Origin of the sequence: Bradyrhizobium arachidis (assembly GCF_024758505.1) — a bacterium.
Lineage (GTDB): Bacteria > Pseudomonadota > Alphaproteobacteria > Rhizobiales > Xanthobacteraceae > Bradyrhizobium > Bradyrhizobium manausense_C.
On the sequence record NZ_CP077970.1, the window covers coordinates 7326703 to 7383539 of the forward strand.

Genomic DNA, 56837 nt, shown 5'->3' on the forward strand with positions numbered 1-56837 from the left:
CCGCGCGCGTTGCGTTGCGGCAGATCACGCCAAAGGCCTATTCGGTCGATCGCGTTGAAACTCTCACCACGATCGACCGTTTCCTGAAGGCAACCGGCGATTGCGAGATCGCCTGGCTGTCTGACGGTGTCGATACCGGCCGCGGCGATGAATTCGTGCAGGGTCTGGGCAAGACGATCGGAGACCGCAGCTTGACCGTGTTCGAAGGCGGCACGTCGTCCCCGCTCGCTTTGGTCGCAGCCGAGAACGCCGCCGCGCGGATGACGGTGAAGGTGCTGCGCACCGGCAGCGGCATCACCGCCGGCACCGTGCGCGCGCTGGACCAGAAAAGTTCGCCGATCGGCGAAGCGCGTTACGCCTTCGGCCCGCAGGACAAGGACACCGAGGCGGCCTTCGACCTTCCGGTCGAGCTGCGCAACGACATCACCCGGCTCGAGATCGCAGGCGAACGTTCCGCCGGCGCCGTGCAACTGCTGGACAAGCGCTGGCGGCGCCGCGCGATCGGCATCGTCTCCGGCGCGACCAGCGAGACCGCGCAGCCGCTGCTTGCCCCGACCTTCTACCTCACCCGCGCGCTGGCGCCGTTCGCCGACGTCCGGCTCGCGGACAAGGGCTCCCCGCAGCAGGGCATCACGCAATTCCTCGACCAGAAGCTGCCGATGATCATCCTCGCCGATGTCGGCACCGTCGCGCCGGAAGTTCGCGACCGGCTCAATGCCTGGGTCGACCAGGGCGGCGTGCTGGTGCGCTTTGCCGGTCCCCGGCTTGCGCAGGCCGAAGACGATCTCGTGCCGGTCAAGCTGCGCAAGGGCGGCCGCACGCTCGGCGGCAGCCTGACCTGGGAGAAGCCGCAGCATCTGGCAAACTTCACGGCCGACGGTCCGTTCGCCGGCGTTCCCGTGCCGAAGGATGTCACCGTGAGCCGGCAGGTGCTGGCCGAGCCCAACGCAGCGCTGGCGGCCAAGAGCTGGGCATCGCTGGAGGACGGCACGCCGCTCGTAACCGGCGAGCATCGCGGCAAGGGGCTGGTAAGCCTGTTTCACGTCAGCGCCGATATGCGCTGGTCGGACCTGCCGATGTCCGGCACCTTCGTCGAAATGCTGAGGCGGATTGTCGATATGTCCGGTTACACCTCCAAGCCGGGCGCGGGCGTCGCCGGCGAGGCCAGCGCCGAGACGGTCGCGCCGCTGCACATCCTCGACGGCTTTGGCGCCTTCGGTCCGCCGCCGGCGACCGCCAAGCCCGTGAGCGCCGACTATCGCGACCGCGCCACGCCCGATCACCCGCCCGGCTTCTACGGCCCGGCTGAGGGACCGCTGGCGGTGAATGCGCTCGCTGCTGCCGACCGCATCGCGCCGCTCAACACCGCGAGCCTGCGCGCGCGGCACGCGACCTATACCAATGCCGAGCCGCGCGACCTGCGCGGCTGGCTGCTGTCGACCTCGCTCATCCTGTTCCTGATCGACGCGATCATCGTCGCGCTGCTCGGCGGTGGGCTCGCGGCGCTGATCCGCCGCCGTGCCGCGCCCGCGGTGCTCGCGATCGGGCTTGCGCTCGCCGCAACCTTCTCGCCGTCGCCCTCGCGCGCCGACGCCGCTTCCGACGATTTTGCGATGAAGGCCGTGTCGCAGACCCGCCTCGCCTATGTCGTGACCGGCAATGCCGACGTCGATTCGATCGTGAAAGCCGGCATGGCCGGCCTCACGCTGTTCTTGGCGCAGCGCACCGCGCTCGAGGCCGGCGATCCCGTCGGCGTCGATCCCGCGCGCGACGAGCTCGCCTTCTTCCCGCTGATCTACTGGCCGATCGTGCCGGGCGCGCCGAAACCGCCGCAGGACGCCATCAACAAGATCGACGCCTACATGAAGCAGGGCGGCACCGTGATCTTCGACACCCGCGACGCGATCGAGGCGCCGCCCGGCGAGAATGGCGCATCGCAGACGCCGGCCATGCAGACGCTGCGCGAGATCCTGTCCTCGCTCGACGTGCCGGAACTGGAGCCGGTGCCGCGCGAGCACGTGCTGACCAAGACGTTCTACCTGCTGCGCGACTTCCCCGGCCGCTTCAGCTCCGGCCAGACCTGGGTCGAGACCCTGCCGCGCGAGGATGACGACGAGAGCGCGCAGCGCCCGGCGCGCGGCGGCGACGGCGTGTCACCGATCATCATCACCTCCAACGACCTCGCCGGCGCCTGGGCGATCCGTCCCGACGGCCAGCCGATGCTGCCGCTCACGCCGGGCGAGCCGCGCCAGCGCGAGTTCGCGTTCCGTGCCGGCGTCAACATCGTGATGTACACGCTGACCGGCAATTACAAGGCGGACCAGGTGCACGCACCGGCGCTGATCGAGCGGTTGGGGCAATAGGAGCGATATGAACTACGGCATCGCGTTCACGCCGCTTGTCCCCTCGATCGTGCTGTGGATCGGGCTCGGCGCGATCATCGTCATGGCGGTCATCCTGCTGCTCGCCCGCGCACGCGGCGCAGCCGTCCGCGTCGTCGCGCTGGCGCTGATCCTGCTCGCGCTCGCCAATCCGTCCTTCACCCGCGAGGACCGCGATCCCCTCACCTCGGTCGCCGCTGTTGTCGTCGACAAGAGCCCGAGCCAGAACTTTGGCAACCGCAATCGCGAGGCCGCGCAGGCACAGGAAGCGCTGGTCGACAGCCTGAAGAAGATCAAGGGCCTCGAGGTGCGGGTCGTCGACGCCGGTCAGGCCGACGGCGAGACCGACGGCACAAAGCTGTTCGGCGCGCTCGCCTCCGCACTGTCCGACGTCCCGGTCGATCGCGTCGCCGGCGCGTTCCTGATCACCGACGGCCGGGTGCACGACATTCCCGCGAGCACCGCCGCAGTCGGTTTCCAGGCGCCGGTGCATGCGCTGATCACCGGGCAGAAGAACGAGCGCGACCGCCGCATCGCGATCACCGCCGCGCCGCGCTTCGGCATCGTCGGCCAGAACCAGACCATCACTTATCGCCTCGACGATCAGGGTGTGACCGGCGAGCGCGCCAAGGTCACGATCCGCAGGGACGGCGAGGTCATCAGCGAACGCAACATGTCGAGCGGCCAGACCTCCAGCGTCGAGGTCGACATCAAGCATGCCGGCCCCAACATCGTCGAGATCGAGGCCTCGCCGCTCGAGAGGGAGCTGACGCCGGTGAACAACCGCGCCGTCGTCGCCATCGACGGCGTGCGCGACAAGCTGCGCGTGCTGCTGGTCTCCGGCGAGCCGCATTCCGGCGAGCGCACCTGGCGCAATTTGCTGAAATCCGACGCCAGCGTCGATCTCGTGCACTTCACCATTCTGCGTCCGCCGGAGAAGCAGGACGGCACGCCGATCAACGAATTGTCGCTGATCGCGTTTCCGACCCGCGAGCTGTTCCAGCAGAAGATCAACGAATTCCAGTTGATCATCTTCGACCGCTACGCCCGCCAGGGCGTGCTGCCGATCGCCTATTTCGACAACATCGCGCGCTATGTGCGTTCGGGCGGCGCGGTGCTGGTCTCGGCCGGCCCCGACTACGCGTCGAACACCAGCATCTGGCGTACGCCGCTGGATTCGGTGCTGCCGGCCGAGCCGGTCGGCGTGACCGAAAAGCCGTTCTATGCGCATCTGTCCGACACCGGCAAACGCCATCCCGTCACGCGCGGGCTGGAAGGCTCAGGCAGCGAGCCGCCGCGCTGGAGCCGCTTCTTCCGCACCGTCGATACGCGTAACGCCACCGGTACCCCCGTCATGACCGGCGCCGACAACAAGCCGCTGCTGTTCCTGTCGCGCTTCGGCGAGGGGCGCGTCGCGCTGCTGCTTTCCGACCACATCTGGCTGTGGGCGCGCGGCTATGAAGGCGGTGGCCCGCATCTCGATCTGCTGCGGCGGATGTCGCACTGGCTGATGAAGCAGCCTGATCTGGACGAGGAAGCGCTGCGCTTGCAGGTGCAGGGTAAGGACATCGTGGTGGTGCGCCAGACCATGTCGGACAGCGTGCAGCCGGTGTCGGTGACTTCGCCGTCCGGCGTGACGCATGATTTGACACTGAACGCGGGCGAGCCCGGCGAGTGGCGCGCGAGCCTGCCTGCGAACGAACTCGGCCTGTGGCAGGCGACCGACGGCACGCTGAAGGCGCTCATCAATGTCGGCCCGACCAATCCGAAGGAGTTTTCGGAGGTCACCTCCACCGCCGAGACCTTGAGGCCGCTGACGCAGGCAACCGGCGGCGACGCCGTGCGGGTGGTGGACGGAGCGAGCGTCGACCTGCCGCGCATCGTGCCGGTGCGCTCCTCCAGCGTCTTCCATGGCGACGGCTGGATGGGCGTGAGGCTGCGCGACGCCAGCGTGGTGAAGGGCGTCGGCGTACTGCCGATCTTCGCCGGCCTGATCGGGCTATTGCTGCTGCTCGGTGCATTCGCCGCGACCTGGATGCGCGAGGGGCGCTAAGCTCGCGCCCCGTTGCACGAACAACACATCCGTCACTGACCTCGGTTTGTCCGCCGCGCCGCGGTTGACACCGCTGCGACCTTCCGATGTTATAATGTAACATCGCGTGGGCCGGGGAATTGGGCCCCCGTGATGCTGGGGTGCGTTTCCGCATGAAGTGGTTCAGGTCGAACATCCGGCACGGTGCCCGGCTCGCGCTTTTCGCGCTGCTGGTGCAGTTCGCGCTGTCTTTCGGTCACAGCCACTCGTTCGCGCAGGCCGCACCGCTGCTACAATCCTGGCAGCAGATCGACGGTAGCGTCGCGACAGCTGACGGTGTCGCGGTCCAGAAGCAATCGCCGGCCGTTCCCGACCAAGACCAGTCCGGTGACGACTATTGCGCGATCTGCGCCGTCGTCTCGATGGCGAGCACGATTGTGTTCGCGACGCCGCCTGTCCTGCTGCTGCCTCAGGCCGTCGAATTTCTCTACCTCACCACCGACGCCGAATTCGCGCATCTGAAGTCGGCCGGCGCGTCGTTCCAGCCGCGCGCCCCTCCCCTGTCCTGACCTCCAACGCTTGATCACACCCGGTCCGTCCTGCGTTCGCGCTGGAGCGTCCGGGAGCAGTTGAAGTCGAATTCCGTCGCACCGCGACGGCAGGTCGCCAACCAACAAATCCAACTTTGGTCGGCGCCTGACTGGAATCAGGACAATGACATCCCAACGACGACGCGCGCAGTGTCTGTGCGGAGCAAGCCTGCTCCTGCTCGGCGCCGCGGCCATGCCGGCCATGGCACAGGACAAGCCGGCGCCAACCGAATTACCGGCGGTCGAAGTCACCGCGCCCAGCCCGATCGTCCGGCGGCAAACGGTGCGCGTCCGCACCACGGCGCGCGTCACGCGTGGCGGCACCGCGCGCAACCGCGAGCGTGGGCCGGAGGTCGCGGCCGCGCCAGCGCCGGCCACGCAGCAACAGGGCGTGCTGCCCATCGTCACCAACCAGTTCGCCACCGTCACGGTGGTGCCGAACGAAGAGATCCGCCGCGAGGGCGGCGGACAGCTCGGCGATCTCCTGTTCTCGAAACCCGGCATCACCGGCTCGAGCTTTGCGCCCGGCGCCTCCAGCCGGCCGATCATCCGGGGCCTCGACGTCAACCGCGTCGGCATCGTCGAGAACGGCACCAATTCGAACGGCGCCTCCGATCTCGGCGAAGACCATTTCGTCCCGATCGATACGCTCGCGACCAATCAGGTCGAAGTGGTGCGCGGGCCGGCCGCCTTGCGCTACGGCTCGACCTCGATTGGTGGCGTCGTGAGCGCGACCAACAACCGCATTCCGGACACGCTGCCGACCTGCGCCGCGCCGCCGTTCCAGAGTTTTGGCATGTCCGCGCCACAGGCCACGCCGGGCGCGCCTTGCGTCACAGCCGAGACGCGCACCGCGGTCAGCTCGGTCGATCGCGGCGTCGAGGGCGGCGTGCTGATCGATGCCGGTGCCGGCAATTTCGCACTCCATGCCGACGCCTATGGCCGCAAGACCTCGGACTATGCGATTCCCGCCTATCCGTATCTCGCCGACCAGACCCGGCCGGTGAATGGCCGGCAGCCGAACTCGGCGACACAGTCGGACGGCGGCTCGATCGGCGGCTCCTACTTCTTCCAGGGCGGCTTCATCGGCGCCGCGATCACGCAGAACGACGCGCTCTACCATATCCCCGGCATCGACGGCGCCGATCACAACACGCGCATCGACGGCCACCAGACCAAGGTCAACGTCAAGGGCGAATATCGCCCCGACGCCGCCGCGATCGACACGATTCGCTTCTGGGCGGGCGCCACCAACTACAAGCACAACGAGATTGGCCTCGCCGATCCCGCCGACCCGAGCAGTGACGGCGTGCGGCAGACCTTCACCAACAAGGAGCAGGAGATCCGCACCGAGGTGCAGTTGATGCCATTCAACGCGCGCTTTGCGGAGGTGACGACGGCAATCGGATTTCAGGCAGGCCATCAGGAACTGACGGCGCCAAGCCCCGATGATCCAGGCAGCCCGCTCAACGGATTGTGGGACCCTAACAAGAACAACAGGCTCGCCGGTTACGTCTTCAACGAGCTGAAATTCAGCGAGACCACCAAGGCGCAGATTGCTGGACGCATCGAGCAGGTCAACCTCTCCGGCACAACGCCGGCATTCATACCTCCCGTGTTCGACGTCAACATTGACCCTGCCAGTGTTGGTCCCGCGACGCCGCACAATCTGCACTTCACGCCGAAAAGTGCGAGCATTGGCCTGATCCAGAATCTGCCGTGGGATCTGGTTGCCAGCATTACAGGTCAATACGTCGAACGAGCGCCGAAACCGGCAGAGCTCTTTTCGCGCGGCGCGCATGATGCAACCGCCACCTTCGATATCGGCAATCCCGATCTCGGCATCGAAACGGCAAAATCGATCGAGGTCGGGTTACGGCGCGCGACCGGGCCGTTGCGATTCGAACTCACCGGCTACTACACGAAGTTCAATGGCTTCATATACCGCCGATTGACCGGCAACACATGCGACGATGCGGCTTGTGTAGACATAGCCAATCCGAACCAGCTTGAGCTGAACCAAGCAAGATATTCGCAACGCGATGCGACCTTCCGCGGCGGCGAGTTCCAGTCGCAGCTCGATGTCGGCGCATTCAACGGCGGCATCTGGGGCATCGAGAACCAGCTCGACGTGGTGCGCGCCACCTTCACCGACGGCACCAACGTGCCGCGCATCCCGCCACTCAGGATGGGCGGCGGCCTGTTCTGGCGCGACGACAACTGGCTGATGCGCATCAACCTCCTGCACGCCTTCCCTCAGAACAACATCGCCGCGGTCGCGGAGACGCCGACACCCGGCTACAATCTGTTGAAGGCGGAGGTGAGCTACAAGACCAAGCTCAGTCAAAATTGGTTCGGCGCGCGCGAGATGATGGTCGGCCTCGTCGGCAACAATCTGTTGAACGAGAGCATCCGCAACTCGGTGTCCTATACCAAGGACGAGGTGCTGATGCCCGGCATCGGCGTCCGCGCGTTCGCCAATTTCAAGTTCTAGCTTCTCGCCTTGCTCCAGTCAGGGCCCACGGGCCCTGACACGCCCTCGAAGGCGCCATCGACGAGTTCGAACACCAGGACGCGGGCGTGATCAACGGGACCCGGCATGATGACACGGCCCTTCGGCACCGGCTTGAAGCCGACGCGGCTGTAATAGGGCTCGTCACCGACCAGCAGCACGATGGCGTGCCCCTTCGCCTTGGCGTCCTTCAGCGCGCGTTCCATCAGCAGCCGGCCGACGCCGCGGCCGCGGAACGGCGGCTCGACCGTCAGCGGCCCGAGCAGCAGCGCCGGCGTCTCGCCGATCAGGATCGGCAATTGCCGCACCGATCCCACCAGCAGCGTGCCGATGCGGGCCGTGAAGGAGAGCTCGAGCACATGGTCGACATGCTCGCGGATCCGGTAGGCGCTGAGCACGAAGCGGCCGGGGCCGAAGGTGCGCTCGTGCAGCCGCTCGATCGCCTGCGCGTCGCCGGCGGCCTCAGGCAGAATCGTAAGTGAGAGATCGCTCATATCGGGACGCGGGATAGCATCTCGGAAGGCTGCGGTCCATCTGCCTGCATGCCCTGCATCTCGCGCGAGAAGATGGTCGCGAACAGCGCTGTCCAGAGGGTCAGCATGACGATCGGGAGCGTGTAATACTGCGTGAACACGGGATGCGTGGCGAAGAACGCCAGGTTCAGCGCAAGATTGCCGGCCACCAGCAGCGCCAATCGCCTCACACAGAATTGGCTGGAAAAGCGCCACAGCAGCGCGGTCCACAAGCAGAGGAGCAGGATCACTGGGAACTGTGTATCCCCGAGATAGGCGCGCAGCACCGCCAGATCGAGACTGGGTGCCTGCGTGTCCTGGCCGCCATAGGCCGACACCAGCGGATGGCCCGAATTGACCATGTTCGCGGCCAGCACCGGCAATATCCCGACCAGGAATCCAAGCCCGAGCGACAGGCCCTGCATGAACGTCTTCTGGTCGCGCCGGACCAGGAACGACACGCCGAAGAACAGGAAGTAACCCGCCGACAGCAGCACGTTGGCTATGCGGAAGCTCGCCGATAGCCCGAGCAGCGCACCGACGAGTGCGAGCATCAGCAGGCGCGGCCTGTCTTCATCGTCGAACAATCTTGCCGTCAATAATCCGGCGAGCGCACAGACCACCATGGTCGGCGCTATCGAGTAGCTCGCCTTTGCCGGGTTGATCATGAAGTAGATCGAGACCGCACCGAACGATGCGGCGAGCGCCAGCGCGCCCGGATGCCGCGCGCGCCACAGGCCGTACAGGGCGAAGCCGGCGATGATCATGTTCGCCAGCGCATAGAGTGGAATGGCCTGAAAGCCTTCCGGAAACAGCGCCAGCACAAAACCGGTCCCTGGCGGTGGCGTCATCACCCATTTGCTGCCGTCTGCGGTCTGGGTGTGGCACGGCGCCTTCGTGCCGTCCTTCCAGTTCTCGAAATTGATGCTGCGCAACTTGCTCGCGAGGTAGCCGTCGTCCTCGCGGGCGAGGCTGGTATCGAGCCCCTGCCAGCCGAAGCGCTGGAACAGATGCGCCTGGCGCAGGTAGCAGATGTCGTCATAGACGCCGCGGCTCTCGGTCCAATGCGAGATCAGCCGGACATTGCTGGTCAGGATCGCGAGGAAGACGATCGAGAAGAGGATCTTGACGGCTTTCATGGAGGTCTCGCCGGCGGCCCGGCAGGGCTTGAAAAGGACTTGAACAGGGCTTGCCGCCTGTACAGGAAAAGCACCGGCAAGTATAGCAATGCAGGGATTTCCGGGGTTGGGGCTGACGTGACTGACATGGAATTGGGTTCGACCGACACGTGCCGAAGCGGTGCCGCCGCACCGCAACGCGGCGTGCCGCGAATCCTGCTGGTCATCCCCTGCTTCAACGAGGAGGCCTCGATCGGCGATCTCCTCGGCGAGATCGCAGCGACCGACCGCCCCTACCACACGCTCGTCGTCGACGACGGCTCGTCGGACGCGACCAGCGCGGTTGCAAGCGCGCGCTCGCCGGTCGCGCGCCTGACACAAAATCTCGGCATCGGCGGTGCCGTGCAGACCGGCATCAAATACGCGTCACGCCAAGACTATGATTTCTGCATCCAGATCGACGGCGACGGGCAGCATGATCCGCGCGAGATCGAGACATTGTTGAACGCCTATGCGCGGGCTCCGACCAACATCACCATCGGTAGCCGCTTCATCGACAATGCCGGCTTCTGCTCGACGCGAATGCGGCGCGCCGGCATCCGGCTGATCGCACGCGCCCTCAACGCACTGTTCACGGGGGGCCGCATCACCGATCCGACCAGCGGCATGCGCCTGCTCGACCGCCGCGCCATCGCGTTCTTCGCGAAGGCATACCCCATGGATTTTCCGGAGCCGATCTCGCTGGCCTGGGCGATGCGCGCAGGCCTCACGGTCGGCGAAATTCCGGTCGAGATGCGCGCGCGCGAAAACGGCGTCAGTTCGATCGACGGATTGAAGTCGGTGAGCTACATGATCCGTGTGCTCGGCTACATCCTGCTCGCGCGGATCGCGAGGCGGTCGTGAGCTCACGAATTCCATCAATGCTGCGCTGAATAGCCGAGGGGGCGTCGTGACAAACATTCTTCCAAGCGTCGAGACGGTCGTCGTCATCTCCGCCTTTGCGTTCATCTACATGCTGGTGCTGCTGCGCAAGACGCTGCAGGGAAAATTCGATCTCTACGATTTCCTGATGCTGTCGATGGTGGCGATCATTCCGGCCGGCTTCGCGCTGTTTCCAAAGCTAGCCTATCTCGTCAGCCATCTCACCGGCGTGGTGTTTCCCTTTGTCGTGATGTTCGGCGCCCTGTTCCTGGTGGTGTTCGCCTTCATGCACAACATCACGGCTCGCCTGCACAGGCTCGAGCGGCAGAACTGGGCGTTGATCCAGGAGCAGAGCCTGCTGACGCTGGAATTGAAGGCGCGAGAGGGCGGCAAGACCGGCGGGTGAAGCGAGTTTATGTGCGGCTGCTTCCACACCGTCATGGCCTCTACCGCCACGTCGCAATCTGCGGCTTGCCGTCGAGAATCTCCGCGATCCGCCGTCGCGTGCCTTGCGTGGTGCCTTCGGGCAGATTCGCGACTGCAAAGAAGCCGCATTCGATGATCTCGCGGTTGGGCTTGGGCAGGCGATCCTGCCTGTAGTGGCGGACGATGTAGACCGCGACATGGTCGCGGCGCGAGACGTGGCTGTTGAGGAAAATGCCGTGCAGGGCGACCTCACCCGTGACGTCGATATCCCCCTCCTCCTTCAGCTCGCGGCGCATCGCTTCATCCATGGTCTCGCCGACGTCAACGCCGCCACCCGGCAGATACCAGCCGCTGACATAGCTGTGCCTGACCAGGAACACGCGGTTATCGGCATCGAGCACGACGGCGCGGACGCCGAGCGTCATGCCGCGGACGAAACGCCAGTAAAAATGGAAGATTCGCCGCAGCAGCGGCTCGTGTTTCCGTCGCAACTGGTCGAGCAGATCTGCCATCAGGCTCCCTTGCGAAGCTCGGTCTTTAAGCTCACTTGCGCCTCGCGTCCGACCTTGCCATTACATCGGGGGAATAGCGAGGCAATCGCATCCGATGACTCCCTTCAAGCTCGCGCACCTGTCCGACCCGCATATTCCCCCGCTGCCAAGGCCGCGGCTGGTCGAGCTCGCGAGCAAACGCGCGCTCGGCTACGTCAACTGGACGCGCAACCGCCACAAATACCAGCGTCGCGAGGTGCTCGACATGCTGGTTGCGGATGTCCATGCCCAGAACCCCGACCACATCGCGGTTACCGGCGACTTCGTCAACCTGGCGCTGGAGGCAGAATTCGCTCCCGCCTTGGCCTGGCTCGAAGGCGTCGGCCCGCCGGATCGCGTCACCGCCATCCCCGGCAATCACGACGCCTATGTCCGCGCCACGCGCCATCGCTTCGGCGAAGTCTTTTCGTCCTATCTCGGCGATGCGCCGGCCGCCACGGCATTCCCTGCCGTACGCCGGCGCGGGCCGGTGGCCTTGATCAGCCTCTCCACCGCCGTGCCGACGCTGCCCCTGATGGCGACGGGTACGCTCGGGCGCGCGCAACTCGCTGATCTCGCGGAGGTGCTGGAGCGGCTTGCTTCCGAGGATTCGTTTCGCGTTCTCCTTGTTCACCATCCCCTGAGCTCGAAATCCCACGTCAAGCGCATGACCGATTCCAAGGCGCTGCTGGCGCTTCTGAAGCGCCACGGCGTCGAGCTGATCCTGCACGGCCACGACCACGTGCATTCGACGATGTGGTTCGACGGCCCCAACGGCCGGATCCCCGCGATCGGCGTGCCGTCGGCCTCCGCGCTTGCGCACGGGCGCTATCCGGCGGCGGCGTACAACCTGTTCTCCATCGAGAAGGACAACAGCGGCTGGCGCTGCGAGCAGACCGTACGCAGCCTCGATAGCGGATCGCAGATCCGGCAGATAAAGCACGTGCGGCTGGCTTAATCCCCGCCACCACCACCGCCGCAGCCTCCGCCGCCACAGCTCCCACCTCCGTCGCCACCGCTGTCCCCGCCATGACCGCCACCGGAATCGCTGCTGCCGGCATCGCCGAAGCCGGCGGATGAACCGTCGATCGAAGAGTCGGAGAAATCACCGCCGCAATGGGCCGCGCCCGATCCGCTGCGACGCAATTCCCGGCAATCGGGATGGTAGACGAAGCCGCCGGCAATGTTGAATTTGCTGTCCAATGCAAACAGCAGCGGCAGCCGTGTCGGACTGACCGGATCGATGTTCTCGTATTTGCAGCAGTACCACCAGACGCGGCGCAGGCCTTCATTGCTCTTGCGATGCTCGCTCAAGACCACCGCGGGCATGTGATGCAGGAAGCCGCCGAAGGCACGACGGCAGAACGCCTGATACTCGCGCGTATAAAGGATGAATTCGTGCCAGAGGTCGTCGGCGACCTGAGACGGCATCGAGACGTAGCGCCTGCCGCCCATGAGATAGGCGAGGAAAAACTGCCGCAAGCCGCGGGACACCAGCGCGCTGTCTTTCCGCGCGAAGCCGGGATGCTTCTTCTCGAGCCGCTCCAGCAGCCCGGGCGGCCAGCGGAAGGTGCGGATGAACTCGGCTCGCCGCAGTTGCAGCCATTTGCCGGCAAGGATGACGATGCCGAACACGGCCGCGGCCAGCAGGACACCCAGGAAGCCCGACGACGCCGATGCCACGAACACGATTGCCCCGCCCTGCCGCCGCCCTCACCAGCTCCGCAAGCTCGCAAACAGCGCGAAGCCGAACAGCGCGACGGCGCCGAGGATGAAGCCGAGCAGAAAGCTCCACACGCGGGAGCGGCGCGGCTTCTCCGCGACGGGCGGTTTCGGCTCGGGCGCGACCACCAGCGCGCGCTCGCGCTCGACCATGCGGCGCGCGACATAGTCGGTCACGGCCTCGACGATCGCGCCAGTGTCGTGCGATTCGGCGAGCACGATGCGGCCGTGGCGGGTGTCCTGGACGAAGCGGTACATCCGCTTGTCGCGGCCCATCATGATGTGCGCGACGACGTCGATCCACAGCCGCGGCGTGTCGCCCTGGCTGATGCCGCGATCAAACAGATCGACTCTGTCCGGCACTTCGGCGAACAGAGGATCGAGCGCGTCGTTGAGGATCTCAAGCCGCGCGACCTCGGCGTCGCGCAGGTCGACCACGACACCGGTGCGGTCGGCGGCCTCGATCCGCGCCTTCAGGAGCGCATCGCGCAGCCGCACCGTGCGCGGCTGGCTGGCATTGGTCCCGGCATTCTGCGGCTCTGACATATTCGGCCCCGTTACTCGACAACAGCCGTTAACCTATCAGCTACCATGATCGCCGCAAAGCGCGTTGAATTCCAGGCACTTACGACGCCGCCGCGGGGTTTTCCCTGTCCCAAAAGCAGACGATCCCACCCGACTCGCGCCGGATGGGACCATCAGTCCTTGGACGTTTCTTGATATTGGCTCGGCCGCAATAGCTCAGGTTGCCGGAGTGCGGTTCGGTTCTTCCACGATCGAGAAGCGGACGCCGGCCTTGTGACGGTTCTCTTCCGAGACCGTGCGCCAGGCATCCTCGGCTTCCTTGCGGGTCTTGAACGGGCCCTGCACCTGGGCCGAGCCTTCCACGAGCTTGTGGAAGTTCATCGAACCAAACTCGCCGCCGATCACCCAGAAATTGCTACCTTTGGTCATTTGTCAGTCTCCTCTAAATGCGTTGACCGCCTGAAGCCGGGTGCTGGTTGCACCCTACTACCGCTAGCCGAACTGGTTCATCGTGTTGTGGGCGCCGCCCGCCTTCAGGGCGGCCTCGCCGGCGAAGTACTCCTTGTGATCGTCGCCGATGTCGGAGCCGGCCATGTTCTGATGCTTGACGCAGGCGATGCCCTGACGGATCTCCGCGCGCTGCACGTTCTTGACGTAGCCGAGCATGCCCTGCTCGCCAAAATATTCCCTGGCGAGGTTGTCGGTCGACAGCGCGGCCGTGTGGTAGGTCGGCAGCGTGATCAGGTGGTGGAAGATGCCGGCGCGCTTGGCCGAATCCGCCTGGAAGGTGCGGATGCGCTCGTCGGCTTCCTTCGCCAGCGGCGTATCGTCGTACTCCGCCTTCATCAGCTCGGCACGGTTGTACTTGGACACGTCCTGGCCGGCTTCCTTCATCGCGTCGTAGACCTGCCAACGGAAGTTGAGCGTCCAGTTGAAGGACGGCGAGTTGTTGTAGGCGAGCTTCGCGTTCGGGATCACCTTGCGGATGCGATCGACCATGCTGGCGATCTGCTCGATATGCGGCTTCTCGGTCTCGATCCACAAGAGGTCCGCGCCGTTCTGCAGCGAGGTGATGCAGTCGAGCACGCAGCGGTCCGCGCCGGTGCCGGGGCGGAACTGGTAGAGGTTGGAGGGCAGCCGCTTCGGACGCATCATCTTGCCGTTCTGGTTGATGATGACGTCGCCGTTCTTGGCATTCGCCGCGGTGACTTCCTCGCAATCCAGGAAGCTGTTGTACTGGTCGCCGAGATCGCCGGGCTTGTGGCTGACGGCGATCTGCTGGGTCAGGCCGGCGCCGAGCGAGTCGGTGCGGGTCACGACGATGCCGTCTTCGACGCCGAGCTCGAGGAAGGCGTGGCGGCAGGCGCGGATCTTTGCCAGGAAGACGTCGTGCGGCACGGTGACCTTGCCGTCCTGGTGACCGCACTGCTTCTCGTCGGAGACCTGGTTCTCGATCTGCAGCGCGCAGGCGCCCGCTTCGATCATCTTCTTGGCGAGCAGATAGGTCGCCTCCGCGTTGCCGAAGCCGGCGTCGATGTCGGCGATGACGGGCACGACGTGGGTCTTGAAGTTGTCGATCTTCGCGATCAGTTCCTTCTCCCTGACCTTGTCGCCTTCCTTGCGGGCGGCATCGAGGCTGCGGAAGATGTCGTTGAGCTCACGGGAATCCGCCTGACGCAGGAAGGTGTAGAGCTCCTCGATCAGGGCCGGCACCGAGGTCTTCTCGTGCATCGACTGGTCGGGCAGCGGGCCGAACTCGGAACGCAGCGCGGCGATCATCCAGCCCGAGAGATAGAGATAGCGGCGATCGGTGGTGCCAAAATGCTTCTTGACCGAGATCAGCTTCTGCTGGGCGATGAAGCCATGCCAGCAGCCGAGCGACTGGGTGTACTTGGTGCTGTCGGCATCATAGGCGGCCATGTCGGCGCGCATCAGCGCCGCGGTGTAGCGGGCGACGTCGAGGCCGGTCTTGAAGCGGTTCTGCAGCCGCATGCGCGCCACGGCCTCGGCGGTCACGCCGTTCCAGGTGGGCTTGTCCTTGAGGAGGGCTTCGGCCGCCTCAATCTCGCTCTGGTAGGACGCTGGTCCCTGGATGATTCCGCGCGGTTGGAAATTCATGTCCTTGATCCCTTCGATGACGACAAATTGGCAGGCGTCGTCAATCTCAACATTTGTGACAGTGCATTGCGAAGTACGTGTCGAGAGCTAAACGCGAAAAAGCTAAATTCGTACAGATGGCTTGTATTCGAATGGTGATGTCATGTAACATAAAAACATGTCACAGATGTTATTTTGTAAAAAATGTAAAATATTGCGTCAGAAGCCCTGTCCTTAGCGCACTGGAAAACCGCCATGCCTGCCGTATCGGGAAAAAAGCTGTTCGTGGGGCCGCGCTTCCGGCGCATCCGCCAGCAACTGGGGCTGTCACAGACCCAGATCGCCGAGGGGCTTGGCATCTCGCCGAGCTACATCAACCTGATCGAGCGCAATCAGCGCCCGGTGACCGCGCAAATCCTGCTGCGGCTCGCCGAGGCCTATGACCTTGACTTGCGGGATCTCGCGACCGCCGACGAGGACCGCTTCTTCGCGGAACTGAACGAGATCTTCTCCGATCCGCTGTTCCGGCAGATCGACGTCCCCAAGCAGGAGCTGCGCGACCTCGCCGAGCTCTGCCCCGGCGTGACTCACGCGATGCAGCGGCTCTATGCGGCCTATGCCGAGGCACGCCAGGGCGAGACGCTGGCGGCGGCACAGATGGCCGACCGCGACGTCGGCACGCTATACGAGGCCAACCCGGTCGAGCGGGTGCGCGAGCTGATCGAGGCCAACCGCAACTATTTTCCGGAGCTCGAGCAGGCCGCCGAAGCCTTGCGCGACGAGTTGAACGTGCCGGCCGAAGAGCTCTACGCGGCGCTCGCCACGCGCCTGCGCGAAAAGCACTCGATCACGACCCGGATCATGCCGGTCGACGTGATGCGCGAGACCTTGCGTCGCTTCGACCGCCACCGCCGCCAGCTCCTGATCTCCGAGCTGGTCGATACGCCCGGCCGCGCCTTCCAGCTCGCCTTCCAGATCGGGCTCGGCGAATGCGCAGGCCACCTGGAGACCATCATCGGCCGCGCGGGCCCGCTCGACGATGCGCCGCGGCGGCTGTTCCGCATCACGCTCGCCAATTATTTTGCCGCCGCCGTGATGATGCCCTATCCGGCGTTCCTCGGCGCGGCCGAGACGCTGAACTACGACATCCACGTGCTGGCGCAGCGCTTCAGCGCCGGCTTCGAGCAGGTCTGCCACCGCCTGACCACGTTGCAGCGACCGAACGCGCGCGGAATCCCGTTCTTCCTGCTGCGCGTCGACAATGCCGGCAACGTCTCCAAGCGCTTCTCCTCCGGCACCTTCCCGTTCTCGAAGTTCGGCGGCACCTGCCCGCTGTGGAACGTGCACTCGACCTTCGACACGCCTGACAGGCTGCTCAAGCAGGTGATCGAGCTGCCCGACGGCACGCGCTATTTCTCGATCGCGCAGATGGTGCGCCGGCCCATCGCGCCGCATCCGCTGCCGCAACCGCGCTTTGCCATCGGCCTCGGCTGCGAGATCCGCCATGCCTCGCGCCTGGTCTATGCCGCAGGCCTCGATCTGGAGAAGGCGGAGGGCACGCCGATCGGCGTCAACTGCCGGCTCTGCGAACGCGAAAATTGCGCCCAGCGCGCCGAGCCGCCAATCACGCGCACGCTGATTCTGGACGAGACAACAAGGCGCGTGAGCTCGTTCGCGTTCTCGAATGCGCGGGAGTTGTGAGGCGATCGCGGCGACGTAATCACACCAGCGTATGCACGATCACCGGGCCTGCCACCGCACGCGCCTCTCCCGCCAAGAGCGGTCCGAGATCCCTCTCGATCCAGGCGATCGCGCGCTTGTTGGCCTCCTCCGCCTGCTCGAACTTGTCGAAGATGGAGATCGCGGTCACCGTGTCGTCGCCGGCATAGACCACGTAGTAGGCGCGAAAACCCTCGACGTCGCTGATGATGGGAACCGCACCTTCCTTGATGCGGCGCGCCAGCTCTTCGGCCGTCCCGCTTTTTGCCTTGGCCTGACGGATGGCGGCATACATGAGACCCTCCTTCCGGTGCATGATGGGCAATGCGCCCTGCGGGCGATCCTACGCTCAGGAGCCCAATCGATCCATGACTGAAAGCGTTGGATAGCCGCGACTTCCGCCTTGCACAGGCCCAATCGTTGCGTTCGTGCGATTGCCAACCCCCATCCGTATCTGCATATTCGCCCGCCTTGATGTGACTGTTACCAAGAGGAAGATGATATGGCGGACGCCGACCTGGATGTCGTGATCCGGCAATTGGCCAGACAACTGCATACCGGGCTGATGGCCCGCGCCAAGGAGCGGCGGGACAAGTTCGCGGGCCTTGCGGCCAAGGCCAAGAGCAAAGACTTGCGGGATCGCTACAAGGAGATGGCCAAGACCACGATGGAGCAGGCCACCGCCGCCGCCAAGCGGTTGCAGATGTCCGCCGACAACGTCGCCGACAGCTACGCGCGATCAATGCGGCTCGCGGCAGCCGAGGCAGCCGCCGCCGTGCAGAAGCCGGAAAAGAAGCAGTCGGTGAAGGAGAAGCCGGCGAAGGAGAAGCCGGCCAAGGCCGCGAAGGCGAAGAAGAAGGCGAAGTAGCCCCATCTCGAAACGTGCGCCTCTTCCCCTCGCCCCGTAAGAACGGGGAGAGGGAGAATTGAGAGTTCAGGGCTGCGGCTCGGCGACGTGGGTCGGCTTTGCGTCTGCGAGGTCAGCCAGCCTGGTCCGCGCCGTGGTATGGGCCCAGCCATCCTTGCCATCCGGAAGCGCCAGCGCGGCCTCGAAATCGGCACGCGCTTCGCCGCTGCGCCCCTGCATCGCAAGCGCAAGACCGCGGTTGACGCGCGGGTCGGCGTCCGACGGCGCGAGCCGGATGGCGGTGTTGTAGCTCAGGATCGCGCGGTCGAGGTCGCCCTTGGCAGCGAGCGCGAGGCCGCGGTTCGCGTAGGGCGCGGCAAGTTTTGGATCGAGCGCGATCGCCTGGTCATAATCGGCGATCGCGGCATCGAGCTCGCCGTTCCGCTGACGCGCAAGCCCGCGGTCGCGAAAAAGCGCCGCGCGGTTGGGATTGAGGCGGATGGCCTGGTCGTAATCGGCAATCGCCGTCTTGGCGTCGCCGTGCCGCATCGCGATCCGGCCGCGCCCCTCATAGGCAAAGGCGATCAGCGAGCCGCGTAGGGGGCTGAAGCCGATCACGGCCGAGCAGACGTCGGGATCGTCGGCATCACCGCAATTGACAACGGTGTGCAACGACAGGCCGACGAGAATGCCGAGAATGATGAGTAATGGCGCGGCTAATCTGGTCATCATCGACCGTCGCCGGCAACGGGCCGGCCACGCATCCCCTTTCAAAACGAACTGGGACCGGTGTTAGCACCGGCGGGGACGATCTTGTGTGCGCCAGCTCACAAAGCCGGCCGCATCTGCGAAAGGCTTCAGATCGTCTGCGCGAAGGTCCCAAAGTTACCTTTCACATTCGAGCGCGTCAGATCAGCCCCACGGCCCGCGCGACGACGAGCGCCCCCAGGGGCTTCCGCTCGGATAATTCTCGTTGGCGCCGACCGACGGCCCAGCCCGCGTGCCGAGCTCGGCTGCGAGCTGCTGGAGCGCGGCGATGCGGTTCTGCGTCGAGGGATGCGTGGCGAACAGATTGTCCACGCCGTGGCCGGACAGCGGATTGATGATGAACATGTGCGCGGTCGCCGGATTGCGCTCGGCATCGAAGTTCGGCACCTGATGCGCGGCGTTCTCGATCTTCACGAGCGCCGAGGCCAGCCACATCGGCTGACCGGCGATGCGCGCGCCGAGATTGTCGGCGGCATATTCGCGGGTGCGGCTGATGGCCATCTGCACCAGCATGGCGCCGATCGGCGCGAGGATCATCATCAGGATCGAACCGACGATGCCGGGACCGCTGTTGCTGTCGCGGTGGCCGGTGAAGAACATGCCGAACTGCGCCAGCATCGAGATCGCGCCGGCGATGGTGGCGGTGATCGTCATCAACAGCGTGTCGTGATTCTTGATGTGCGCGAGCTCGTGCGCGATGACGCCGGCGAGCTCCTCGCGGCTGAGCTGGTGCATCAGACCGGCGGTGACGGCGACCGCGGCATTTTCGGGATTGCGGCCGGTCGCAAACGCGTTGGGCTGCGCCTCGTCCATCAGGAAGACGCGCGGCATCGGCAGTCCAGCACGGCCCGCGAGCTCGGCCACTAGGCCATAGAGCTCCGGCGCGCTGGCACGGTCGACCTCATGGGCGCCGTACATCGAGAGCACCATGCGGTCGGAGTTCCAGTAGGTAAAGAGATTGGTCGCCGCCGCAATCAGCAGCGCGATCATGGCACCGCCGGCGCCGCCAATGAGATAGCCGACGCCCATGAATAGGGCCGTGAGGCCTGCGAGAAGGAGAGCCGTGCGAAAATAGTTCATGGCGACGTTCCGTTGCGGGGAAAAGTGTTCTGCCCCGCGTCTCAGGTAATGATCCGGTTCCGGACGCTTCAAGAGGGACGGCTGCGTCGTGGCGACGCGGCAAACGACGCCGCTAAACCTTACCGCGCATTTGCGCAAAAACCCACGCCGTCGTTTAGCGGATTGGAAAGCGCGGCGTCGGCTATATGCGACCTCGCGGGCACGTCAGGCAGGGTCCGCGCATTAGTCGGTTCCATTGTTACCATTGAGCAAGGTGCTTGCCATGATGGACCGGTCCCGAGCGGCGTCTGTTGGCGATTCATCCTCCTCACCTCGAACGGATCATGCCGCCGACGCGAAGGGCCTGCAGCATGCGTTGCAGGAACGCCTCTTTGCCGACGAAGAACACCCGCAGGAGCAGCCTGCCGCCCACGCCGAGCCCCCCGGCGGGGGCCGTCGCTGGCCGTGGCTGCGGCGCGGCCTGAAGATCGCCGTGGGACTTGCTGTGGTCGCCGTGTTCGGCTGGCTGCCGCTGCGCGCGATGTGGGAGAGTTCCAGCGTCGAAGCGGTGCTGAACTCCCGCCTCGTCACGCTGCGCACGCCGATCGGCGGACGCGTTGCCGCCACCGCCTACACCATCAAGGACCGGGCACAGCTCGACGCCGGCACGGTGGTCCTGCGGGTGGTGAATTCCCGCAGTGACCGGACGCGGCTCGACGACCTCAGGCGGCAAAAGTCGCGGCTGGAGAACGAGCGGCCGAACATCGCCGCCAAGCTCGAGACCGCGCGTGCCGCACAGCAGGACCTCGCCCGGCAAGCGGCGCAGTTCAAGGACGGACGCGTGCTCCAGCTCGAAGCGCGCATCGCCGAGATCCAGACCTCGATCGAGGCGGCATCCGCGCGGCGGGAGGAAGCGAGCGCCGCGGTGGAGCGCGCCTCCTCGCTCGCCAAGACCGGCAACGTGTCCACGGTCGAGCTGGCGCGGCTGACGCGCGAGCTGTCGGTGGCACAGCAGACCGAGCTCGGTGCGCGCAAGCGGCTGGATGCGGCCAAAGTCGAGCTGACCGCGGCGAAGGGCGGCTCGTTCCTCGGCGACAGCTACAACGATCGGCCGAGCTCGGTGCAGCGCGAGGAGGAAATGCGCCAGCGCGCCAAGGACCTCGAGGCCGATCTGGTACGCGTCGACACCGAGATTGCCTGGACCGCCAACGAACTCATCATCGAGGAGGTGCGCTTCACCGATCTCTCCGAGGCCGACATCAGGACGCCGGTGGCGGGACGGATCTGGGAGATGATGACCTCGCCGGGCGAGGACGTGCAATCCGGCCAGCCGCTGCTCAAGGTGCTGGATTGCAGCGGCGCCGTCATCACCGCCAACGTCACCGAGAGCGTCTACAACCGGCTGCAGCTCGGCGACGATGCGACCTTCGAGCCGAATGACGGCGGCAACCCGATTTCCGGCACCGTCGTCAACTTGACTGGTGCTGCCGGCGCGCCCGCCAATCTCGCCATCAATCCCGATACCCTGAGCAAGGAGCCCTTTCGCGTCACTGTGGCGCCACGCGATGCCACCCACTGCATGGTTGGACGGACCGGTCGCGTGGTGTTTGCCCGGCACGAGACCGCGCCATGATGACGGCGCTGGCGCCCGGCTTTCTGGCGCTCGGCCTCTTCCTGGCGGCGGTGCCGCTGCTCAGCCGCAAGAGCACGCCCGCGCGCTCGCTGCTGACCGGGGTGTCGTTCGTACTGCTGCTTCGCTATGTCTATTGGCGCGTGACGAAGACACTGCCTCCCGCCGGGCTGACGGTGGATTTCGTCATCGGCTATGCCTTCATGCTCGCCGAGGCGGCCTCAATGGCCGCCGTCGCGCTGTCGCTCCTGTTCCTCAGCCGCACGATCGATCGCTCCGCCGCGGCCAGGATCGACGGTCGCGCCACCGATCCCGCCGCCCCCCTGATCGACGTCTTCATATGCACCTACAATGAAGACCGTTCGATCCTGGAGCGCACCATCATCGGCGCCACCGGGATGGCCTACGGCAACTATCGCGTCTGGGTGCTCGATGACGGCCGCCGCCTGTGGCTGCGACGTCTCGCGGGCGAGCTCGGCTGCTACTATCTCACGCGACCCGACAATCGCCACGCCAAGGCGGGCAACATCAACCACGCCCTTCGGCATGTCAGCCAATTGCCGGATAGCCCCGCCTTCATCTCGATCCTGGATGCCGATTTCGTGCCGCGACCCGACTTCCTCGCCCGGACCATCAGCCTGATGGACGATCCGTCCGTCGGCGTGGTGCAGACGCCGCAGCACTTCATCAATCCCGATCCGATCCAGACTAACCTCGCCGCGTCAGACGTCTGGCCCGACGAGCAGCGCTTCTTCTTCGACATCCTGATGCCGGCAAAGGATGCCTGGGGCGTCGCCTTCTGCTGCGGCACGTCCTCGCTGATCCGCTACGACGGCTTGATGCAGATCGGAGGCTTTCCGACCGACTCGGTGACGGAGGACTATCTCGTCACCCTCCGGCTCAAGGAGCGCGGGCTCAGGACCATCTATCTCAACGAACGGCTGACCATCGGCCTCGCACCCGAAGGCCTGAAGGAATACATCACCCAGCGTGGCCGCTGGTGTCTCGGCTTCATGCAGATCGTGCGCGGCCGCAGCGGGCCCTTCTCGCGAACGTCAAAGCTTGCGTTCATCGATCGGCTGTCGCTGATCGATGCCTTCATGAGCTGGGCCGCGGTGTATCCGGCCAGAATGCTGGGGCTCGTCGTGCCCTGGCTGTTCCTGCTGTTCGGCGTCAAGGCCGTGCAGGCAAATCTCGGCGAGCTTCTCCTCTACTTCCTGCCGTTCTACGTCTGGCACGGACTGACGATGGCCTGGCTGTCGCGCGGCCGTTCGCTCGCCATGATGACTGATGTCTCGCAGCTCATCGCGGCGCCCGCAGTCCTGAAGGCGGTGACGACGGGCCTCCTGAAGCCGAAGGGCCACGAGTTCAAGGTCACCGCCAAGGGCGGCGAGCGTGACCGCAAATTCGTGGAATGGCCGCTGCTGCGGCTCTATGGCAGTGCGCTGCTCATCACGTTGGCCGCGATCGCCTACGCCTTCATCCTGCATCTGCGCGGCGACAATATCGCCTATGGCGGACTGGCGCTGGCGTGGAGCTTCTACAACGCCTTCATCCTCACCGTCGTCTGCTTCGTCTGCATCGAGCAGCCGCGCAAGCGCAAGGCGGAACGCTTCGTCCGCAACGAGCCTATCCTGCTGCGCCAGGACGGCAGGTCGCATCTCGCACGGCTTGCCGATCTTTCCATCACGGGCGCCCGGCTGATCGATCCGAATCCCCCCGCGATCGGCAGCGCGATCGAATGCAAGATCTACGGCCGGTCGATCGCGGCCGTGGCGGTACGCCGGACACCGGACGGGTTCGCGGTGCGGTTCGAGGAAGGTATGGACACGCGCGTGCACGCAATCAGAGCGTTCTATGCCGGCGAATATGTGCGCGCCTATCGCGGCGTCCGGGCCTTTCCGGTCGGCAAGGCGCTGCTGCTGCGCCTGTTCGGCTAGACTGGAGCGAGCTGCCCATCACGACAGATCCTCCGGATCGCGCGCGGCCTCGAAACGCGTCCACGCGTCCGTTGTACGCACCACCTCGCTCGGAAGGGCTGCCGCGGCGGCAACCTCCTTTGCCAAATGCGTATGTTCCAGCCAGACCAGATACAACATCAACGGCGGCAATTGCTGCCGTGCGGCCAGCATCTCGGCACAGCGCGCCTCGGCGCCATCGGTTGACCACCATCGCTGCGCAACCACGACCACTTTACGAAAGTTGCGCAGAATGCCGGTGATTTTCGCGCGATCGACCTTGGCGATCCCCGCGCAATGATTGAGCCAGTTCAGACCGGCGATGATGGCGATGGCGACGTCGTCGCCGGCCTGACCGGTGAAGTCGATCACCGTCTCGTCATGCGGCTTCAGCCGCAGGAAGCTTTCGATCATCTCGGCCTGGCGCGCCGGCGCGATGAGCAGGCTATCGTCGCGGCCCGGGATCATGGTGAGGTAGCGCAGCGCCTCGAGCCGCGTGTCGCGCCAGATCTCGCGCGCGCCGCCCCCGGCCGTTCCAGGCTCGCGCTTGCAGGCAGGATAGACGATGTCGCCGCGGTCGGCCTTTTCGAGATAGGCCTGCGCGACACGGTCGAGGCTCAGCAACAGCGCCTCGGGGCCGGCGCGTGCGTCGAGCACATCGTCTGGCGGCGGCGTTTTGTGATTGCCGAACAAGGCCATCGGGAACCCCCTGCAACCCAGCCCTCACCCGCAGTCTAGCGCATGATGAGACCAGGATCGCCTGAGGCTTAATGACCCTGCAACAAAAACATCGAAACAACCCCATGCACAGTAGCCGACGACCGTCGGCACGGTTATTCGATTTTTCCGAAAATGACTTGACGCGTCGGGCAAATCGGGGGCATAATGTCATCATCGGAAGACTTGGGATCGAGCTTGGGACTAATAGGGCCCCTGCGCAGGCCATCGAGACCCGCGCCATCCGACCTCTCCTCGCGGATGGCCCCGCAAGCCATTGGTGCTACCGCGTCAATCCTGCTCGTCGGTCACGGACAAACCAGCACGGGGGTTTTCGCCTGCGTCAGCACCTTGTTTGTCACACTGCCGATGAGAAGCATGGAAAGGCCGCTGCGTCCATGCGATGACATCACAATGAGATCGCAGCCCTTGTCCTCGGCTGCTGCGATGATCGCTTGATGCGGTTGCCCGCTCTCGACCTGAATCGTCTCGCAGGGAACACCAGCTCCCTCGGCCTTCTTTGCCAGGCGATCCAACACGCTCGTGGCCTGTTCCTTGCGCAGCTCTGCATACGTTGCGACTGCTTCAAGGAACCGCCCAGACAGTTCGGAAAACGGTTCGACAACAAAGATTACGGAGACCTTGGCTCCAAGGGATTTCGCCAGCGCCAATCCATGCGCCGCCCCACGCTCCGCTATCTCCGACCCATCTGTCGGAATGAGAATATGCCGGTACATGCCTCACCTCCCGATTGCTGGACGTATTGCTGCCGTCTGAATGTCCTGTCTCCGTCAGCTTCCTTTCTGCGCCGGCTGATCTGGTAATTGGGCCATCATGGATGAGTATCCATTTGTCGGCGTGCCCGTTGCGCACGAGGTTCAGGACCGCGTCAGCTTCGCGCTGATGCCCGGTCGAAATCCAGGGCCCATGCTCTCGCACTGACCGAGAACGCATGGCGCGGCCCTCTCGCTAGGGTAGTAAATTATACGACAGCGAAAACTGGAGGCAAGATCAAGCCGGGTTCCATTCTTGCGGTGATGGACGCGCGCTGATCAAGGGAATGTCGGTTTGCGGTCCCGCACGTCGACATCGCCGTCAGGTTGCTGCGATCGACGCGGGCCACAGCCAAAACAACTCAACCGCGCCAGTGCGAGCTGCCTCGCTTACGTCGCGAGCCACGGCCAGGTTTCGGCCAGGCGTCGCTGCGTGGCCTGGATGTCCGCGACATGGCGCGCCGTCAGCGAGAATTCGTCCATCCCGTTGACAATCATCTCCAGGCCCATTTCGTCGGCCCTGAATGACCCGATGGTCGCGCCGCCGATTGCGATGCAACGTTCGACGAGATCGATGAAGATCGCTTGCTGAGGAAAACAATTCAATTTTGCGACGATACGCGCGTGGGTCGCCGTGTCGACGGTCACAGGTAGCAAGTGGTTCTTGTAGGCGTTCTGTTCGAAGATCTCTGCAAAGCTCTTCGCAAGAACGGCACGGAAGCCAAAATCCCGCAGGGACCATACAGCGACTTCACGCGAGGAGCCGCAGCCAAAGTTCTCGCCCGCCAGCAGGATCGGCGCGCCTGCGAATTGCGGATCGTTCAACACGAAATCCGGCTTGGGCCGGCCGGCAGCGTCGAACCGGAATTCATAAAAGAGAATCTCGCGCAAACGATCCCGGCCTCCGCCATTGATCTTCTTGTGAGGGGCCGCGGGGACGAGAGCGTCGGTGTCGACATTGTCCCAAAGGAGCGGAACAGCAATTCCCAAAATGCTGGCGAGCTTCTCCGTCATGCAAGAGTCCTGACATCCGTGATCGCACCGTTGACCGCCGCGGCAGCAACCATCGGCGGGCTCATCAAATGGGTGATCGAACCGGGGCCTTGCCGGTTCTCAAAATTTCGGTTCGAGGTCGAAGCGCAGCGCTTGCCACGGCCCACGACGTCGGGCCCAAGCGCCGCACACAGAGAGCATGCCGACTCGTGCCATTCGAACCCTGCATTGCGGAAGATCCGATCGAGGCCCTCGGCCTCGGCCTGTCGTTTCACGCTGGATGACCCCGGGACCACGAGGGCTCGTACGGTCGCCGCGACCTTGCGCCCGTCGACGATGCGTGCAGCCGCGCGGAGATCGGACAGGCGGGCGTTCGTGCAGGAGCCGATGAAGGCAACATCGATCGGTGTTCCCTGGATGGGCTTGCCCGGCTGAAGGTTGGCGTAGGCGAGCGCGCGTTCCCATCGGGACCGCTGCGACTGATCCCTTGCATCCCTGAGCTCAGGGACGGCGCCATTGACGGGAATCGCATCCTCCGGGCTGGTGCCCCAGGTCACCATCGGCGCGATCGAGCCCGCATCGATGGAATACTCCTTGTCGAAACGTGCGCCGTCGTCGCTTGCAAGACCACGCCACGCGGTCACGGCCGCATCGAACGCCGCGCCCTTCGGCGCGCGCGGTCGTCCTTCCAGGTATGAGAACACGGCATCGTCGGGTGCGATCAAGCCGATCCGGGACCCGAATTCGATCGAGAGATTGCACAGCGTCATCCGCTCCTCGACCGAGAGGGCGCTGATAGCACTGCCGGCGTATTCGACGGCGCAGCCGGTGCCGCCATCCGTCGAGAAGCGGGAAATGATCGCCAGCGCAATGTCCTTGCCGCTGACCCGCGGGTCGAGGACGCCGTTGACGGTCACGCGCAAGGTCTTCGGCCGAGGCAGCCACAGCGCCTGGTAGGCAAGCGCATGCGCGATCTCCGTGCTGCCGATCCCGAAGGCGATCGCGCCCAGCGCGCCGTTGGTGCAGGTGTGGCTGTCGCCGCAAACGGCCGTCATTCCCGGCAGGACGGCGCCCTGCTCGGCCGCAACGACGTGGACGATGCCCTGCGCGGGATCGCCGAGCCCGATCAGCGGAATGCCGCGTTCGGTCACCTCCCGCCTGAACGAACGCACCGTCGGCGCCATGACGGGATAGGTCTCCTCCGTCCTGCCGGGCGCGGTCGCAACGGTGTGGTCGATGACGGCCAGGGTACGCGCGACATTGGCCACCGGAAGGTTGTGCTCACGGAGCGTCTCGAACGCAGGCAGCGACGTCATGTCGTGAAGGAAGACGCGATCGAGCGTCAGCAGGTCTCGTGTCCCATACGTCCTGGCGATATGGGGTTGCCAGACCTTCTCGAACAGCGTCCGCGGCATGTCCCTACTCGCCGGTGATGCCGAGCGCGCGCACGAGATCGCCCCGCGCCTGGTAGTCGACCTCAATCTGGCGCCTGAAGGCGTCCTGGGTGCCGCCGGTGGCGATCATGCCCTGCTTGTCCAGCCATGCGCGCATCGTGTCGGTGACGAGGATCGCGTTCACCTCCTTGTTGAGGGCCGCGATCACGGGCTCCGGCGTCTTTTTCGGCAGCATGAAACCGATGTAGCTGATGATATTGAAGCCGGGAAACGTCTCGCTGATGGCCGGCACGTTCGGCAGCAGCGGATAGCGCTTCTCCGAGGTGACGCCGAGCAGCTTGATGCTGCCCGCCGAGGCCAATGGCTCCAGCGCGGTGGGTGCGCCGAACACCAGCGGTATCTGCCCGCCGAGGAGGTCGTTCACCGAGGCCCCCGTCCCCTTGTAGGGAATGTGGGTCATGGTGAAGCCGCCGGACTTCTGCAGCATCTCGCCGGCGAGACGGTGCGGCGTCGAGCTGCCGGAGCTGCCAAAGCTCAGGGTTTGCGACTTTTGCTTGCCCAGGGCAACCAGCTCGGCGACCGAATTTGCCGGGACGTCCTTGCCCGCGGCGAGCAACAATGGCGACCATGCGACACTGACGACCGGCTCCATCGCCTTCGACAGGTCGAAATGATTGCTCGATGCACGATGCGGATCGATGGTGAGCATCGCATCCGTCACCATCAGCACCGTGTATCCGTCAGGCTCGGCGCGCGCCGCCGCCTGGGCCGCGATCATGCCATTGGCGCCCGTCTTGTTCTCGATGACGACGGATATCTTGAAGGTGTCGCCGAGCTGCTTGCCGATGATCCGGGCCAGCGCGTCGGCCTGTCCGCCCGCGGAATAGCCCACCAGGATCGTCATCGATCGCGATGGATAGGACTGCGCCTTTGCGGGGGTGCCCGCCGCAGCGAGTGCGAGCGCCGCAGCCGCGACAAGACTACGCGCCTTCCATTGAACCAGCTTGCGGGACATCATCTTCCGTTTCCTCCCTGTTGCTTGGCGGCGGTTGGTCCGCTCTTGTTTGCGTCAGCTTCTTGTTTGGGCATGATCTCCGCCCAAACGCGTACCGCGTTTGTCGCGAGGGAAAACCGCTGTACACTTTTCCGGATCATGCGCTACGCGGCCGTGCCCAATACGCCTGCCGCATGGAATTCTGCGATTTCGCGCGTCGAATATCCGGCGGCGCCCAGGATTTCCTCAGTGTGCTCGCCGATCCGCGGCGGTTGGCGCTCGAGAGCCGGCCGCTCGCGGCCGTCGCCGAACTCAACCGGCAGCGCCGGGATTCCGACCTGAGGCCCCCCGCCAAATCCTGAAACGGCTGTCGCGAGCAGGCCGCCGCCGGAAAGCAGATGCGGATCGAGCGACAGTTCGTCGGGACGCCCGACCTTCGAATAGGCGACCCGCGCCGCTTCGCACTTTTCGAGGATTGTTTCGGACGGCAATCGCGCGATCCGCCGCTCCAGTTCGGGCAGCATCCATTCGCGCGCTTCGCAGCGATTGGCGTTGCCGACAAGGCGCGGGTCGTCGCGCCAGTCGTCGAAGCCGAACGCATCGCAAAAGCGTTGCCAGTGGCCGTCGGAGGTGCAGCCGATGAAGATCTGGCCGCCGTCAGACGCGGTGAAGACGTCATACACGCCCCAGGCATTCTTCCGTGCGGGCATCGGCGGCATCGGACCGCCGATCACGGCGCTGCCGACGACGAGGGCGCCGAGCATGAAGGTCGCGCTCTCGAACAGCGAGCTTCCGACCTTCTGCCCTTTTCCGGTGAGGTCGCGTTCGCGCAGCGCCGAAAGTGCTGCCACCACGCCGAACACGCCGCCGAGGATATCGATGACGGGCGCGCCCGCGCGCAACGGCCGTCCCGGAGGCCCCGTCATATAGGCGAGCCCGGACTGCATCTGCACGACTTCGTCAAGCGCGCCGCGGTTCTCGTATGGCCCTTTCAAAAATCCCTTCATCGAGAGATAGACGAGGCGCGGATTGATCTTGCGCAGATCGTCCCAACTGCACTTCAGCCGCTCGATCGTTCCCGGTCCAAAATTCTCCAGCACGACGTCGGCATCGCGCACCAGCCGATGCACGATCGCCTGTCCTTCCGGCCGCTTCAGGTCGATCGCAATCGAGCGCTTGTTGCGGTTGTAGGTTGCGAAGAATCCGGCGGCGAAGCCCGGCAGTCGCCGCGTCGGGTCGCCGTCGGCCGGCTCGATCTTGACGACGTCGGCGCCGAGATCGGCAAACAGCACACCGGCGCACGGCCCCATGATGGTGTGGCCGAAGTCGAGCACCTTGAGGCCCGCAAGCGGTTTGGACGGCGTCATCGGGCGGCCTTTTCCCTGAATGCGGCGAGTGTGCCCGACCGCAGCGCGGCGCTCGGCAGCCGATGTCCGACGATCAGCTCGGCAAGACGCCCGGCTTCGATCAGCGCCTCGATGTTCAGCCCGGTCGAGATTCCCATCTCCTCGCACAGCAGCGCCAATTCTTCGGTGGCGATGTTGCCGGGCGCCCCGGGCTGGCCGGCAAAAGGACAGCCGCCGAGCCCGGCCACGGCGGCATCGAACGCGGTCACGCCCAACCGCAACCCCTCATAGGCGCAGGCGATGCCCTGACCGCGGGTATCATGGAGATGGAGACCGATCCGCAAATCGTCCCAGCGATCGCGAACGGCGCCGACGGCGGCCGCAACGCGCATCGGTGTCGCCCAGCCCATCGAGTCTGCGAGCGCGACATCGCGCACCTCGATGCCGGCCTCGCGTGCGATGGCGAGCCCGTCCGCGACCGTCTCGACGACTTTTGCCGGCGACACATCGCCGGCAAAATTGCAGCCAAACGCGGCCATGACGATAATCTTTGCAATCGGCACATCAGCCTGCCGATGCACGCGGACATATTTCTGCATCGCCTCGATCTGCCCGGCGCGATCGCGGTTGAGGTTCCGGATGGCGAAGGGTTCGGAGGCGCTCAGCGAAATGAAGCCGGCAAGCGTGAGCTTTCCCTTGAAGGCCAGCGCGCGCTGCAAGCCGCCTTCGTTGAACCACAGCGCGGTGTATTCGACGCCCTCACGCGGGGTGAACCCCGCCATCACCGCCTCGGCATCGGCCCAGCCCGGAACGTGCTTGGGATTGACGAAGGAGCCAACCTGGATCCGCGAAAGCCCGCAGGCTGACAGCGCGTCGATCAGTGCGATCTTGTCGGCGGTCGCGATCGGACCCGGCTCGATCTGAAAGCCTTCGCGGGGCCCTTCCTCACTGATGACGACGCTGTCCGGCAGGTCCCCGTACGCCAAGCCCATGCCGCCATCCTCCCGGGATTGTCCTTGTTTCCGGCGGGAGCTTGCCGGGCGGCCAGCCATCTGACAAATATAATATGAAGATCATCTCGTTCTGATAATTAGATGGAACGCGCGCCATGGCCCTCGGATTGCGCCAGATCAGATATTTCATCGCGATCGCCGACGCCGGGGTGCTGTCGCGGGCCGCGGAGGCACTCAACATCGCCCAGTCGGCGCTGAGCCATCACGTGGCCGCGCTGGAGGCCGATCTCGGCGTAAAACTGCTGGAACGACGGCCGCGCGGTGTCGCGCTGACCGCGGCCGGACGCCGACTCTACGAGCACGCCAGCGCCGTGCTCACGATTCTCGGCAAGGCGGAGGAGGACGTCCGGACCTATAACGAGGCTGCGACGGGGCCGGTCAGCCTCGGCCTCAGCCACACCGCGATCTCCATGGTCGCACTCGATGTCATGAAGGCGGTGCGAAAGAATTCTCCCGGTGTGCACCTCACAGTCGTCGAAGCGTTGTCGCCGGCGCTGATCGAGCGCGTCCTCTCAGGGACGGTCGATCTTGCGCTGACGTATAATCCGCCCAAGGACACCCGACTGGACATCGAGTTGCTGCACGAGGAAGATCTTTATCTCGTCGGAACCCCCGGCCTGATAGGTCGATCGTCAGGTCCGATTGCCTTCTCCGCGATTCCGCAAAGGAGCGTGATCGGACTGACGCCGATGCCGGCATCGCGCGCCATCATCCAGGCCCAGGTTCTGCGCAACCAGATCACCCCCAGCGAGACGCTTGAAGTCGATTCATTGTCGGCGCTGCGAATGGCGCTCGAAGCCGGGCTCGGCTGCGCGATCCTTTCCCGTGCGACCGTCCTCGCGGACCTTGCGGCGGAGAAATACCACGCGCGGCGGATTGTCGACCCGCCGCTGTCGCGTTCGCTCGCGCTCGTCGCGCTTGCGGACCGGCCGCCGACAAAGGCCTTCCTCGAAGTCCGCAAGGCCGTCACCGAGGTCGTCCGCGCGGCCGTCAGCGAACGGCGATGGCCGGCGAAGCAAAGCGGAAGGCGGCGATAGCCGACCATTGACGAGATTCAGCCTCTTTATCGCCTCCGTCCGCCGGTTTACGGTGGGATTCGCAAAGCCTTTCCCTGCCCTCAATCCGGTGAGCTGATGTCCAGGACAAGTTTGATGTCCCGATGCGCGATCGCGGCATGCGCGACCATCTTCGCTGTTGTCTCCGCAGCATCGGCCCAGCCACTGCTTCCGCCTCCGGGCAGGCCGGCCGCCCCCGCAGCTCCGAAGGCTGCAACAGCACCCTCGCCGCGCGCGGCATCGTGTCATAACGGCGCGAGCTTTGACCGCTTCCTGGCCGAGCTGAAGCAACAGGCGGTCGCCGAGGGTGTCTCGCAGCGCACGATCGCGGAGGCCGCGCCCTACCTCGTCTACGACCAGGGCATCGTCAACCGCGACCGCGGCCAGCGCGTGTTCGGCCAGCTCTTCACCGAATTCGCCGGCCGCATGGCCGCAGTCTACCGGATGCAGAACGGCCAGCAGCACATCAAGCAATATGCGGCGGCGTTCGCGCGCGCCGAGAAGGAGTACGGCGTGCCGCCGGCGGTGATCGCCGCGTTCTGGGGACTGGAGAGCGACTTTGGCGCCAACATGGGCAATCTGCCGACGCTGAAATCGCTGGTGTCGCTCGCCTATGATTGCCGCCGCTCCGAGATGTTCGCCAAGGAGACCATTGCCGCGCTGAAGATCATCGACCGCGGCGACCTGCATCCTGGCGAGATGATCGGCTCCTGGGCGGGCGAGCTCGGGCAGACGCAATTCCTGCCCGTGCACTACGTCAACTACGCCGTCGACTATGACGGCGACGGCCGGCGCGATCTGTTGCGCTCGGGGCCCGACGTGATCGGTTCGACCGCGAACTACATCGCCAACGGCCTGAAGTGGCGGCGCGGCGAGCCGTGGCTGGAGGAGATCAAGGTGCCGCAAAACCTGCCGTGGGAGCAGACCGATCTGTCGACCCAGCAGCCGCGCTCCAAATGGGCGCAACTCGGCGTGACCTATCCCGACGGAAAGCCGTTGCCGAACGACAATCTCGCGGCCTCGGTGCTGCTGCCGATGGGACGGAGCGGTCCGGCCTTCATGGCCTATCCGAATTTCGCCGCCTACACCGAGTGGAATAACTCGCTGATCTATTCGACGACGGCGGGCTACCTCGCCTCGCGCATCGCCGGTGCTGCACCGATGCGCAAGCCGGCACAGCCGGTCGCGCAACTGCCGTTCAACGAGCTCAAGGAGTTGCAGCAACTGCTGGTGCGCGCCGGCTACAATGTCGGCAAGGTCGACGGCGTGCTGGGCCAGCAGAGCCGCATCGCTGTCAAGGCGATGCAGGTCAAGTACGGACTGCCGGCGGACTCCTGGCCGACCGCCGAGCTGCTCGCGCGTATGCGCGGCGGCACCGCGCAGGCGCAGCCCCAGGCGACGGTGCGGTAGACCGCCCCTCGCTGTCATGCCCCGCGAAGGCGGGGCATCCAGTATTCCAGAGGCGCCGAGATTCACAACGACTGCCGCGGCGTACTGGATCGCCCGGTCAAGCCGGGCGATGACGGCTGGAGAGAGCGGCGCGAGTGATATCGTCGTGGATCGATATGGTAGAATTTTTGTCCGGCGCCGCCGGTTCATGCAGTTGCATTTTTCCATGCGGATCCCATGTCAGGGGCCCAGGATTTCTCCTGACATTCCGCAACACGAAAAGAGCATCACATGTCCTTCTACGACGCCGTCGTCCCCGGCTATTTGCAAATGCTGAACAGCCTCTCCGGCCTGCTGACCAAGGCGGAAGCACATTGCGCGGCCAAGAAGATCGAGCCTGGCGTGCTCTTGGGATCTCGCCTCTTCCCGGACATGCTGCCGCTGTCCAAGCAGATCCAGCTCGTTAGCGATTTTGCCGCCAAGGGCTGCGCGCGGCTGACGCATAGCGAGGTGCCGTCGATGCCCGACACCGAAACGAATTTTGCGGAATTGAAGCAGCGGCTGGCCAAGACGATCGACTATGTCAAAACCTACAAGCCCGAACAGTTCGAGGGCGCCGACACCAAGGACGTCACCTTCCCGGCCGGCCCCGACCGCTCCATCACGGTGAAGGGGCAGCAATTCCTCTCCTCGTTCTCGCTGCCGAACTTCTATTTCCACGCCGCGACCGCCCACGGCATTTTGCGTCACAATGGCGTCGAGATCGGCAAGCGCGATTTCCTCGGCGTGAGCTAGGACGCCTTCGTTTCCCGCAGGCGCCGCGGCACAGATTGAATCTGCTGTCGCGGCGCCGATTGCACTTGAATTATGCTCCGCGGGCTTCGCGCGCAGCTCGCCTGCACTTTCGGAATGGCTCGTCCCTTGCGCCGGTCACCGCGATGCACAAATCTTCCCTCACCTTCCACTGCTTGAAAGCATTTTTCCGATGAGCCGACCGACCAAACTGTTTGAGCCCTATAAGCTCGGCCCGATCACGCTTGCCAACCGCGCGGTGATGGCGCCGCTGACGCGCAACCGCGCGGTGCCGGGCAGCTTCGTGCCGGGGCCGCTGGCCGCCGAGTATTACGGACAGCGCGCCTCCGCCGGCCTGCTCGTCACCGAGGCCAGCCAGGTCTCGCAACAGGGCCAGGGCTATCAGGACACGCCCGGCATCTATTCCAGGGATCAGGTCGCAGGCTGGCGCAAGGTCACCGATCGCGTGCATGAGCGCGGTGGCAAGATCTTCATCCAGCTCTGGCATGTCGGCCGCATCTCGCACACTGCGCTGCAAGCCGGCGGCGCGGCACCCGTCGCGCCCTCCGCAATCCGCGCCAAGGGCAAGACCTTCGTCAACGGCACCTTTGCCGACGTCTCCGAGCCGCGCGCGCTCGAACTCTCCGAAATCCCTGGGATCATCGACGACTTCAAGCGCGCGACGAAGAATGCACTGGAGGCCGGTTTTGACGGCGTCGAGATCCACGGCGCCAACGGCTATCTGCTCGATCAGTTCGCCAAGGATGGCGCCAACAAGCGCACCGATGCGTATGGCGTCTCAATCGAGAACCGCGCAAAGCTGATGCTCGAGGTCTCGAAGGCGGTCGCGGCTGAGGCCGGCGCCGATCGCACCGGCATCCGCATCTCGCCGGTGACGCCTGCCAACGACATCTCGGACTCCAGCCCGCAAGCCCTGTTCGACCACATCGTCGACGGCCTCAGCGCGCTCAAGCTGGTCTATCTGCATGTGGTGGAAGGCGCGACCGGCGGCCCGCGCGATTTCGCGCCGTTCGACTATGCGTCCTTGCGCAAGCGCTTCGCCGGCGCCTACATGGCCAACAACGCCTATGATTTCGAGCTCGCCAGCAAGGTGCTTGCAGCGAACGAGGCCGACCTGATCGCGTTCGGAAAGCCCTTCATCTCCAACCCCGACCTGGTCGAGCGGCTGAAGAAGGGCGCGGCGTTGAACGAATGGGACAAGAACACGTTCTACGGCGGCGGCGCCAAGGGCTATACGGACTATCCGACACTGGAGGCGGCGGAGGCGGCGGAGTAGCCACAACGTCGTCCTGGCGAAAGCCAGGACCCATTACCCCAAGAGGAAATTGTGGCAGCCAACTGCGGCCACAGCGCAGAGTCCTAACACAGGCCGGTGGTAATGGGTCCTGGATCAGCGCTCGCGTTGCTCGCTTGTCCAGGACGACGCAGTGAAAGGAAAAAGGCCGGGATCGTTCCCGGCCTTTGTCTTATCCATCACCACTTCACGCAGACGCGCGGGCTTCTGCCTCGCTGGCGACCATCCGTTCCACGATCCGACGCATGCGCTGCGGGGCAGCGTCGATGGCGAGGCGGATGGTTTTGGCGTTGGGCCGCGCCCGCGCCACCTGTTCGATGCGTTCCAAAATCTCCTTGTCCTCGTTGAAGGCGATCCGAAAATCGGCATGCAGTCGCTGAACGACGTCGGCATCGTCAAGCGCAAAATTGCGGACATGCAGCCAATGGTCGATGCAGATGTTGTCGTCGACGGGGGTGATGAAATGGCAGGCGAAGATGCGTAAGCCCGCACCGCGATCGGCGGGATCGGCAATGATGCCGGCATCGGCGCTGCCGAAATCGATCACCGCGATGCACGGCGCGATATAGTCGTAGTAATGCCAGCGGTCGACGTGCCCCTGGAAATTGCCGTATTTGGCGAACAGCGGAATCGGCGGCGCGCTCTTGATCCATCGCCACACCAGAACCCCGCGCTCGCCAAAGCTGTGCTCGACCGGAATCTCCTCGCTCGCCGAATTGCCAAGCGTCGACAGGTGCACAAAGCTCACATGCGCGGGGTCGCAAAGGTTGTCGGCGAGATTGAGATAGTTGGTCTCGATCCGCAGCGCGTCGCCTTCTGCCGCGTGCCAGCCGGGTTCGCCATGCTGCGGCAGGTCGTAGATCAGCGACGGGTCGGCGAGCGCGGCCTCGCCGGGCCAGATCCAGACCAACCCCATCTTTTCGTGAAGCGGATAGGACGGCACGCGCGCGTTCGGCGGAATCACTGGCTGGCCGGGGATGCGGACGCAACGCCCCTCCGGACCGAACGTCATGCCGTGATATCCGCATTCGATCGCGTCACCCCTGAGCTTTCCCATCGACAGCGGCGCCAGACGATGGGGGCAGGCGTCGTCGAGCGCAATCGCGCGGCCCGCCTCGCTGCGGTAGACAACGAGATCCATGCCAAGGATGCGGTGCCGGGACAGCGTCCGCGTCACGTTGCGTGACCAAGTGAGCGGGTACCAGGTGTTGCGAGGGGCGAGCAGGTTCATGATGCGACCTTTGCAGGAGCCGGGATTCTTGTTTTGACGCGTTTTCTTGACGCGAACCGGGGTCCACTTCGCTGGAAAACGCTCTAGTTCTTCAGTTTCGCCAGCACTTCCGTGTCGGCGGGCTGGAAGTCGGCGCCGTCGACATAGCGCCAGTCGGTCATCACACCCTCGCCGTCCCTCACCGCGAGAGTTCCGATATAGACTCCCATGGTGGACTGATGGTCGATCGCCCGGAACGCAACATTACCGACCGGGGTATCGATCTTGAGATGCTCCATGGCCTTGATCAGATCGTCCGCACGGGTCGAACCGGCCGTCTCGATCGCCTTCGCAAGCACCAACGTGTTGATGTAGCCGATCAGCGCGCCGATGTTCGGCGGCTCCTTGAAGCGGTCGACATAGGCCTTGAAGAACGCGTCGTGCGCCGGCGTTTTGATCTCGCTCCGGGGATAGCCGGTCACGAGCCATCCGGCCGGCGCCTCATCCTTCAGCGGTGCCAGATACTCGGGCTCGCCGGTGAGCAGGCTGACGACCGAACGGTTGGCAAAGGCCTTGCGCGTCGTTCCCTCGCGCACGAGCTTGGCGAGATCGGGGCCGAACGTCGCGTTGAAGACCGCTTCCGGATTGTCCGCCGTCATCGCCTGCACGACGGCGCCGGCATCGATTTTGCCGAGCGGCGGCCATTGCTCCGACACGAACTCGACATCGGGCCGCAGCCGCTTCAATTCGCGCTTGAAGCTTGCGACCGCGGCCTGGCCGAACTCGTAGTTCGGCGCGATCGTCGCCCAGCGCCGCGCCGGGAATTTGGCGGCTTCCTTGGCCAGGATCGAGGCCTGCGTATAGGTGCTCGGCCGCAGCCTGAACGTATAGCGATTGCCCTTTTCCCAGATCAGCGCGTCCGTGAGCGGCTGCGATGCCAGAAAAAAGGTCTGCTTCTGCTTGGCGAAATCGGCGACCGCGAGGCCGATATGGGACAGGATCGTTCCGGTGAGGAGATCGACCTGCTCGGCCTCGACGAGCTGCCCGGCCTGAGTGATGGCGACATCGGGCTTGCCGGCATCGTCGCGCGCGATGATCTGAAGTTTGCGCCCGAGCACGCCGCCCTTGCCGTTGATTTCGTCCCGTGCCAGCTCCCAACCCTGGCGATAGCCGCGCGTGCCGATCGGGAGCGCCGAATAGCTCGAGATCTCGCCGATCTTGATCGGCGGCGGTTCGGCCGCCAGGGCGGCCTCGATGCCCAGCCCGACCAGCGCCAGCAGACTAAGTACGATCAGTTTCACTGCATCTGACAGCCGCATGCCACCCTCCGTGACGGGACCAGTCAATGTATGTAGTACTTACTACATAACGAACACCCGGCATGCCGGATTGTCAACGCCCAAAAATCGGCGGGACTTGCCAAAAAACCGGCAGCCCCCATCCTGCAGATTGTGATTCCGAGGATACGCAATGGCTGATGACACCGACGTCCCGGCCCGGGAGCCTGTTGCGCGGACGAGGACCAGGGCCCGACCCGATCCATCCGCCAAGAGATTTGGCAGGACGTCCGGCAAGACATCCGCGAAGGGCCCCGCAAGACCCCGCCGGCGCACGCGCGCGCCGGAGCAGACGCGCGAGCAGCTCCTGCGGGCCGCAGTCGCCGAGTTCGCGCGCGAAGGCTATGGCGGCGCGCGCGTCGACCGCATCAGCAAGGCGGCCAAGAGCAATGACCGCATGCTGTATTACTACTTCAAGAGCAAGGAGAAGCTGTTCCACCAGGTCATCGAGCATTGCTATGCCGATCTCGTCGCAGGCGAGGAAGCACTCGATCTCGATTTTTCACGGCCGCGCGAGGCTCTCGCCGCGCTGGTTGCGTTCAACTGGAACTATTACTGGGAGCACCCGGAGCTGCTCTCGATCCTCGCCTCGGAGAACCTGTTCAAGGGACGGCACGTCAAGAACAACATCCGCCGCAGCTTCGCCAACACGCAACTCGGCATGCTCGATCGTCTGCTCGAAAGCGGTGTCGCAAGCGGCGCGTTCAGGGCGGACTGCGACCGCTTCCACCTCTATCTCTCGATCCTGTCGCTGACCTATTTCTACCGCGCCAATCTGTACACGCTCTCGAGCTACACGCAGATCGATCTTGCAGAAGATGAGCGGCGAAAGGCGTGGCTCGCGCATGTGCAGGCGATGATAGAGAACCTCGTGCGGCGACCGAAGTGACGATGGGCGGCGGAGGCGGCGCAGGCGTTTCCTCTCCAACCCCCTCCCCGCAAGCGGGGCGAGGCGAAGACAGAAAAAAGGCCGGGATTGCTCCCGGCCTTTCGTCTTGCGGATGGCGTGGGCTGGTACGCCTTACTTCACTTCTGCGCGCTTGGGCGGGGTGGCGGGCCACGACTTGATCAGGGTGTCGTAGTCCACCGTTTCGCCCTTCGGCTTCTCGTTGGCGAGCTTGCGCTGGGGCGCGATGTGGCCGTCCTTCTCGGCCTTCGCGAACCAGTACTCGGCCGTCTCCTTCTTGTGGAGCTTCGGACCGCAGGCGCCCTGCACGTTCGACTTCTCGAGACGTTCAAGCACCGAGTCCTGGGCCGCAGCGAGCGAGTCCATCGCGGCCTGGGCGGTCTTCGCACCGGACGACGCATCGCCGATGTTCTGCCACCAGAGCTGCGCGAGCTTCGGATAGTCAGGCACGTTGTTGCCGGTCGGGGTCCACTGCACGCGCGCGGGCGAGCGGTAGAACTCGATCAGGCCGCCGAGCTTCGGCGCACGCTCGGTGAACGACTTGTCCCAGATGTCGGACTCACGGATGAAGGTGAGACCGACATGGCTCTTCTTCAGCGACACCGTCTTGGAGACGATGAACTGCAGGTAGAGCCAGGCCGCCTTGCGGCGATCGGCCGGGGTCGACTTCAGCAGCGTGGCGGAGCCGGCGTCCTGATAGCCGAGCTTCATGCCTTCCCTCCAGTACGAGCCGTGGGGCGAGGGAGCCATGCGCCACTTCGGCGTACCGTCAGCGTTCACCACCGGCAGACCGGGCTTCACCATGTCGGCGGTGAAGGCGGTGTACCAGAAGATCTGCTGGGCGATCGCACCCTGCGCCGGCACCGGACCTGATTCGGAGAAGGTCATGCCTTGCGCCTGCGGCGGGGCATACTTCTTCAGCCAGTCGAGGTACTTGGTGATGGCGTAGACCGAAGCGGGACCGTTGGTGTCGCCGCCGCGCTCGACCGACGAGCCGACCGGACGGCAGCCTTCCATGCGGATGCCCCATTCGTCGACCGGCAGGCCGTTCGGAATGCCCTTGTCGCCGTTGCCGGCCATCGAGAGCCAGGCGTCGGTGAACCGCCATCCGAGCGAGGGGTCCTTCTTGCCATAGTCCATATGGCCGTAGACCTTGACGCCGTTGATCTCCTTGATGTCGTTGGTGAAGAACTCGGCGATGTCTTCATAGGCCGACCAGTTCACGGGCACGCCGAGATCGTAGCCATACTTGGCCTTGAACTTGGCCTTGTAGTCCGGGTTGGTGAACCAGTCGTAGCGGAACCAGTAGAGGTTCGCGAACTGCTGGTCGGGCAACTGGTAGAGCTTGCCGTCCGGAGCCGTCGTGAACGACTTGCCGATGAAGTCGTTGACGTCGAGCATCGGATCGGTGACGTCCTTGCCCTCGCCCGTCATGTAGTCGGACAGCACGACCGTCTGGCCGTAGCGGAAGTGCGTGCCGATCAAGTCGCTATCGTTGATCCAGCCGTCATAGACGTTCTTGCCGGACTGCATCTGGGTCTGCAGCTTCTCGACGACGTCACCTTCCTGGATCAGGTCGTGCTTGAGCTTGATGCCCGTCAGCTCGGAGAACGCCTTGGCCAGCGTCTGCGACTCGTATTCGTGAGTCGTGATGGTTTCCGAGACGACGTTGATCTCCATGCCCTTGAAGGGTTCGGCGGCCTTCGCGAACCATTCAAGTTCCTTCTTCTGGTCTTCCTTCGACAGCGTCGAGGGCGTGAATTCCGCGATCCACTTCTGGATCACGGCGTCGTCGGCGGCGCGAACCGGCGCCGAGACGGCGAACGACACCGCAACGATGGCGGCGACGCTAGACATGGTCAGAAAACTATTCTTGGTCAATGGACCTTTCCTTCTCCTAAACTGTCGCATGTTGGGTTCCTCCGTTGCAGCGACAAACTTTGTATGCAGGTCCGGGTTGGGCCCCGGATCTGGTCTTCTTCGCGAGCTTCAGACCGTGCGAAAGATGAGCACGGCCGTGACAAGCGAAATTCCACTTGCGAACCACAGGTTCGAGATCTCGAACCCGTCCTCCCCGATCGGCAGCGTGCCGATCGCGTCGGTCCCGACGAACGCGATCCACAACAGGTGAATCACGGCCGCCGCGATCAGAGAAATGAACAGGCGATCGCCCCGCGTGGTCGGGATGCGCAGCACGCCGACCCGCTCGGCCTCGGGATAGACGGCGGCAAGCCAGGTCATGACAGCGAGCGTGCAGGCGAGCGCGGCGAAAAAGATCGCGGTCGGCAGCGTCCAGGCCATCCATGCGATGGATTCCATAAGCGCCTCCCTAAACCCGGCCCAGCGCAAAGCCGCGCGCGATATAGTTGCGGACGAACCAGATCACGAGCGCGCCCGGAATGATGGTCAGCACGCCGGCGGCAGCTAACAGGCCCCAGTCCATGCCCGCGGCCGAGACCGTGCGCGTCATGATCGCCGAGATCGGCTTGGACGCGACCGAGGTCAGCGTGCGCGCCAACAGGAGCTCGACCCAGGAGAACATGAAGCAGAAGAACGCGGCGACGCCGATGCCGCTTGCGATCAGCGGGATCAGGATCTTCACGAAGAAGCGCGGGAAGGAATAGCCGTCGAGGAACGCCGTCTCGTCGATCTCGCGCGGCACGCCGGAGACGAAGCCTTCGAGGATCCACACCGCCAGCGGCACGTTGAAGATGCAGTGCGCGAGCGCGACCGCCCAGGGCGTATCGAACAGCCCGATCGCCGAATAGAGGTTGAAGAACGGCAGCGCGTAGACCGCGGCCGGCGCCATGCGGTTCGACAGCAGCCAGAAGAACAGATGCTTGTCGCCGAGGAAGCGGTAGCGCGAGAACGCATAGGCCGCGGGCAACGCCACCGAGATCGAGATGATCGTGTTGAGGACGACGTATTCCAGCGAGTTGATGTAGCCGGAGTACCAGCTCTCGTCGGTGAAGATGCGCTTGTAGTGCTGCAGCGTCGGCGTGTGCGGCCACAGCGTCATGCTGGAGACGATCTCGGCGTTGGTCTTGAAGCTCATGTTGACGAGCCAGTAGATCGGCAACAGGAGAAAGATCAGGAACAGCGCCATGATAAGGCGACGGCCGGGAATCGAGTGCATCAGGCCACTCCTTCCTTTGGCTTGAGCGCGGTGACGGGCTTGAGCCCGGCCGCAGCCTTGGGCTCCGCCGCCGGCTCGCTCTCCGCCTGAACCTTGCGTTCGACGCCGGCGTTGGTCATCACGGTGTAGAAGATCCAGCAGACGATCAGGATGATCAGATTGTAGACCAGCGACAGGGCCGCGGCCTTGCCGAGGTCGAACTGACCAAGCGCGATCTTGACGAGTTCGATCGAGACGAAGGTCGTGGAGTTGCCGGGACCGCCGCCGGTGACGACGAACGGCTCGGTATAGATCATGAAGCTGTCCATGAAGCGCAGCAGCACCGCGATCAGCAGCACGCGGTTCATCTTCGGCAACTGGATCGCCTTGAACACGGCCCAGCGCGAGGCGCCGTCGATCTGCGCCGCCTGATAATAGGCTTCGGGGATCGACTTCAGGCCGGCATAGCAGAGCAGCGCGACGAGGCTCGTCCAGTGCCACACGTCCATTGCGATGACGGTGACCCAGGCATCGAGGGCGTTGGAGACGTAGTTGTACTCGATGCCGATGCTGTTCAGCGTGTAGCCGAGCAGGCCGATGTCGGGCCGGCCAAAGATCTGCCAGATCGTGCCGACCACGTTCCACGGAATCAGCAACGGCAGCGCGAGGATGACGAGGCAGGCCGCAACCGTCCAGCCCTCGCGCGGCATCGACAGCGCGACGACGATGCCGAGCGGCACCTCGATCGTGAGGATGATCGCGGAGAACAGCAAATTGCGGCCGAGCGAAGCCAGGAAGCGGCCGCCGAGATCGGTCGTGGGATCGAGCAGCTCCTTGAACCAGCCGACACCGTTCCAGAAGAACTGGTTGTTGCCGAAGGTGTCCTGCATCGAGTAGTTCACGACCGTCATCAGCGGCAGCACCGCCGAGAACGCCACCACCAGAAACACCGGCAGCACCAGGAACCAGGCCTTTTGGTTGATTGTCTTGTCCATCAGGCGGCTCCCTCCACCAGAAGGCTGTCGGCATAGACGTGGACGTGCGCCGGATCGAATTTCAGTCCGGCTGATCCGTCCGAGGACGCGAACCCGGCCGGCGCGCGCGCCGCGAGCTTGGCCTCGCCGAGACGGGCGCGCGCGAAGCGGATGCGACCGAGATCGTCGATGCGCTCGATCTTTGCGGTGAGCAGGCCAGGCCCGGGCGGGACCACGTCGACGAATTCCGGCCGCACGCCGATCTCGATCTTCGCGGCCGCAGGCAGATTGCCGTAGCTGCGGTTGAGCGCGATGGTGTGGCCGTCGATGCGCGCTTCCCGCCCCCTCACCTCGGCTGGCAGAATGTTCATGCCGGGCGAGCCGATGAAATAGCCGACGAAGGTGTGCGCGGGCTTGTCGAACAGCTCGGCCGGCGTGCCGCTCTGCACCACGCGACCGTCATGCATCACCACGACGGTGTCGGCGAAGGTCAGCGCCTCGGTCTGGTCGTGGGTGACGTAGATCATCGTGAGGTCGAGCTCGCGATGCAGCGCCTTCAACTTGGATCGGAGCTGCCATTTCAGCTCGGGATCGATGACGGTGAGCGGCTCGTCGAACAGCACGGCGGCAACGTCGTTGCGCACCAGACCGCGGCCGAGCGAGATTTTTTGCTTGGCGTCCGCCGTCAGCCGCGTGGCCTTGCGGTTCAGATAGGGTTCGAGGTCGAGCAGGCGCGCGATCTCGGTCACGCGCTTGTCGATATCGGCCTTGGCCACGCCGCGGTTCTTCAGCGGAAACGCCAGGTTCTCCCCCACCGTCATGGTGTCGTAGATCACCGGAAACTGGAACACCTGGGCGATGTTGCGCTTCTGGGTTGACAGCGGTGTGATGTCCTGGCCGTCGAACAGGATTTTTCCGCGCGACGGCGTGATGATGCCGGAGATGACGTTGAGCAGCGTGGTCTTGCCGCAGCCGCTCGGTCCGAGCAGCGCATAGGCGCCGCCCTGCCGCCAGGTCATGGTCACCGGCTTCAGCGCAAAGCATTCGGGGGCGGCGGCATTGCCGCCGTAGGAATGAGCGAGATCGACGAGGTCAATGCGGGCCATCGCGCATCTCCCTCACGAATTTTTGGTTGGCGCAGCGACCAGGCGGTCGGCCGCGTCGAACACGAAGACGTCGTTGGGATCGAGCACGGCATCGAGCGTCTGGCCGGGCTCGAATTCGTGCACGCCGTGCAGCACCGCAACCCAGTTCGAACCATCGCGGGTCACATGCACGAAACTCTCCGAACCGGTGATCTCCGTCACCGTCACTGTGGCGTGGAAGGCGTGGCGGTCGGTCTGGCCATTGGCGAGGCCGAGCTGATGGGCGCGGAAGCCGACGCGATAGGCGCCGTCGGCAAGGCCGGCATAGAGACCGGAGGCCGGTGCCGCGGTGCCGCCGGCATAGGCGACCTGGCCGTTCTTCTTCTCGATGCCGACGAGGTTGAGCGGCGGATCGGAGAATACCTGCGCCACGCGCAAGGTCTGCGGCCGGCGGTACACGTTGGAGGTCTCACCGATCTGGAGCGCCTGGCCCTCCCACATGCAGACCGTGTTGCCGCCGAGCAGCAGCGCCTCGGTCGGCTCCGTCGTGGCGTAGACGAAGGTGGCGCCGGTGGCCTCGAAGATGCGCGGCAGCTCGGCGCGCAGCTCCTCGCGGAGCTTGTAGTCGAGATTGGCGAGCGGCTCGTCGAGCAGCACGAGGTCGGCGCCCTTCACCAGCGCGCGCGCGATCGCGGTGCGCTGCTGCTGGCCGCCGGAGAGTTGCAGCGGCGTGCGCTTCAGGAACGGCTCCAGCCGCAAGAGCTTTGCTGCTTCCGCGACCCGCTTCTCGATCTCGGAGGCCGGCTTGCCCTGCACGCGCAAGGGCGAGGCAATGTTCTCATAGACCGTGAGCGAGGGGTAATTGATGAACTGCTGGTAGACCATCGCCACCGAGCGCTGGCGCACATCGATGCCGGTGACGTCCTTGCCGTTGACCAGCACCCTGCCCGTGGTCGGCTTGTCGAGGCCGGCGAGCAGTCGCATGATCGAGGTCTTGCCCGACAGCGTCGGCCCGAGCAGCACGTTGAGCGTACCGCCCTCGAGCGTCAGCGAGACGTCCCTTATATGCGCCATGCCGTCGACGGTACGGGTGACGTGATCGAGGGTCACGGTCATGAGCGTCCTCCTGCTTCCAGCAAGGGACTCTGCTGCACACCGTGGGTCGCAATCCAGTCGTTCAGTGCCGCGATCTGGTCGGCAGATAGTCGCAGGCCGAGCTTGGAGCGGCGCCAGACGATGTCCTCGGCGCTGACAGCCCACTCATTGGCCATGAGGTAGCGGACCTCGCGCTCGGTGAGCGTCGCGCCGAAGGACTGGCCGAGATCGGCCGCCGATTTGGCGTCGCCGAGAAGTTTTAGCGCGCGGGTGCCATAGGCCCGCGCCAGGCGCCTTGCATGCTCCGCACTCAGGAAGGGATAGCCGCGCTGGAGTTCCGCGATCAGGGCGTCGACGGCCGAAACGTCCATGTCGCCGCCGGGCAGCGGCCATTTTCCGGTCCAGCCCTCGCGCGATTTGGAGCTGCGCAGATAAGGCGCGAGCCGTTCCAGGGCCTCCTCGGCCAGCCGGCGATAGGTCGTGATCTTGCCGCCGTAGATCGAAAGCAGCGGCACGCCGCCGGGGGTGTCGAGCTCGAACACATAGTCGCGGGTTGCGGCCTTGGCTTCGCTGGCGCCGTCGTCATAGAGCGGGCGGACGCCGGAATAGTCCCACACCACGTCCTCGGGCTTCACGGGTTTTGCCAGATATTCGCTCGCGGCAGCGCAGAGATACGCGATCTCCTCCTTGGTCGCCTTCACCTTGGCCGGGTCGCCCTCATAGTCGCGATCGGTGGTTCCGATCAGCGTAAAGTCGTCCTGATAGGGAATGACGAAGATGATGCGACCGTCGGCGTTCTGGAACATGTAGGCGCGGTCATGGTCGTAGAGTTTCTTGACCACGATGTGCGAGCCCTGCACCAGGCGGACTTTTGCCTTGGCATTGACGCCGGCACCGCGCGCCAGCACATCCTCGACCCAGGGACCGCCGGCATTGACCAGCGCGCGCGCCTGGATGGTCGAGCGCTCGCCGCTGACGGTATTGACCATGCTGACCTGCCAGAGGCCGCCTTCCTGGCGAATTTCAGTGGCGCGGGTGCGGGTGCGGATCTCGGCGCCCTTGTCGGCGGCATCGCGCGCCGAGAGCACGACGAGGCGGGCGTCGTCGACGAAGCAGTCGGAATATTCGAACGCGCGCGTGTAGCGGTTCGGGATCAGCGGGCGGCCAACTTCATCCTTGGTGAGATCGACCGAGCGCGTTGCCGGCAGGAGGTGCCGGCCGCCGATGTGGTCGTAGAGGAAGAGGCCGAGCCGCAACAGCCAGGCCGGGCGCAGGCCGGCATGGTGCGGCAGGACGAAACGCAAGGGACGGATGATATGGGGCGCGATGCCCCAGAGGATTTCGCGCTCGATCAGCGCCTCGCGGACCAGGCGAAACTCGTAATATTCGAGATAGCGCAGACCGCCATGCACGAGCTTGGTCGACCAGGACGAGGTCCCGCTCGCCAAATCGTTCATCTCGCAAAGGAAAACCGCGTTGCCCCGGCCGGCCGCGTCGCGCGCGATGCCACAACCGTTAACACCGCCTCCAATGATGGCGAGGTCGAAAACACGCTCCAAAAGACGCATCCCCCGGCGACCGCCCGTTCACTTGGGCGATTTCACTTTCGTTTTCGGATTAAAACAGATCGCAAAACGAAAGCAAGACGAAAGGAAGCGAAACCGGAACTTTTTTGATGGGCAGATGGATCAATCGATGAGCACGCGTTTGCCACCTCCCCTGGAGGGGTCCGAGACGAGCGTAGCTCGCTCGTGGGTCGATCGCGCGAAGCGTGAGCGGGGTGGGGTGACGGTCTCTCCCCAAAGAAACTGCCCGATAACTGGATGGAGTGGCGCTTCGGTGAGTGTCCCTGCGTGGCTTCACCCCACCTCGGTCCGCATTCCGCTGCGCTACATGCGAACCGATCCTCCCCCTCCAGGGGAGGATGATAGTCGAGAGCTATCGCAGCCTTACAACCGGTCCCGCTTCGGGCGCGGAATCCTGCGCGGGCTCGGCCGGCGCGTCGTCGATGTCGGCCGACTTCGGCATGGCCTCGACCACCTCGATGCCCTTGCTGTGGCAGATCGTGGCGAGGCGCTCGGGGAGCTCCTGATCGGTGACGAAGGTCTGGATCTGGCTGATATGAGCGATGCGCACCGGCGCGCTGCGGCGGAGTTTTGTCGAGTCGGCGACCAGCATGACGCTGCGGGCGTTGGCGATGATGGCCTGCGCCACCTGCACCTCGCGATAGTCGAAGTCGAGCAGCGCGCCCTCCTCGTCGATCGCCGACGAGCCGATGATGGCATAGTCGACCTTGAACTGGCCGATGAGCTGCGTCGCGGTCGAGCCGACCACGGCGCCGTCGGCGCGCCGCACCGTGCCGCCGGCCACCACGACCTCGATGCGCGGATGGCGGTAGAGCAGCATCGCGACGTTGAGATTGTTGGTGATGACCAGCAGATCCTCGTGCGAGGTCAGCGCGCTCGCCACCTCTTCCGTCGTGGTGCCGATGTTGATGAACAGCGAGCAGCCGTTCGGGATCAGCGAGGCGGCGGCAGCGCCGATCGCCTTCTTCTCGTCGGCGGCCACGAAGCGCCGCGCCTCATAGGCGAGGTTTTCCACGCCTGAGGCGATGATGGCGCCGCCATGGATACGGGTCAGCGATCGCCGCTCGCAGAGATCGTTGAGATCCTTGCGGATGGTCTGCGCCGAGACCTCGAAGCGGCGCGCGAGCTCCTCGACCATCACACGGCCCGAGGCACGCGCGATGTTGAGGATTTCGGCTTGGCGATGGGTCAGTCCGGTCACGGCAACACCTCAAATCAGGTGTCGCCATGGTGCGGCGGTTCGCCGCCGAGGTCAACGCAAGAGCTGCGCACAGCGTTAAAGGCTGCGCTGCAACAACGCTCACCAGCTCATTGCTTGCGCAACCAGTGTCACCAGTTCCGGATCGTCGAACGCGCGCGCCGAGGCGATCGCGCCCGCCGCCACCAGATCGTCGTGGCTGAGGCTGGTGCGCATGCCGATCGTCCTGATTCCGGCGGCCGCCGCCGACTGGATTCCGGAGCGGGAGTCCTCGAACGCGATCGCAGCATGCGCCGCACCGCCGGTGAGCCGCAGCCCTTCCAGATACGGCATCGGATGCGGCTTGCCGTGGATGAGCTCGTCGCCGATGACGATCGCCTTGAAGCGGTGGGTAATGCCGAGCCCCGACAGCAGCATCTCGGCATTGAGCCGCGGCGCGTTGGTCACGGCGGCCATCGGGACACCGGCCTGGTCGGCTTCGTCGAGCAGCGCCATCAATCCCGGCACCGGCCTGATTTGCCCGGCGACCAGATTGCGAAAGACCTGCTCCTTCTCGCCCAGAATGGCCGCACGGGCGTCCTCGGATTCGTCAGGCAGGAAACGCTCGCCGATCGAGGCGTTGGAAAAGCCCTGAAGCTCCCTGGCGAAGCGGGCATGGTCGAACACATGTCCGCGCGGACCAAAGATTTCGTTGAACGCCTGGCGATGCAGCGCGTCCGTATCTGCCAGCGTGCCGTCGATGTCGAACAGCAACGCCCTGCCTTTTGCCTGCATCATCACTCTCATTCCCTTTGCGCGCATTCCCTCGCGCGCCGCGCATCAATGCGAAAGACGTATCAATACGGCGCGATCAACGCAATGCACGCAAAGATTTAACGGCGACGTGACACTCGACAAAGTCGCGCGCTGCTGCAACACTCACTTCAAGATAAAAAACGGAGGAAACAATGACTATCAATCGGCGCGACCTGGCTTTTACGGCCGCGGCACTTGCAACGCTGAGCGCGGTTCCTGCGCTCGCGTCTTCATCCGACGACGAAGCGGTCGCGAAGAATGTCGAGGCGTTTCGCCAGGGGCAACTCACGGCCGACGGCAAGGCGCTCGCGGCGCTCTGCGCGGACGATTTGAGCTACAGCCATTCCAGCGGCAAGGTCGAGGACAAGCAGGCGTTCCTTGCGGGCGCCACCGACACGTCGAAGACGAAATTCCTGTCGATCGAATATCGCGATCCCAAGATCAAGGTCGTCGGCCCGGCCGCGATCGTGCGCTTCAACTGGGTTGGGGAACAGGAATCCTTGGCCGATGGGAAGAAAATTCCGACCAACCTTCACATTCTGATGAACTGGCAGAAGCAGGGCTCGGATTGGAAGCTGCTGTCGCGCTCAGCAACGAAATTGTGATGCTAACCCTCTCCCCTTGTGGGAGAGGTGGCTCGCCGCGCAGCGGCGAGACGGGTGAGGGGTCTCTCTCCGCGATCGAATCTCGCGCATTTGAGTTTGCTGAAACAACCCCTCATCCGGCGCCATAGCCGATGCAAAGCATCGGCGTTCTTAAGAACGGCGGCCGAAGGCCGCCTATGCCACCTTCTCCCACAAGGGGAGAAGGGACAACAGAGTTCGCGGCAAGAGATTCCGGGTTCGCGCTTTGCGCGCCCCGGAATGACGAGCCGAAGATCACGCCGCCTCCTTCAAATCGCCGTTCACAAGCCTGCGCGCCGCGCGCTCGGCTTCGCGTGCGTTGCGGAAGAGTTGGCCTTCGAGGCGGTTGAAGCGGTGAGATGAGGCGAAGAAGCGGTATCCTTCCGGGTTGCGTACGACGATACCTGCGGTTTGCGAGTTCACTTCGATGATGTAGCTGTCCGGCATTGCCCGTTGATCCCTCAGTGCGGGCAAATAACGACGGGTCTGCCCAATGGTTCCTAAGGCAAACAAGCCGTTTCCACCCGAATCGACGCGAACTTAAGTACGCCGCGACCTCATCGGTTTTGTGACCTGTTGTTGGCAAAGACGCGACGCGCGTCCGCATCGCCGACACATGCGTTAAGAGGCCGCGCGAGATTAAGTCGCGCAGGGCTTACGTCGCGATCGGCGGATCGGTGCGCTGGATCGTCTGCGGCTTCCCTTCATCGTCGATCGAGACGTAGGTAAAATTGCCGTCGGTCACGAGGATCGGCTGCACCTCCTTGCGGCGCAGCGCCCAGGCTTCGAGATGCACCGTCATCGAGGTGCGGCCGATGCGAACGAGCGTGGCGTAGACGGAGACGAGATCGCCGACATAGACGGCCTTGCGAAAATTCATCGCGTCGATCGCCACCGTCACCGTGCGCGACTTCGCGACCTTCGAGGCGAACACGCCGCCGCCGACGTCCATCTGGCTGAGCAGCCAGCCGCCAAAGATGTCACCATTGGCATTGGTGTCGGCGGGCATCGCCAGCGTGCGGATGCAGAGATCGCCGGTGGGTCCGGTCGGATTGTCCAGCGGATGGACGTGGGTCTCGGCCATGAAGATCTCCTGCAGCTACTCATTGTGCATACCGAGGCGGCTGCCGCTCTGCAACCGCTCCGCTCATCGAGCGGCGGCCGTCATGACGCCGGTCTCGCGAAGTCAATGTGCAGGCACCGCCGTTGCAGCCGCTCCTTGCCGCATGGTAGGTGTTCAGCGCATCACACAAGTGGTGGTTGATTCTCCAGGGGGTAGGAAAATGAGGATTGCGACCGGTTCTGTTTTGCTTGCTGCATTGAGCGTATTTGCCTTGTCCGCTTCGCCGGCCATGGCAAGCAAGGCCAGCGATCGTGCAAAATGTCTCGCTGAAGCCGGAACGACAGAAGCCATATTCTCCGCACGGAAAGCGACCTACGCACAAGGCGCCATCTACAAGAGCTGCATGACGAGGCTCGGCCACGACGTCACCGTCAGGCGCGGCGACGGCTCGAAACTTTATTGAAGCACACCTATAGCGCGATGGCTTTAGGTTGAATCGTCATCGCGCTTTAGGTTTTTGTTTGAGCATGATCTTTTCGGAAAACCGCTGCACACTTTTCCGGATCATGCTCTAGGAAGCCTCGCAACGCGGGGCTTCATCTCGTCAGGGGGAGCCTTGCTTGAAGGTCTCCCAGCCCTCATCGGGCGCAAAGCGCCCGCCGAACTTGTCGGCCAGCTTGCGCAGGGTCGCGACGATGTCCTCCACCCCGCGCGTGCGCGCATAGTTGAGGGGGCCGCCGCGGAACGGCGCATATCCGGTGCCAAAAATCATGGCGCCGTCGACGCCATCAGGCTCGTCGACGATGCCTTCGCGCAAGGCGGCCACGCAGACGTTTGACATCGGCAGGATCAGGCGGTCGATCATCTCGTCGGAGACTTTTGGGCCGGTCTCCGGCAGCGGTGCCTTCTCGGCCTTGCCGTCCTTCCAGGTGTAGAAGCCCTTGCCGGTCTTGCGGCCGAGCTCGCCCCTGGCGACCTTGTCACGCAGCCATGCGGGCGTGGGCGGCAAGAGATCGCCGAACTTCGCGCGCAGCATGTCGCCGACGTCGAGACAGATGTCGAGGCCGACCTGGTCGGCGAGCTCGATCGGCCCCATCGGCATGCCGAACTCTTCGGCTGCCGCATCGATCAGGCGCTGGTCGGTCTTCTCGTCCAGCATCACCATGGCTTCCAGCATGTAGGGCGTCAGCGCGCGGTTGACGAGGAAACCAGGCGAGCTCTTCACCGGCAGCGGCAGGCGATCGATCGCGCCGACGAAGGCGAGCGCCTCCTTCAGAACGCCTGCGTCGCTGCCATCATGGCTGATGACCTCGACGAGCTGGAGCCGCGATACCGGATTGAAGAAGTGCAGGCCGACGAGACGCGCGGGGTTGATCAGTTTGGTGCGCAGATCCTCAAGCGGAATGCTCGACGTGTTGGTCGCAAGGATCGCGCCCGGCTTCATCTTCGGCTCGATGCCGGCATAGACCTTCTGCTTCAGCTCGAGCTTTTCCGGCACCGCCTCGATGATGAGGTCGGCGTTGCGCACGCCCTCGCCGTCCATATCGGGGATCAAGCGATCGAGCGCGTCGCGCACCTCGGTCGACTTGCGGATGATCTTTCCATAGAGCTCGGCGGCGCGCTTCACCGCGCCGGCGATCGGCTCCGCCTTCATGTCGGCGAGCGAAACGCGAAGCCCCTGCCCTGCACACCAGCCTGCGATGTCGCCGCCCATGGCGCCGGCGCCGATGACGTGGACATGCCTAACCGTGTTGCCGCTGCCCGCCGTCTTCTTCATCTGCTCGCGCAGGAAGAAGACGCGGATCAGGTTTTGCGCCGTCGGCGTCACCATCAGATTGGCGAACGAGGACTGCTCGGCCCTCAGCATCGCCGTCTTGTCGCCGCCATGCTTCTCCCAGAGATCGATGAGCGCATAGGGCGCGGGATAATGATCGCGCCGTGCAGCCTTGGCCGTCTCGCTGCGCATGCGCTTGGCGAGCAAGCTGCGCGCGAACGTGAAATTGAGGACGGTGTTGAGCATGCCGGGCTTGGCGCGCTTGAGCCGGCCGAACACCGCGTCCTTCACGGCGCTCCGGACGTGACGCTCCTGAGTCACGGCATCGACGAGGCCGAGCGACTTTGCGCGGCGGGCATCGATGGTGCGGCCCGTCAGCATCAAGGTCATCGCCTGCGTCGGATTGACGAGCGCGGTGAAGCGTGCGGTGCCGCCGAGGCCGGGATGCAGGCCGAGCATCACCTCCGGGAAGCCGAAGCGCGCACCGTCGACTGCGATACGCGACTGGCAGGCGAGCGCGACCTCGAGCCCGCCGCCAAGGCAAAAGCCGTGGATCACCGCCACCGTCGGCAGCCGCAGCGCCTCCAGCCGGTCGATCACGGCATGGGCGCCGCGGATTCCTGCCTCCACCATCTGCGGATCGGTCGCGCCGCGGAACTCGTTGACATCAGCGCCGGCGATGAAGCCGGACTTTTTCGCCGAGCGGATCACGAGCCCGGCCGGGCGGTCCGCCTCGATTCCGGCCAGCACCTTGTCGAGCTCTTCGATCACCTCGGCCGAGAGCGTGTTGGCACTCGCGCCGTCGCGGTCGAACAGCAGCCAGGCGACGCCATCGGCATCGCGCGTCAGCTTGAAGTGGCGGTAGAGACCGGCTTCAGGCTTCGGCCCAAGCTCGAGCGCGCGGTCGCCGATCGCGTCCATGATCTTGGATTCCATGGTCACACCGCCTCAATCAGCATGGCGACGCCAAGCCCGCCGCCGATACATTCGGTCGCAACCCCGCGCCTCGTGCCGAGCCGCTTCATCGCATTGACGAGATGCAGCACGATGCGGTTGCCTGATGTGCCGACGGGATGACCAAGCGAGATCGCGCCGCCGTCGACATTGAGCTTGTCGCGGTCGATTTCGCCGGCGGCGCCGTCGAGCTTCAAGATCTCGCGACAGAATTTGTCGTCGTTCCAGGCCGCGAGGCAGCCGAGCACTTGCGTTGCAAAAGCCTCGTTCAATTCCCAGGTCTCGACGTCCTTGACGGTGAGATCGTTGCGCGTGAGCAGCGGCGTCGCCGACATCACGGGACCGAGCCCCATGATGCTGGGATCGAGCGCGGCCCAATGGCTGTCGACGATGACTGCCTTCGGCGTCAGATGATGCTTTGCCACGGCTGCGTCGGAGGCGAGGATCACCCAGGAGGCGCCGTCGGTGATCTGCGAGGAGTTGCCGGCGGTGACCTGTCCCCAGGGCCGCTCGAACACCGGCCGCAGCTTCGCGAGGGATTCAGCCGTGGAGTCCGGGCGCACGCCATCGTCATGATCGTAGAATTTGCCGTCGCGGGAGAACGCGGTCTCGACCTCGCCCTTGAGCCAGCCCTGCGCCTGCGCATTGGCGAGGCGGCGATGGCTCTCGGCTGCGTACGCATCAGACTGTGCGCGCGAAATGCCGAAGATATGGCCGACGACCTCGGCGGTCTGGCCCATGTTCAGCTCGGTGATGGGATCGGTGAGCCCGCGCTCCAGACCAATCACCGGCTTGAGGTAGCTCGGACGCACCTTGAGCGCCGCTGCGATCTTGGCGCCGATGCCTTTGGCGGTGGCAAGCCCCGCGAACCAGCGCACGCCGTTGTTCGGCCAGACCAGCGGCGCATGGCTCAGCGCCTCCGCGCCGCCGGCGAGGATCAGATCGGCATGGCCTTCCCTGATGTAGCGGTAGCCGGTGTCGATCGACTGCATGCCGGAGCCGCAATTGATCTGCACGGTGAAGGCGACCATGTCCTCGCCCATGCCGAGCCGGAGCGCGGCGATGCGCGCCGGGTTCATTTCGTCGGCGATGACGTTGACGCAGCCGAGGATGACCTGGTCGAAGGCATCAGGCGCAAACGGCTGCCGCGCCAGCAGCGGCCGGCCGCATTGCACGGCAAGATCGACCGGCGTGAACGGTCCCGGGCCGGAGCGCGCCTTCAAGAACGGCGTCCGGCTGCCGTCGACGATAAAGACAGGTCGTGCCATCAGCTCGCCGCCCTCTGTTCACCGAGTTCCTGGAAGAACTGATGCACGTCGGCGGATTTCTTGTAAATCGGCGACAGCGCGTCCGGCGCGAAATCGTCGACCTCGATCACCTTTGCGACAGCCTCGCGGGCGGCAGCGAGCTTTTCGCCTTCGGCCTGCGTGATCACGCCTCTGCCGACACCGTCCTTCCAGTCGTGGATGCGCGCGGCGCGCAGGCGCTTTGCGATCTCGTCGGTCTGCGCGACCAGCTTGAACGCATGCTCCAGCCGGGCAAAGCCGCCGCCGTCGTCGACATGGGCGAGATCCGGCGTCAGCCGCTCGCGCGCAGCCGACGGCTCCAGCACGAGCTCGGCAGTTTGGTGCACGACGCGGTCGGACGGGCCAAGCACACGGGCGCCGAACGGCTGGACGACGAGCTTCAGGATCACGGCGACGAAGCGGTTCGGCAGATTGGCAAGGATCTCGGCAAACCTGACCTCGATGGTTTTGAAGCCGTTCGCCATGCACCATTCGAGCGCGGCAAAGTCTTCCTTCTGCCGTCCCTCGTCGTGCCAGCGCTTCAACGCTGCGGAGAGCAGATAGAGCTCGGATAGGATGTCGCCAAAACGCGCCGACAGCATCTCCTTGCGCTTCAGCGCGCCGCCGAGCGTGAGCAGCGCCATGTCGGCGCAGAGCGCGAAGGCCGCTGAATAGCGCGAGAGCTGGCGATAGAATCTTGTCGCATCACCCGCATCCGGCGCCGGCGCGAACAGGCCAAAAGTCCAGCTCCGAACGAAGGCGCGGCCAAGCGTTTTGAAACTGTGGCCGACATGCTTCCAGAACGCGGCGTCGAAGGCGATCAGCCCGCGCTCGCGATCGGTATCGGCGAGCGCGTTCATCTCCTCCAGCAGATAGGGATGCGCACGGATCGCGCCCTGCCCGAACACGATGAGATTGCGGGTCAGGATGTTGGCGCCTTCGACCGTGATGCCGACCGGGACGGCGCGATAGAGATTGCCCATGTAGTTCTGCGGGCCGTCGATCACGGCCTTGCCGCCATGGATGTCCATAGCGTCGTCGACGGCAACGCGCATCCGCTCAGTCGCGTGCAATTTCATGATGCCGGAGATGACGGCGGGATGAACGCCGGCATTGAGCGCGGCGCAGGTCAGCCGCCGCGCCGCATCGAGCTGATAGGCGGTTGCGGTGATGCGCGCGAGCGGCTCCTCGACGCCCTCGAATTTGGAGATGGAGATGCCGAACTGCTCGCGGATGCGGGCATAGGCGCCGGTGGTGCGCGCCGCATAGGCCGCGCCCGCGGCCGACAGCGACGGCAGCGAGATGCCGCGGCCGGCGGCGAGCGCCGTCATCAGCATCTTCCAGCCCTGCCCGAGCCGTTCCTTGCCGCCGATGATGTAGTCGAGCGGGATGAAGACGTCGCGGCCCCAATTCGGGCCGTTCTGGAACACCTGCATCGCCGGCAGATGGCGATGACCGATCTCGACACCCGGAAGGTTTGTCGGGATCAGCGCCACGGTGATGCCGAGCTCTTCCTGGGTGCCCACGAGATGATCGGGGTCATAGGCCTTGAAGGCAAGGCCGAGCAACGTGGAGACCGGGCCGAGCGTGATGTAGCGCTTGTGCCAGTTGAGCCTGAGGCCAAGCACCTCGCGGCCCTCGAAATTGCCCTTGCAGATGATGCCGGTGTCGATCATCGACGCGGCATCCGAACCCGCCTCCGGACTGGTCAGGCCAAAACAGGGAATGTCACGGCCATCGGCGAGGCGCGGCAGCCAGCGCTCCTGCTGCTCTTTGGTGCCGAAGCGCAGCAGCAATTCGCCGGGCCCGAGCGAGTTCGGCACCATCACGGTGACGGCGGCCGCGATCGAGCGGGTCGAGATTTTCCGCACCACTTCCGAATGCGCATAGGGCGAGAAGCCAAGGCCGCCGAATTCTTTCGGGATGATCATGCCGAAGAATTTTTCGCGCTTGATGAAGGCCCAGACCTCCTGCGGCAGGTCGCGCCATTCCCAAAAAATCTTCCACTCGTCGAGCATCGCGCAGAGCTCGTCGACAGGGCCGTTGAGGAAGGCCTTTTCCTCGCCGCTCAGCGTCGCGGGCGCAATCGCCAGAAGTTTTGACCAGTCGGGGTTGCCGGTGAAGAGGTCGGCGTCCCACCAGACGTCGCCGGCTTCCAGCGCCTCGCGTTCGGTGTCGGACATCGCGGGCAAGGCGCCGCGGGCGAGAGCGAAGATCGGCTTGGTGATGGTGTCGCGGCGGAAGCTCATGGCGGTGACCTCATGAAACGGCGGCGCGGATCGCCCTCATTTTAGCGGAAACTGGCTGCGAGAAGTGAAGACTTCGCTGGCAAAAAACAGCGAATTTGACGCGGCCGGGCGGCCCCCCGCTGAGGATAACGGCGGGGGTGTGGGCGCAGTTCCGGCGGCACCGTCATTCCACATTGCGCAAGTGCGCAATGGGGGCGCGCCAGAATGGCGCGAGCCCGGAATCCATTTCACCGCAGATATTGCGGCCCAATGGATTCCGGGCTCACGCTTCGCGTGCCCCGGAATGACAGGAAGGAGAGGCTTGGGGACTAATCCGGCCGGACCATCGAGAACATGTTCTCGGGCTTGATCTCAAAGTAGTCGCCCTGGCGGCCGGCGCGGACGATGGGGCGGGCGGCGGCGGTCTGGTAGACGCCGTCCTTGATCATGGCCTTGTCGATGTGCACGGCGACGACCTC

The 56837-nt window shown here is 64.7% G+C and carries 52 protein-coding genes (2 of these 52 only partly in view); 18 read left to right on the forward strand and 34 right to left on the reverse strand.

Annotated elements, in window-relative coordinates; translation table 11 throughout:
* From KUF59_RS34140 to KUF59_RS34155, 4 genes are all read left to right on the forward strand, one after another.
* A protein-coding gene (locus tag KUF59_RS34140; RefSeq protein ID WP_212458917.1) for a DUF4159 domain-containing protein crosses the window boundary here: on the forward strand, positions 1-2363 show its 3' portion. It extends 445 nt beyond the left edge of the window; only the last 2363 of its 2808 coding nucleotides appear in the window; its start codon lies beyond the left edge, outside the window; the stop codon is at positions 2361-2363.
* 7 nt (positions 2364-2370) lie between these two features.
* Positions 2371-4434, forward strand: coding sequence for a hypothetical protein (locus tag KUF59_RS34145; RefSeq protein ID WP_258767630.1), 2064 nt, complete (start codon positions 2371-2373; stop codon positions 4432-4434).
* A gap of 152 nt (positions 4435-4586) precedes the next feature.
* Positions 4587-4982 (forward strand): DUF2946 domain-containing protein, encoded by a 396-nt coding sequence (locus tag KUF59_RS34150; RefSeq protein WP_258767631.1) that lies wholly within the window; start codon positions 4587-4589, stop codon positions 4980-4982.
* 145 nt (positions 4983-5127) lie between these two features.
* Entirely contained in the window at positions 5128-7497 is a 2370-nt protein-coding gene (locus KUF59_RS34155) for a TonB-dependent receptor (protein WP_258767632.1), read from the forward strand.
* On the opposite strand, the gene KUF59_RS34160 is transcribed toward KUF59_RS34155, so the two are convergent.
* Entirely contained in the window at positions 7494-8009 is a 516-nt protein-coding gene (locus KUF59_RS34160; RefSeq protein WP_212458921.1) for a GNAT family N-acetyltransferase, read from the reverse strand. The genes KUF59_RS34155 and KUF59_RS34160 overlap by 4 nt on opposite strands.
* Complete coding sequence (locus KUF59_RS34165; protein WP_258767633.1) at positions 8006-9166, reverse strand: hypothetical protein; 1161 nt, start codon at positions 9164-9166, stop codon at positions 8006-8008. The genes KUF59_RS34160 and KUF59_RS34165 overlap by 4 nt, the downstream gene beginning before the upstream one ends.
* 126 nt (positions 9167-9292) lie before the next feature.
* On the opposite strand from KUF59_RS34165, the gene KUF59_RS34170 reads away from it, so the two are divergent.
* On the forward strand, positions 9293-10048 hold the full coding sequence (locus KUF59_RS34170) for a glycosyltransferase family 2 protein (protein ID WP_258770065.1): 756 nt from the start codon (positions 9293-9295) through the stop codon (positions 10046-10048).
* Between the two features lie 46 nt (positions 10049-10094).
* Positions 10095-10472 carry a DUF2304 domain-containing protein gene (locus KUF59_RS34175; RefSeq protein ID WP_258767634.1) on the forward strand — a complete coding sequence of 126 codons (378 nt, stop codon included), beginning with the start codon at positions 10095-10097 and terminating at the stop codon, positions 10470-10472.
* A gap of 40 nt (positions 10473-10512) precedes the next feature.
* Here the strand turns inward: KUF59_RS34175 and KUF59_RS34180 are convergent, their stop codons facing one another.
* The gene (locus tag KUF59_RS34180; RefSeq protein WP_258767635.1) at positions 10513-11004 is read right to left on the reverse strand and encodes an NUDIX domain-containing protein; all 492 of its coding nucleotides are present in this window, start codon (positions 11002-11004) and stop codon (positions 10513-10515) included.
* Between the two features lie 94 nt (positions 11005-11098).
* Here KUF59_RS34180 and KUF59_RS34185 point away from each other — a divergent pair, with 94 nt between their 5' ends.
* Positions 11099-11980 (forward strand): metallophosphoesterase family protein, encoded by an 882-nt coding sequence (locus tag KUF59_RS34185; protein WP_212458926.1) that lies wholly within the window; start codon positions 11099-11101, stop codon positions 11978-11980.
* Here the strand turns inward: KUF59_RS34185 and KUF59_RS34190 are convergent.
* The 4 genes from KUF59_RS34190 to KUF59_RS34205 all read right to left on the reverse strand — a co-directional run bounded on the left by KUF59_RS34190 (position 11977) and on the right by KUF59_RS34205 (position 15387).
* Entirely contained in the window at positions 11977-12711 is a 735-nt protein-coding gene (locus tag KUF59_RS34190; protein ID WP_212458927.1) for a glycine-rich domain-containing protein, read from the reverse strand. The genes KUF59_RS34185 and KUF59_RS34190 overlap by 4 nt on opposite strands.
* Positions 12712-12735: 24 nt before the next feature.
* Positions 12736-13290 (reverse strand): hypothetical protein, encoded by a 555-nt coding sequence (locus tag KUF59_RS34195; protein WP_258767636.1) that lies wholly within the window; start codon positions 13288-13290, stop codon positions 12736-12738.
* A 195-nt stretch (positions 13291-13485) separates the two neighbouring features.
* Complete coding sequence (locus KUF59_RS34200; protein ID WP_212458929.1) at positions 13486-13698, reverse strand: DUF4170 domain-containing protein; 213 nt, start codon at positions 13696-13698, stop codon at positions 13486-13488.
* Positions 13699-13761: 63 nt separating this feature from the next.
* A complete protein-coding gene (locus tag KUF59_RS34205; RefSeq protein ID WP_258767637.1) occupies positions 13762-15387 on the reverse strand; it encodes an isocitrate lyase in 1626 nt (541 codons plus the stop codon).
* Between the two features lie 234 nt (positions 15388-15621).
* On the opposite strand from KUF59_RS34205, the gene KUF59_RS34210 reads away from it, so the two are divergent.
* On the forward strand, positions 15622-17067 hold the full coding sequence (locus tag KUF59_RS34210; RefSeq protein WP_258767638.1) for a helix-turn-helix domain-containing protein: 1446 nt from the start codon (positions 15622-15624) through the stop codon (positions 17065-17067).
* A gap of 19 nt (positions 17068-17086) precedes the next feature.
* Here the strand turns inward: KUF59_RS34210 and KUF59_RS34215 are convergent, their stop codons facing one another.
* Entirely contained in the window at positions 17087-17380 is a 294-nt protein-coding gene (locus KUF59_RS34215; protein ID WP_212461763.1) for an antibiotic biosynthesis monooxygenase, read from the reverse strand.
* A 207-nt stretch (positions 17381-17587) separates the two neighbouring features.
* On the opposite strand from KUF59_RS34215, the gene KUF59_RS34220 reads away from it, so the two are divergent.
* Positions 17588-17953, forward strand: coding sequence for a hypothetical protein (locus KUF59_RS34220; protein ID WP_212461764.1), 366 nt, complete (start codon positions 17588-17590; stop codon positions 17951-17953).
* Positions 17954-18019: 66 nt separating this feature from the next.
* Here the strand turns inward: KUF59_RS34220 and KUF59_RS34225 are convergent, their stop codons facing one another.
* A complete protein-coding gene (locus KUF59_RS34225; RefSeq protein ID WP_212461870.1) occupies positions 18020-18661 on the reverse strand; it encodes a tetratricopeptide repeat protein in 642 nt (213 codons plus the stop codon).
* Positions 18662-18844: 183 nt separating this feature from the next.
* Positions 18845-19780 (reverse strand): zinc metalloprotease HtpX, encoded by a 936-nt coding sequence (htpX, locus tag KUF59_RS34230; RefSeq protein ID WP_258767639.1) that lies wholly within the window; start codon positions 19778-19780, stop codon positions 18845-18847.
* A gap of 355 nt (positions 19781-20135) precedes the next feature.
* Between htpX and KUF59_RS34235 the strand changes: the two genes are divergently transcribed.
* Both KUF59_RS34235 and KUF59_RS34240 read left to right on the forward strand, forming a co-directional pair.
* Entirely contained in the window at positions 20136-21392 is a 1257-nt protein-coding gene (locus KUF59_RS34235; RefSeq protein ID WP_258767640.1) for an HlyD family secretion protein, read from the forward strand.
* Positions 21389-23329, forward strand: coding sequence for a glycosyltransferase (locus KUF59_RS34240; protein ID WP_258767641.1), 1941 nt, complete (start codon positions 21389-21391; stop codon positions 23327-23329). Before KUF59_RS34235 ends, KUF59_RS34240 begins: the two co-directional genes overlap by 4 nt.
* An 18-nt stretch (positions 23330-23347) precedes the next feature.
* Here KUF59_RS34240 and KUF59_RS34245 read toward each other — a convergent pair whose 3' ends face one another.
* The 7 genes from KUF59_RS34245 to KUF59_RS34275 form a co-directional block, all read right to left on the reverse strand.
* On the reverse strand, positions 23348-24046 hold the full coding sequence (locus tag KUF59_RS34245; protein WP_258767642.1) for a hypothetical protein: 699 nt from the start codon (positions 24044-24046) through the stop codon (positions 23348-23350).
* Between the two features lie 326 nt (positions 24047-24372).
* Positions 24373-24801, reverse strand: coding sequence for a universal stress protein (locus KUF59_RS34250; protein ID WP_212461769.1), 429 nt, complete (start codon positions 24799-24801; stop codon positions 24373-24375).
* Between the two features lie 426 nt (positions 24802-25227).
* On the reverse strand, positions 25228-25851 hold the full coding sequence (gene leuD, locus KUF59_RS34255) for a 3-isopropylmalate dehydratase small subunit (RefSeq protein WP_258767643.1): 624 nt from the start codon (positions 25849-25851) through the stop codon (positions 25228-25230).
* A complete protein-coding gene (gene leuC, locus KUF59_RS34260) occupies positions 25848-27245 on the reverse strand; it encodes a 3-isopropylmalate dehydratase large subunit (protein ID WP_258767644.1) in 1398 nt (465 codons plus the stop codon). The genes leuD and leuC overlap by 4 nt, the downstream gene beginning before the upstream one ends.
* A 4-nt stretch (positions 27246-27249) precedes the next feature.
* A complete protein-coding gene (locus tag KUF59_RS34265) occupies positions 27250-28242 on the reverse strand; it encodes a Bug family tripartite tricarboxylate transporter substrate binding protein (RefSeq protein ID WP_258767645.1) in 993 nt (330 codons plus the stop codon).
* Between the two features lie 140 nt (positions 28243-28382).
* Entirely contained in the window at positions 28383-29585 is a 1203-nt protein-coding gene (locus KUF59_RS34270; protein ID WP_258767646.1) for a CaiB/BaiF CoA transferase family protein, read from the reverse strand.
* Positions 29582-30556, reverse strand: coding sequence for a hydroxymethylglutaryl-CoA lyase (locus KUF59_RS34275; RefSeq protein WP_258767647.1), 975 nt, complete (start codon positions 30554-30556; stop codon positions 29582-29584). Before KUF59_RS34275 ends, KUF59_RS34270 begins: the two co-directional genes overlap by 4 nt.
* Positions 30557-30672: 116 nt before the next feature.
* Here KUF59_RS34275 and KUF59_RS34280 point away from each other — a divergent pair, with 116 nt between their 5' ends.
* The 4 genes from KUF59_RS34280 to KUF59_RS34295 all read left to right on the forward strand — a co-directional run bounded on the left by KUF59_RS34280 (position 30673) and on the right by KUF59_RS34295 (position 35110).
* Positions 30673-31614 carry a LysR family transcriptional regulator gene (locus KUF59_RS34280; RefSeq protein WP_258767648.1) on the forward strand — a complete coding sequence of 314 codons (942 nt, stop codon included), beginning with the start codon at positions 30673-30675 and terminating at the stop codon, positions 31612-31614.
* A 114-nt stretch (positions 31615-31728) separates the two neighbouring features.
* Positions 31729-33042, forward strand: coding sequence for a lytic murein transglycosylase (locus tag KUF59_RS34285; RefSeq protein WP_249140780.1), 1314 nt, complete (start codon positions 31729-31731; stop codon positions 33040-33042).
* Between the two features lie 270 nt (positions 33043-33312).
* On the forward strand, positions 33313-33816 hold the full coding sequence (locus KUF59_RS34290) for a DUF1993 domain-containing protein (RefSeq protein WP_258767649.1): 504 nt from the start codon (positions 33313-33315) through the stop codon (positions 33814-33816).
* A 190-nt stretch (positions 33817-34006) separates the two neighbouring features.
* Positions 34007-35110, forward strand: coding sequence for an alkene reductase (locus KUF59_RS34295; protein WP_258767650.1), 1104 nt, complete (start codon positions 34007-34009; stop codon positions 35108-35110).
* A 205-nt stretch (positions 35111-35315) separates the two neighbouring features.
* On the opposite strand, the gene KUF59_RS34300 is transcribed toward KUF59_RS34295, so the two are convergent.
* Both KUF59_RS34300 and KUF59_RS34305 read right to left on the reverse strand, forming a co-directional pair.
* Positions 35316-36359 (reverse strand): aromatic ring-hydroxylating dioxygenase subunit alpha, encoded by a 1044-nt coding sequence (locus KUF59_RS34300; RefSeq protein ID WP_258767651.1) that lies wholly within the window; start codon positions 36357-36359, stop codon positions 35316-35318.
* An 83-nt stretch (positions 36360-36442) separates the two neighbouring features.
* A complete protein-coding gene (locus KUF59_RS34305) occupies positions 36443-37657 on the reverse strand; it encodes an ABC transporter substrate-binding protein (RefSeq protein WP_258767652.1) in 1215 nt (404 codons plus the stop codon).
* A 151-nt stretch (positions 37658-37808) separates the two neighbouring features.
* Between KUF59_RS34305 and KUF59_RS34310 the strand changes: the two genes are divergently transcribed.
* Positions 37809-38564: a TetR/AcrR family transcriptional regulator gene (locus KUF59_RS34310; protein ID WP_258767653.1), complete on the forward strand. Its 756-nt coding sequence runs from the start codon at positions 37809-37811 to the stop codon at positions 38562-38564.
* Positions 38565-38696: 132 nt separating this feature from the next.
* On the opposite strand, the gene KUF59_RS34315 is transcribed toward KUF59_RS34310, so the two are convergent.
* The 9 genes from KUF59_RS34315 to KUF59_RS34355 form a co-directional block, all read right to left on the reverse strand.
* Complete coding sequence (locus KUF59_RS34315; RefSeq protein ID WP_212461871.1) at positions 38697-40439, reverse strand: ABC transporter substrate-binding protein; 1743 nt, start codon at positions 40437-40439, stop codon at positions 38697-38699.
* 132 nt (positions 40440-40571) lie between these two features.
* A complete protein-coding gene (locus tag KUF59_RS34320) occupies positions 40572-40901 on the reverse strand; it encodes a DUF2160 domain-containing protein (protein ID WP_212405971.1) in 330 nt (109 codons plus the stop codon).
* 10 nt (positions 40902-40911) lie between these two features.
* Positions 40912-41718, reverse strand: a complete 807-nt coding sequence (locus KUF59_RS34325; RefSeq protein ID WP_212461782.1) for a carbohydrate ABC transporter permease — start codon at positions 41716-41718, stop codon at positions 40912-40914.
* Positions 41718-42692, reverse strand: coding sequence for a carbohydrate ABC transporter permease (locus KUF59_RS34330; RefSeq protein WP_212461783.1), 975 nt, complete (start codon positions 42690-42692; stop codon positions 41718-41720). Before KUF59_RS34330 ends, KUF59_RS34325 begins: the two co-directional genes overlap by 1 nt.
* Positions 42692-43777, reverse strand: coding sequence for an ABC transporter ATP-binding protein (locus KUF59_RS34335; protein ID WP_258767654.1), 1086 nt, complete (start codon positions 43775-43777; stop codon positions 42692-42694). The genes KUF59_RS34330 and KUF59_RS34335 overlap by 1 nt, the downstream gene beginning before the upstream one ends.
* A gap of 12 nt (positions 43778-43789) precedes the next feature.
* The gene (locus KUF59_RS34340; protein ID WP_258767655.1) at positions 43790-44872 is read right to left on the reverse strand and encodes an ABC transporter ATP-binding protein; all 1083 of its coding nucleotides are present in this window, start codon (positions 44870-44872) and stop codon (positions 43790-43792) included.
* Positions 44869-46419, reverse strand: coding sequence for a glycerol-3-phosphate dehydrogenase (gene glpD / locus KUF59_RS34345; RefSeq protein ID WP_212461786.1), 1551 nt, complete (start codon positions 46417-46419; stop codon positions 44869-44871). The genes KUF59_RS34340 and glpD overlap by 4 nt, the downstream gene beginning before the upstream one ends.
* Positions 46420-46789: 370 nt before the next feature.
* Positions 46790-47638 (reverse strand): DeoR/GlpR family DNA-binding transcription regulator, encoded by an 849-nt coding sequence (locus KUF59_RS34350; RefSeq protein ID WP_212461787.1) that lies wholly within the window; start codon positions 47636-47638, stop codon positions 46790-46792.
* Between the two features lie 99 nt (positions 47639-47737).
* On the reverse strand, positions 47738-48412 hold the full coding sequence (locus KUF59_RS34355; protein ID WP_258767657.1) for an HAD family hydrolase: 675 nt from the start codon (positions 48410-48412) through the stop codon (positions 47738-47740).
* Positions 48413-48582: 170 nt separating this feature from the next.
* Between KUF59_RS34355 and KUF59_RS34360 the strand changes: the two genes are divergently transcribed.
* Positions 48583-49035 (forward strand): nuclear transport factor 2 family protein, encoded by a 453-nt coding sequence (locus tag KUF59_RS34360; RefSeq protein WP_258767658.1) that lies wholly within the window; start codon positions 48583-48585, stop codon positions 49033-49035.
* 273 nt (positions 49036-49308) lie between these two features.
* On the opposite strand, the gene KUF59_RS34365 is transcribed toward KUF59_RS34360, so the two are convergent.
* Positions 49309-49500 carry a hypothetical protein gene (locus KUF59_RS34365; RefSeq protein WP_212405980.1) on the reverse strand — a complete coding sequence of 64 codons (192 nt, stop codon included), beginning with the start codon at positions 49498-49500 and terminating at the stop codon, positions 49309-49311.
* A gap of 208 nt (positions 49501-49708) precedes the next feature.
* Positions 49709-50137, reverse strand: a complete 429-nt coding sequence (locus KUF59_RS34370) for an acyl-CoA thioesterase (RefSeq protein WP_258767659.1) — start codon at positions 50135-50137, stop codon at positions 49709-49711.
* Between the two features lie 82 nt (positions 50138-50219).
* On the opposite strand from KUF59_RS34370, the gene KUF59_RS34375 reads away from it, so the two are divergent.
* Complete coding sequence (locus KUF59_RS34375; protein WP_258767660.1) at positions 50220-50579, forward strand: hypothetical protein; 360 nt, start codon at positions 50220-50222, stop codon at positions 50577-50579.
* Positions 50580-50720: 141 nt separating this feature from the next.
* On the opposite strand, the gene KUF59_RS34380 is transcribed toward KUF59_RS34375, so the two are convergent.
* The 4 genes from KUF59_RS34380 to KUF59_RS34395 all read right to left on the reverse strand — a co-directional run.
* Positions 50721-52826: a 3-hydroxyacyl-CoA dehydrogenase NAD-binding domain-containing protein gene (locus KUF59_RS34380; RefSeq protein WP_258767661.1), complete on the reverse strand. Its 2106-nt coding sequence runs from the start codon at positions 52824-52826 to the stop codon at positions 50721-50723.
* A 2-nt stretch (positions 52827-52828) separates the two neighbouring features.
* Positions 52829-54112: an acetyl-CoA C-acetyltransferase gene (locus tag KUF59_RS34385; protein WP_258767662.1), complete on the reverse strand. Its 1284-nt coding sequence runs from the start codon at positions 54110-54112 to the stop codon at positions 52829-52831.
* On the reverse strand, positions 54112-56379 hold the full coding sequence (locus tag KUF59_RS34390) for an acyl-CoA dehydrogenase (RefSeq protein WP_258767663.1): 2268 nt from the start codon (positions 56377-56379) through the stop codon (positions 54112-54114). Before KUF59_RS34390 ends, KUF59_RS34385 begins: the two co-directional genes overlap by 1 nt.
* Positions 56380-56687: 308 nt before the next feature.
* A protein-coding gene (locus tag KUF59_RS34395) for a flavin reductase family protein (protein WP_212461795.1) crosses the window boundary here: on the reverse strand, positions 56688-56837 show its end. The gene runs 474 nt beyond the window's last position; 150 of the gene's 624 nt are visible here — the last part of the coding sequence; the start codon falls outside the window, past its right edge — the gene reads right to left on this strand; it ends in the stop codon at positions 56688-56690.

Excerpts from the sequence above, each read along its gene's own strand:
- KUF59_RS34145 (WP_258767630.1), top strand. The coding sequence starts at position 2,371 with ATGAACTACGGCATCGCGTTCACGCCGCTTGTCCCCTCGATCGTGCTG.
- KUF59_RS34150 (WP_258767631.1), top strand. The coding sequence starts at position 4,587 with ATGAAGTGGTTCAGGTCGAACATCCGGCACGGTGCCCGGCTCGCGCTT.
- KUF59_RS34155 (WP_258767632.1), top strand. The coding sequence starts at position 5,128 with ATGACATCCCAACGACGACGCGCGCAGTGTCTGTGCGGAGCAAGCCTG.
- KUF59_RS34160 (WP_212458921.1), bottom strand. The coding sequence starts at position 8,009 with ATGAGCGATCTCTCACTTACGATTCTGCCTGAGGCCGCCGGCGACGCG.
- KUF59_RS34165 (WP_258767633.1), bottom strand. The coding sequence starts at position 9,166 with ATGAAAGCCGTCAAGATCCTCTTCTCGATCGTCTTCCTCGCGATCCTG.
- KUF59_RS34170 (WP_258770065.1), top strand. The coding sequence starts at position 9,293 with ATGGAATTGGGTTCGACCGACACGTGCCGAAGCGGTGCCGCCGCACCG.
- KUF59_RS34180 (WP_258767635.1), bottom strand. The coding sequence starts at position 11,004 with ATGGCAGATCTGCTCGACCAGTTGCGACGGAAACACGAGCCGCTGCTG.
- KUF59_RS34185 (WP_212458926.1), top strand. The coding sequence starts at position 11,099 with ATGACTCCCTTCAAGCTCGCGCACCTGTCCGACCCGCATATTCCCCCG.
- KUF59_RS34195 (WP_258767636.1), bottom strand. The coding sequence starts at position 13,290 with ATGTCAGAGCCGCAGAATGCCGGGACCAATGCCAGCCAGCCGCGCACG.
- KUF59_RS34200 (WP_212458929.1), bottom strand. The coding sequence starts at position 13,698 with ATGACCAAAGGTAGCAATTTCTGGGTGATCGGCGGCGAGTTTGGTTCG.
- KUF59_RS34205 (WP_258767637.1), bottom strand. The coding sequence starts at position 15,387 with ATGAATTTCCAACCGCGCGGAATCATCCAGGGACCAGCGTCCTACCAG.
- KUF59_RS34210 (WP_258767638.1), top strand. The coding sequence starts at position 15,622 with ATGCCTGCCGTATCGGGAAAAAAGCTGTTCGTGGGGCCGCGCTTCCGG.
- KUF59_RS34215 (WP_212461763.1), bottom strand. The coding sequence starts at position 17,380 with ATGTATGCCGCCATCCGTCAGGCCAAGGCAAAAAGCGGGACGGCCGAA.
- KUF59_RS34220 (WP_212461764.1), top strand. The coding sequence starts at position 17,588 with ATGGCGGACGCCGACCTGGATGTCGTGATCCGGCAATTGGCCAGACAA.
- KUF59_RS34225 (WP_212461870.1), bottom strand. The coding sequence starts at position 18,661 with ATGACCAGATTAGCCGCGCCATTACTCATCATTCTCGGCATTCTCGTC.
- htpX (WP_258767639.1), bottom strand. The coding sequence starts at position 19,780 with ATGAACTATTTTCGCACGGCTCTCCTTCTCGCAGGCCTCACGGCCCTA.
- KUF59_RS34240 (WP_258767641.1), top strand. The coding sequence starts at position 21,389 with ATGATGACGGCGCTGGCGCCCGGCTTTCTGGCGCTCGGCCTCTTCCTG.
- KUF59_RS34245 (WP_258767642.1), bottom strand. The coding sequence starts at position 24,046 with ATGGCCTTGTTCGGCAATCACAAAACGCCGCCGCCAGACGATGTGCTC.
- KUF59_RS34250 (WP_212461769.1), bottom strand. The coding sequence starts at position 24,801 with ATGTACCGGCATATTCTCATTCCGACAGATGGGTCGGAGATAGCGGAG.
- leuD (WP_258767643.1), bottom strand. The coding sequence starts at position 25,851 with ATGACGGAGAAGCTCGCCAGCATTTTGGGAATTGCTGTTCCGCTCCTT.
- leuC (WP_258767644.1), bottom strand. The coding sequence starts at position 27,245 with ATGCCGCGGACGCTGTTCGAGAAGGTCTGGCAACCCCATATCGCCAGG.
- KUF59_RS34265 (WP_258767645.1), bottom strand. The coding sequence starts at position 28,242 with ATGATGTCCCGCAAGCTGGTTCAATGGAAGGCGCGTAGTCTTGTCGCG.
- KUF59_RS34270 (WP_258767646.1), bottom strand. The coding sequence starts at position 29,585 with ATGACGCCGTCCAAACCGCTTGCGGGCCTCAAGGTGCTCGACTTCGGC.
- KUF59_RS34275 (WP_258767647.1), bottom strand. The coding sequence starts at position 30,556 with ATGGGCTTGGCGTACGGGGACCTGCCGGACAGCGTCGTCATCAGTGAG.
- KUF59_RS34280 (WP_258767648.1), top strand. The coding sequence starts at position 30,673 with ATGGCCCTCGGATTGCGCCAGATCAGATATTTCATCGCGATCGCCGAC.
- KUF59_RS34285 (WP_249140780.1), top strand. The coding sequence starts at position 31,729 with ATGTCCCGATGCGCGATCGCGGCATGCGCGACCATCTTCGCTGTTGTC.
- KUF59_RS34290 (WP_258767649.1), top strand. The coding sequence starts at position 33,313 with ATGTCCTTCTACGACGCCGTCGTCCCCGGCTATTTGCAAATGCTGAAC.
- KUF59_RS34295 (WP_258767650.1), top strand. The coding sequence starts at position 34,007 with ATGAGCCGACCGACCAAACTGTTTGAGCCCTATAAGCTCGGCCCGATC.
- KUF59_RS34300 (WP_258767651.1), bottom strand. The coding sequence starts at position 36,359 with ATGAACCTGCTCGCCCCTCGCAACACCTGGTACCCGCTCACTTGGTCA.
- KUF59_RS34305 (WP_258767652.1), bottom strand. The coding sequence starts at position 37,657 with ATGCGGCTGTCAGATGCAGTGAAACTGATCGTACTTAGTCTGCTGGCG.
- KUF59_RS34310 (WP_258767653.1), top strand. The coding sequence starts at position 37,809 with ATGGCTGATGACACCGACGTCCCGGCCCGGGAGCCTGTTGCGCGGACG.
- KUF59_RS34315 (WP_212461871.1), bottom strand. The coding sequence starts at position 40,439 with ATGTCTAGCGTCGCCGCCATCGTTGCGGTGTCGTTCGCCGTCTCGGCG.
- KUF59_RS34320 (WP_212405971.1), bottom strand. The coding sequence starts at position 40,901 with ATGGAATCCATCGCATGGATGGCCTGGACGCTGCCGACCGCGATCTTT.
- KUF59_RS34325 (WP_212461782.1), bottom strand. The coding sequence starts at position 41,718 with ATGCACTCGATTCCCGGCCGTCGCCTTATCATGGCGCTGTTCCTGATC.
- KUF59_RS34330 (WP_212461783.1), bottom strand. The coding sequence starts at position 42,692 with ATGGACAAGACAATCAACCAAAAGGCCTGGTTCCTGGTGCTGCCGGTG.
- KUF59_RS34335 (WP_258767654.1), bottom strand. The coding sequence starts at position 43,777 with ATGGCCCGCATTGACCTCGTCGATCTCGCTCATTCCTACGGCGGCAAT.
- KUF59_RS34340 (WP_258767655.1), bottom strand. The coding sequence starts at position 44,872 with ATGACCGTGACCCTCGATCACGTCACCCGTACCGTCGACGGCATGGCG.
- glpD (WP_212461786.1), bottom strand. The coding sequence starts at position 46,419 with ATGCGTCTTTTGGAGCGTGTTTTCGACCTCGCCATCATTGGAGGCGGT.
- KUF59_RS34355 (WP_258767657.1), bottom strand. The coding sequence starts at position 48,412 with ATGATGCAGGCAAAAGGCAGGGCGTTGCTGTTCGACATCGACGGCACG.
- KUF59_RS34360 (WP_258767658.1), top strand. The coding sequence starts at position 48,583 with ATGACTATCAATCGGCGCGACCTGGCTTTTACGGCCGCGGCACTTGCA.
- KUF59_RS34365 (WP_212405980.1), bottom strand. The coding sequence starts at position 49,500 with ATGCCGGACAGCTACATCATCGAAGTGAACTCGCAAACCGCAGGTATC.
- KUF59_RS34370 (WP_258767659.1), bottom strand. The coding sequence starts at position 50,137 with ATGGCCGAGACCCACGTCCATCCGCTGGACAATCCGACCGGACCCACC.
- KUF59_RS34375 (WP_258767660.1), top strand. The coding sequence starts at position 50,220 with ATGACGCCGGTCTCGCGAAGTCAATGTGCAGGCACCGCCGTTGCAGCC.
- KUF59_RS34380 (WP_258767661.1), bottom strand. The coding sequence starts at position 52,826 with ATGGAATCCAAGATCATGGACGCGATCGGCGACCGCGCGCTCGAGCTT.
- KUF59_RS34385 (WP_258767662.1), bottom strand. The coding sequence starts at position 54,112 with ATGGCACGACCTGTCTTTATCGTCGACGGCAGCCGGACGCCGTTCTTG.
- KUF59_RS34390 (WP_258767663.1), bottom strand. The coding sequence starts at position 56,379 with ATGAGCTTCCGCCGCGACACCATCACCAAGCCGATCTTCGCTCTCGCC.